Genomic DNA, 57671 nt, shown 5'->3' on the forward strand with positions numbered 1-57671 from the left:
CTTGATGGGTTTGGCGTTGCAGTTCGCAGTGGTCACCATTGTACACAACCTATAATGAGCTATTTAGGTATTCCTGGTACAGTACGAGCCAGTTTTGCGTTATATAACAATAAAGATGACGTAGATGCATTTATCAGTGCCGTTAAAAGTAGTATCGAAATATTAGATTAATTGTGGATAAAATATGAATTCAACGTTTGAAGCCATTAGTAAAGATATTGAAACGGCTGCAGGCTGGCAGCAAAAATATCGCCAAATAATGCTGTTAGGTAAGCAATTACCTATTATGCCTGAGGTACTAAAAGTTGATGACGCGCTCGTTAAGGGGTGTGAAAGTAAAGTTTGGCTATATATTGACTTTGATCACTCAGAAAACAGCCTCGTTTTAGCTGGTGACTCTGATACTCGTATCGTAAAGGGGTTATTGGCTTTGATTTTAGCCTTATACAATGGTCTAACACCGGAGCAAGCAGCACAAATTAATGCATATGATGAGTTTGAACGACTTGGTCTAATTAGCCATTTAAGCCCTTCTCGAGGTAATGGCATCAAAGCCATGGTTGATAGAATTCAAACCATGGCCGACCAAAAACGATAAGTCTTATACATTACGCTGTTTTTTATCAAGGTACTTTCTAATTGCTTTGGCTGCAACAAAAAAGCCAAAGCTTCCAGTTACCATCGTGGCTGAGCCAAAACCATTGTTACAATCCATATTCATTGAGCCATCTGCACCTTGTTTTGCTTGGCATACCTCACCTTCAGAGGTTGGATATACAAGCTGCTCTGTTGAATAAACACAATCAACGTTAAATTTACGCTTTGGATTGCTACTAAAGTTGTACTGTTTTCGAAGAATATAACGTACTTTTGCTAGCAAAGGGTCATGAGTAGTTTTAGCTACATCACCAAAGCTGATTTGACTTGGATCAGTTTGCCCACCTGCACCACCGGTAGTAATAACGGGTAACTTTATACGTTTACAATGAGCAATTAGCGCCGCTTTTTCTTTAACAGCATCAATACAGTCAATTACATAATCAAAACCTTGAATATGTTCACGAATGTTATCTAGCGTAATGAAGTCATCAATAACGTTAATTTTGATATCAGGGTTTATCAGCTCACAACGTGTTTTCATGGCTTCAACTTTTGCCTCACCTACCGTACCAGTTAAAGCATGAATTTGACGATTCACATTCGTAGCACATATATCATCAAGGTCAATGAGAGTTAGTTGCCCTACACCCGTTCGAGCCAACGCTTCAGCGGCCCAACTACCTACGCCCCCAATACCTATGACACAAAAATGTGCTTGTTGTAACCAATCAAATTGCTGATGACCATATAAACGTTTAATGCCACCAAAACGGATGTCTTGTGTTGTTTCTTTCATTTACCAATCCAACGTCCAAGGAGCTGTCCACTCTTTGAATTCGTCTGAGTTAAAAACTTCATTGAGATGAGCGCCTAAAGTATAATCGCAGCGATATTCTTTAAGTTGCTCTTTATAACTAAACTGTAGTGCATAGGCATGCAAATTTGTTCGTTCATCCTTGCTTCCTGCGTAGAGTGTATCGCCGAGTATAGGTGCACCTAAACTTTTCATCGCCACCCTTAGTTGATGAGTCTTGCCAGAAAATGGTTTTAACAAATAAGCACGTAATCCTGCTCGAATACTTTTTGAGTAAAATCTTGTTATAGCAGGGTTAGTTTGACTCTTTAATAACTTAAATGCCCCTCGACGACTTTTCTGCATGTCACCTTTTATCCAGCCTTGTTTTTTCTTTGGTTTAGCATCACTGAGTGCTAGATAAAACTTGTTAACTTTATGAGCACTAAACAGCGCGGTGAATTCAGCTGCTGCTTCTTTGCTACGGGCTAAAATAATCAAACCTGAAGTAACTTTATCGAGTCTATGAATTGGATATAGCTTTTCATTTACCAGTTGCTCAGCAAGTACAACAAAACCAGCACATTCTTCACTGTGAAAGCTAACACCTGCAGGTTTATAAAAAACATGGAAATCATCTTCACTTGCATGAAGATGAACGCTGTTTACATCATGCATTATTTAATTGCCAAGCACAGCTATGACGCGAGCCAAATCTTCAGGGGTATCAACGCCTGCTTGTGGAGCGCATTTTGCCTTAGCGATTTTAATCTTGTGACCATGGTAAAGTACACGTAACTGTTCTAAAGACTCTAGTAGCTCTAAACGCGTTTGCGGCAACTCAATATAATCTTTGATGAAGCCTGCGCGATAGGCATAAAGACCAATGTGACGAGCAAAATCAGCTAAATTTAATTGAGAGTGATCATTTTTCATCATCGCATCACGGTGATAGGGAATTGGCGATCGAGAAAAATACAGGGCGTTGTTATCCACATCGCTAATGACTTTTACACAATTAGGATTAAAAATGTCTTCAATCTCATCGATACTTGTACTTAATGTAGCCATAGGTGCATCCGAATCAGCAAGAAGCTTAGCAACTTGAGATACGTTTTCACTTGCTAATAAAGGCTCATCACCTTGTACGTTCACTACAATGGTGTCACTCTCTAGCTCTAATTGTTCAACGACCTCAGCTAAACGCTCAGTGCCCGATTGGTGATCTTCACGTGTCATCAGTACATTACTGGTAAACTCTTTAACTGCATCAAACACTATTTGATGGTCAGTCGCGATATAGACTTTTGATGCACCGGAAGCAACCGCTTTTTCATAAACGTGTTGGATCATAGGCTTGCCACATATATCAGCAAGTGGTTTACCAGGTAAACGCGTCGATGCGTAGCGTGCTGGAATGACGACTACGAATTCCACTTATCAACCTCTTCTTGGCTTAATTCACGGGCTTCATTTTCTAGTAGCACCGGAATATCATCTTTGATTGGATACGCAAGTTTCGCAGCAGTGCTAATAAGCTCTTGATTCTCTTTATCAAGACGTAATTTACCTTTGCACACTGGGCAAGCGATAATTTCAAGTAATTTTGTATCAAAGGCCATTGAGGATCCCTTTTTGTTTTAATAATAAATTAAGTTTTTCGATAACTGCAGGTGTCGGTTTTGCATCAACAGGTAAATAATACCAATTAGGCTTTGCAAAACTAAAGCATTTAACTGCATCTTTTTCTGTCATAAACACGGCGTCATCTGCAAAATCGCTAAAGTCACTTGCTTGATAAGCATAATGATCACGAAAATGATGGGTAGATAACAAGCTAATACCCTGCTGCTTTAAACTCATTTCAAAGCGTTTTGGGTTACCAATAGCACTTACGGCATGGCCTTTATCTTGTACTGAACCGATCGGTTCTGCATTGCTAACGGCTCTAAACGGACTACACGTTAAATCATAACGACTCTGTGCGTCGCCACCATTTTCAATTACTAGATCAACCGATTTTAAACGCGCTTTTGTTTCGCGAAGCGGACCTGCTGGCATGAGCAGTCCGTTACCAAATTGACGTTCACTATCAACAATACAACACTCAATATCACGCGCCATTTTATAATGCTGCATTCCGTCATCAGAAATGATGACATCGATATCATGTTGTTCTAATTTTTTAATGCTAGCTTGTCGATCCGGTCCTACCATAACAACACAGCCTAAGCGTCGTTTAATAAGCACAGGTTCGTCACCAGCTTGTGTTGTAGTTGTTTCATCAGTCACTAACAACGGATACGAATCAGACTTACCACCATAGCCACGGCTGATCACTGCCACTTTTAAACCTTGCTGTTGTAAGTATTCAGCAAGCCAAATAACAAATGGCGTTTTGCCATTGCCACCGACACTAATGTTGCCGACGACTATTATAGGAACACGCGCTTTAAAAGCCTTAAGTATATTAAGCTTATAAAGCAAGGCACGAAGTGTAGAGATAAGCCAAAAAAGCGCACTCAAAGGTAACAACAAAACACTGAGTAAACCTGGCTTTTTATACCAGCTTTTTTCAATTACACTCACTACTGCTCACCAAACTGCATTTTACATAAAGCGGAATAGGTGCCGTCTTTTTCAAGCAGCTCGCTATGCGTGCCCTTTTCGATAACCTGACCATGGTCGATTACATAAATACAATCACTGTTTTCTATTGTTGATAAACGGTGTGCTATCACAATCGATGTTTTTTCTTTCATTAAGCTATCAAGTGCTTGCTGGATCAGTTTTTCAGACTCTGTATCGAGAGCAGATGTCGCCTCATCAAGAATTAAAATAGGAGCATCTTTTAAAATTGCACGCGCGATTGCAATTCGCTGACGTTGACCGCCTGATAACATTACGCCGTTTTCACCTACCATGGTATTTAAACCATCAGGTAAATCTTTAACGAACTCCCAGACATGGGCTTGCTTAGCAACTGCCATTAACTCATCGTTTGTTAATTCGCGCTCGAGTCCATAACAAATATTATTCGTAATAGTGTCGTTAAATAAAACCACTTGCTGTGAAACCAGTGCAAATTGCTTACGTAGGTCTGTCAGTTTGTAATCAGCGATGTTGACACCATCAAGCAAAATTTCACTGTCACCTTCAAGCTCATAATAACGTGGTAATAAATTCGAAATGGTCGATTTACCTGAGCCTGAACGACCCACTAAAGCAATACTTTCGCCAGCATTAATCGAAAGTGATAAATTCTTTAATACAGGCTCATCTTTAGTTGGGTATTTAAAGGTCACATTGTTTACTTCAATTTTACCAGTTACTTTATCAACGCTGTAACTGCCAGTGTCTTTTTCTACTTCTTCATCAAGTACTAAAAAGATACTTTGCGCTGCTGAAATACCACGTTGTAAGTCACTATTTACGTTTGATAGTTGCTTAAGTGGACGTAACAACATCATCATTGATGAAATAAGTAATACGAAGTCGCCAGAACTGATGGTATCAATCATTGACGGCATAGACACGACCCATAGAATAACCGCCATCGCGCTTGCAGCTAATATTTGGATTACGGAGACACTTAATGCTTTGGTCGCGTCCATTTTAATGCGCTGCTGACGGTTATGATTGTTGATTGCAGAAAACTGTGAGATTTCTTGCTGCTGACCACCAAAACCATGAATAACTTTATGACCAGATAGCATTTGTTCTGAGCTGCGAGTGACTTGACCCATTGCAGACTGGATTTTTTTCGAAATCATACGAAATCGTTTTGATACAAATGCGACAATAACAGCCACCAGCGGAATAATGACTAAAAATATCAGTGAAAGCTTCCAACTGGTATAAAACATATTGAAAAGTAAAAAGACAACAAACGCCCCTTCTCTAACAACAATTAATAAGGCTTTAGTAATGGCTTGTTGAACTTGCTCGGTATCAAAGGTGATTTTAGATATTAAATCACCGTTCGAATTTTTATCATGAAAAGAAACTGGCAGATGTAAAATATGTTCAAATAATTGCTGGCGCAGGGTTCTCACAACTTGAGAGCCCACATAGCTTAAACAGTAAGACGACATGTAGTTAAACATGCCTCGACCTAATACCAATGCAATTACAACAAAGGGAGCGTAAGTTAAAACATCCGTGTTACGGTCATTTAAACCATCATCAATGAACGGTTTCATTAAATTGATAAACAATGCATCCATGGCAGAATAACCAATCATGCCCACAATGGCGAAAAACGCGATTAACTTATAATCACCCACATAACTGATTAATCGCTTGTAGATTTGGGATGTAGTTTGATCCATAACACTCTCTTATTCATAGACTTTGACTATTGTAGCCTTAAGGGGGTAAAAACAAAACGTCAATCTTGTTCGAACCAATAACTTTCCTGCTCGCGCGCAAACTCTATACGATAATTATCTTCATAGAATTTTATACGAATATGGCCAAGTTCTGCAGTTGAGAACTGTCGTATATGGTGCTCATTGTATCGTTTTACAACATCTGGGTGAGGAAATAACCATTGCCCTTGGTAAGCAGATGAATGGATAACCACTTCAGGCTCTACAGCATTTATAAATCTATTACTTGAAGAGGTATTACTACCATGGTGTGGGCTCAATAAAACAGTCGATTGCAGGTCGACACCATTTTCAATAAGCTTGGTTTCTGCAGCTGTCGAAATATCGCCCGTAAGTAACACTGAATAGTTTAAACGCGTTATTTTTAATAAACATGACAGATCGTTTCGATTATCTCTACTGTCGTCGGCATGAAAACTATTAATTTTGACCCCTTCGAGTATGAGACTGTTTGTTTTACACGCCTCTTCAAGCCCTTTAGGATGGAAGGTGCTTAAAGTCTCTGCATAGCCTGCTAATTGCCAACTAGCTAAGCCGCCAGAATGGTCGTTATCTAAATGACTGATCACGGTTGCAACAACAGAGAGTTGTTGTTTACGAATGCTTTGAAGTAATACTCGGCGAATATAATCGTAGCGGCCAAAATACTGAGGCCCTAAATCATAGATAATGGCTTTGTTATTGGCACTCACCATCACCATTAAACCATGCCCCACATCAAACACGTCTAACTGAAATTGAGCTTTAGGCTGTAACTTGAAATCAACGGCATAAATACAAATGGGTATTAAACAAACGTACTTGTTTGGACAAAATAACAAAATAAGCAATGTGCTGTAACTAATGACTAATAATGAAAAATCAAACTCGCTGAATGGAAACCAGCGCCAATCATGGGGAATAGAGAGCAACAATTGATAACTCAAATACAATACACTGTCTACTAAAGACAATAAACTTGTAATATCGAATAGACTCGAAAACAAGCTATAATAAATCAGCAGTGGTAATATCAGTAAACCGACTAAAGGCACGGCAATAAGATTTATCAATAAGCCGATAATGCTCGTGCCATTGAAAAAATAAAGAGATAAGGGAAGTAACCCGATAAACAAAGCACACTGAATCTGGAAGAGTTGAACAAACCTGTTTAAAAATCCAAGTCTTACATCTAGTGTATTTCTAGTTAATAAAAATATTATTGTTACCGCTATAAAACTAAAATAGAGTCCAGGGTTCAACATTGCAAATGGATCTATCAACAATACGATACATAAAGCATAAAGAATTGAGCGCCAACGCAGCGGATTTTTACCCAAATTATAAATAACCAAATAACACCCAAGCATTACAAGTGCACGACTGGCAGAGACAATGAAACCGCTGAGGTAGACATAAATAAATGAACAACTAAATCCAAATAAAGCAAAAATATTATTCAGTTGGAATGATTGCCGAATAGGCAAATGACTGACTCTGAGCAACCACTTCGAGCTAAAAAACCCTACGGCATAAATAAGTCCGATATGAAGTCCTGAAATAGCAAGCAAATGACTTAAACCTAATTCACGCAATTGATTATTATTTTCGTAGCTTATTTTGCTTTTATCGCCAGTTAAAAGCGCATAATAGAGCCACTGTAATCGGCTATTTGCTGTAATTTTATCTATGTATTTTAGGTATCTATCACGTAAACTCGTATTGGTATGATGATCTAGATAAGTTATTTCTCCTACGCTTCGACCTTTATAAAATATTCGCTCGAGTAGCGCTTGCCTTTCTCTATCAAAACTATAGAAATTCTTAACAGAACGATAACGCTTAAGTTTTAGGGATGCACTTATTTCATCACCTGAAACAACGGGTTTATCTGATGAAATACTTAGCATCGCAAAAGGAGTTGGTCGAATCGTAGCAGGACAAGATTCAATACTTTTTAAATTGGCTTTTAGATAGTAAGGGCTTTTATCACTGTATGTTTCAACCACCTCAAATCGAACTAATCGCCTTTGTTGATAATCGATTTGACAGTCAGAGGTTGAGTAAAAAATGAAGTAATGAAAAATCACTACTAAAATAGCGCAAATAAACCCTGACAATAGAGTTAAAAAAGGCTTAAAATAGGCACCTGCTAGCAATACAGCAAAACTCATTATATAAAACGCCGCAGTGCTAAATGTATATAGGGTGAAAAAACAGCCTATGACAAAGCCGCTGCATAACCAAATAGATGTAAATGGTTGCTTTAAATGGCTAAAAAAACGATCCAACGCTTTTTACCTGATCATAACAAGGTAAGAGAACACAAGTATTTAAGAATTTTTGGTCGTTTATTGCATGATGCCAATTTATGGCACTTAAATAGACGTTCAGCACGCGGTGCATTTGCGGTTGGTTTATTTTTTGCGTTCATCCCTGTTCCTTTTCAAATGGTTCTTGCAGCCGCCCTGGCTATTCCATTTCGAGTGAATTTACCGATTTCTGTTGCAACAGTGTGGATCACTAACCCACTGACCATGCCTCCTATTTTCTATTGTTCATATATTGTTGGCACTATTGCACTTGCTCAACCACAGCAGCACTTCCAATTTGAACCAAGCTGGCAATGGTTTATAGATAGTCTAACAACAATTGGCCCAGCCTTTTTAGTCGGTTCACTCATTTGTGCAACAGCTGCTGCAATCATAGGCTATTTTGCTACCGACATGCTTTGGAAACGCTCTGTTCGTAAAGCGTGGATACATCGCCATAAAAAATAACTGATTTCAGTATAGACAAAAAACCCAGCTTTAAGCTGGGTTTTTTATTTAGGTTTGAAAGTAATTTACTTTATACCAAGTTTTTATTTTCTAAATATACGACGTGCTGCTGCAAATGGTAATAGCAGTAATGCATACCAAGGGAAGCTTGCTGATTGACGCTCGTATTGCTCAACCTCTTCAGCTTGACACTCTTCAACATTGCCATCAATTGGAGTTAACTTAACAGCAACTGCAACACTTTCGTATTCGGTATTGCCGTTAATATCTACAACAACATTGCCAAATGAATCTGTCTTTTCAACTGTTTTAGTCGCAACACCGAAGATTTCGTTATTGTTGTTAATTGCCTTTGCTTCAGCAACCGTATATTTAAAACGAGTCTCACCATCTTCTTCGAAACACGGTAATAAATCGTTTAAGTTAACAATTTTATCTTCACCAATGGTGTACATGAAACCTTCACGACGACGAGTTGACGTATTGTAGATATCTGTCTCGCCTTCACCAACTACAATACCATTATCATTGATATCGTTTGCTAATGAGCTAGAGCTCGAGAAGTAATCCGTTGGGAAAACAACACTGTCGCTTTTCTTGTCATAGTAAAAGAATTTTGTTCGGTTTGTGCCGTCAATACGTTTACTTGCATAACCAACTACAACGTCATCGTTGTTAACAGCTAAAGGCTGACCTGAGATCCAATCATCTTCTTGATCAATAAACTCTTTTACTTCACCATTTTCGAATATAACAGGCATTGTAATTCGCGTATCTCTGCCTTTGTATCGAACATCAGAAGTACCGACGATTAAGCCACTTTCATTGATCGCAATTGCGTTGCTACGAAAAGCGAAATCTTCGTCATCTTTCGGTGTTAAGCCTAAACCAAGCATCTCAGTGTTAGTAATGTTTAAATTGCTATCTAACGTCCACTTCACAGCCTGTTTATTATAGATACCTGTTTTATATTGACGATTATATGATTCCACACAATCAGAAACAGGTTCATCTTCGTTATCGCATTTATCTTCAATATCTTTTAAAGGGTCAGCAGCAATGTTCGTTGATACTGTACCTACAACTTCGTAACCATTGGCAGTCTTGACAATATCATTCGCCGAACTAACACCACCAAAATCATCAAATTCAGGGGCAAGTTCAACTTTTACACCATCGGCTGAGATTACGATGGCACGACTGATAAAATCTCTTAAGAAATGCGTTTCTTCTTCGTCTTCATCTGTTTGAGTAAACGATGTTTTCTCATAGGGTGCACTACCCCAACCTACCATCACACCATCATCTGTTACAGCATTAAGTAAGTTAGAAGTCGAGCGCGTTAAACCATCAAAATCAACTGACTGCTCATCAAATAAAACTTGCTCTGTCGAACCTTCTGCGGTGTAACGTGTTGCGATTGCACTTGATAGCTTTTGGTATTCTGAGTCAGTTGCACGTCCAGTTAAAAAACTAACCATGAATGCATGAGCATCAGCGTTAGTATTCACTGCATCGTTGTTCTCAATGTCATCTAACGTAAATGTGATTTCTTTATCAATTAATTCAAATTGTTTTTTAGCGGTATCATAGGCGTCTTTGATCAACGAATCCGTAAAATCGATATAAGAGATATCTACTGGTAACTTGTAAAGACCATTTGCTAAACCAATAATGTGTCCATTTTCACTAACATCTGTAATGTAGTTAAACTTCGCGCCCTCGATTCCACCTAATTCTTCTAATTTATAGGTTGCGCTCATCGCTGAGGTACTTAGGGTGGCTAAAATACTGGCAGCGAGTAATTTGTATTTCATTTTAATCCTTACTACTGATTCTTTAAATCTTCGAGTTCTTCCCAGCGCTCAAAAGCGGCTTCAAGCTCAGACTCTAACTCGGCTAAATGGTTCAATGCTTCTGTTGTAATTGCAGCATCTTGCTTAAAAAAGTCAGGGTCATTAACCACAACTTGCTGAGCGTCTAACGCTTTTTCAAGTTGTTCCACTTTACTGGGTAATTCTTCTAATTCAAGTTTTAATTTGTAAGAGAGTTTATTACTTTTCTTTGGTGTATTATCTTGGCTAACAACGGCTGGCTTTTCTTGCTTAATTTGTTGCTGTTGTTGTTTTTCTTGCTCAGCTAAATGAGCGGCGTATGCTTCATAGTCGCTGTAACCGCCAACAATGTCTGTGATCTTGCCGTTCCCCTCAAAGGCCCATACAGAGTTACAGGTATTATCAATAAATTCACGGTCATGGCTAACTATCAATACGGTGCCTTGGTATTGGTTAATAATCTCCTCAAGGAGCTCTAACGTTTCGATATCAAGGTCATTGGTTGGCTCATCGAGTACAATAATGTTAGATGGCTTTAAAAATAGCTTTGCTAACAATAAGCGATTCTTTTCACCACCAGAAAGTGCTTTTACAGGCGTACGAGCACGTGCCGGAGGAAATAGGAAGTCTTGTAAGTAACCTAACACATGACGAGAACGACCGCCCATCATCACTTCTTGCTTGCCTTCAGCAACGTTGTCTTGCACTGTAGCTTCTTCATCGAGCTTTTGGCGGTATTGGTCAAAATAGGCAAATTCTAAATTAACACCTTGTTTAACACTGCCGCTATCTGGAACTAAGTCACCAAATAAAATTTTCAGCAGCGTTGTTTTACCTATACCGTTTGGTCCCACAAGACCAACTCGGTCGCCCCGCATAACAAGCGTCGAGAAATCTTTCGCAATCACTTTGTCTTTAAATGCATGACAAATGTTTTTAGCTTCAAACACCAACTTACCAGAACGATCAGCAGTTTCAATGTTGAAATCAGTTTTACCAACTTGATCTACACGTTGCTTACGCTCTTTACGTAATTCTTTTAGTGCGCGTACTCGCCCTTCATTACGTGTTCTACGTGCTTTAATGCCTTGACGGATCCACGTTTCTTCTTCAGCTAAACGTTTATCAAACAGTGCATTCTGTGTTTCTTCTACTTTTAAATCATGCGCTTTTTGCTCAAGATAAGTTGCGTAATCACCAGGATATGAAACAAGCTTACCACGGTCTAAATCGAGAATACGAGTAGCAACTGCACGTATAAACGCACGATCGTGAGATATAAAAACGATACCGCCTTTAAACTCTTTTAAAAACTGCTCAAGCCAAATAACACTACTCATATCTAAGTGGTTAGTTGGCTCATCAAGTAACAGTAAGTCGGGTTCACTAACCAAAGCCCTTGCTAGAGCAACTTTACGTAGCCAACCACCCGATAATGATTCAAGTTTGGCCTCTGGCTCCAGCTCTAAGCGAGATAAAACTAATTGAATACGGGTATCAAAACGCCAGCCATCAACTGTTTCCAATTCATTAGATAAACGCTCTAATTTGTTGAGCAATTTATCGTTATAGTCTGTTTGCATTTGATTACTAACGTGGTGATATTCTATCAGTAAGTTAGCAATATCTGGCATGCCTTGGGCAACATAATCAAATACTGAACCTGCTGCCCCTTTGGGGGGATCTTGTTCTAGACGAGAAATACGAATACCGCCTAATTGGTTGATTTCGCCATCATCCAATGTCACTTGGCCATCAAGTACTTTTAGTAGTGTTGATTTTCCTGCACCGTTACGGCCAACGATACATACACGCTCACCTGACTCAATAACGGCATCGGCATCATCTAGTAGCGGATGTGTACCATAAGCGAGTTGCGCTTTGGCTATTCTGATTAAATCCATCGTGATTACTACTCTTATTCTTTATTATCAGCAATAAATTGCGCTAACTGCTCAGCATCAAAAGGCCAGAATAATTTCTCACCTTGATGTGCTTCAACAACCGGAATACTGGTTTGGTATAGAGCAATCAGCTGTTCACTGTCCATAATGTCTTTTGCTACAAACGAAGCGTTTGCAGCAATTAATAATTCATCGGCCATTTCACACAGATGACAGCCATCAGTGTGGTACAGGGTAAAATTAGCCATGGGTAATAAGCCAACTATTATGGATTTGCTTATTACGCTTAAAGTCTGGTGATAGAGTCTTATCAGAAATGTTTTCTGCTTTTAAACCCAGACCCATTAGCCCTACTTCATCCATGCTAAAGCCACGCTTATTATTTGAGAAAATAAGCGTACCGTTCGGGCTTAAGATTTTCTTAACCCACGTAAGTAATTTAATGTGATCGCGTTGTACATCAAATGCATCTTTCATACGTTTTGAATTTGAGAAAGTCGGTGGGTCTAAGAAGATTAAATCATATTGACCTTGAGCATATTCAAGCCATTTCAAGCAGTCAGCTTGTTCAAAACGATAGCGAGTATTACTTAGGTCATTCAACGCAAAGTTCTCTTGCGCCCACTTTAAGTAAGTTTTTGACATATCAACGGTGGTGATAGCTTTAGCACCACCTACTGCCGCATGCACAGATGCACTGCCAGTATAAGCAAACAAGTTTAAGAAACGTTTGCCTTGCGAATTTTGTTGAATATATCGGCGTGCCAAACGATGATCTAAAAATAAACCAGTATCTAAATAATCAAAAAGGTTAACTTTAAATTTAGCACCAAACTCTTCGACGACTTGAGTGCGATTTTGTTTTGATACTTTAGTGTATTGCTCTTCACCTTTTTGTTTTTTACGCACTTTAACTGCGATATTTTCAGGTGCAATTGCTAACTGTTCAGCAGTCAGGCTTATGACATCCTGTAAGCGTTTTTGTGCCGTATTATCATCAATTTCTTTCGGTGCAGCATATTCAAAAATAACAGCTGAGTCATCATAAACATCAACAGCTACGTTATATTCTGGAATATCAGCATCATAAACGCGATAACAGCTCACTTCATTTTGTTTTAACCAGTTCTTTAAGTTTTGCTTGTTTTTCTTTAAGCGGTTTGCAAATGCCGTTGAGCCTTCAAAATTAAGTGCAGGTTTGTCTTCTTTGCTTAGCTCTACTTGTTTATCGTCTAGTTGGTATAGATTTAAAACAACATCTAACGGGCCATTTTTGAACTTATAGCGTTTTAATTTAACAAGTTTTAATAATTTAAATAGGCTTTCGTCTGTGCCTAATAAAGCAAGCTTCCAATGGTTAAAGTGCTTTTTAAAGCCCACACCTAAACTACGGTGTAAGTTAACCAGTTCAGCCATTGAACCTAAGCGCTCACCATAAGGTAAATTTGAAATCACCACTCCTGGTAATTTCGCTACAGAGGTTAACTTAGTCGCATCGCTTTGTTTAAATTTAATCACATTACCAAGGTCTGCTCGCTCGGCGTTTTCCTGAGCTTTTGCAATCACACCGCCATCAATATCATGACCAATAAGCCATAACTTTGGATCTGTAATTTGAGCAGTTAATTCAGCTTTTAACTCTTTATATTTTTGAATACGAAAACTTGGCAAGCGCTCGAACGCGAAACCTTCACGGAATAACCCCGGTGCTTCATTGCGTGCCATGCTGGCTGCTTCAATTAAAATGGTACCAGAACCACAACATGGGTCGAACAAAGGTTGCTGTACGTTTTCAAGCCAGCCACTACGTTTTACAAGAGCTGCAGCTAAATGCTCTTTAATCGGAGCCTTGCCTTGATCTTGACGATAACCACGTTCAGATAAACGAGGGCCAGAATAATCGATATAAAGCGCGACCCCTTGGCGGTTCAATCTTGCTACAACACGTACATTAGCGTTGTATTTATCAACATCTGGGCGCTGCTCGAATAAATCCGCAAAATAATCGACAATCGCATCTTTAACAACGAGACCTGAAAATTGCGTATTTTTTAAGTCGTTATTAGTACCGCTAAAATCAACAGCAAAGGTTTGTTTAGGACCAAACCATTCTTGCCAAGGCTGCAAACGTGCAAATTGATAAAGGCTGTCTTTGTCTTTCACGCCTTCTTTTTCTTCTATCAGCATCATGATACGAGTGGCAAAGCGACTCGATAAACAAATCTTTTGTGCTAATAAGCTATCAGCTTCAAAACGTACAGAGCCCACGGTTTGTTTTGAGACTTCTGCACCGAGTGCTGTAAGCTCATCAACAAGTAAATTTTCTATTCCGATAGAAGTAAGTGCGATAAATTGCAAAGTAAAAACCCTTAAATGCTAATTGCGCAGGATTATAGCATAGCTTGGCGAACAAAAACGCCAACATTTGCAGGGATATTAGGCAGATTTAAACTGTTTTTGTTGAATATAAACAGGATGGATACGGTTATTTAAAACCTTAATGGCTTCAAACTGCTCAAGTGATAGATTTTCGTCTAATTGAAAATGTTGACTTAAGTTAATACACACTGAGGCTTCACTTGAATGGTCGACAATTAAAAACTCACCCTCTTGTGCTTGTGAGCACAACTTCACTACAGCTTCAACACTTGGTTGGCTGCCGTGATACTCATGAAAAAACCAACTTTTTGCAAGTACTGGCTTTAAATGAAATTTTACCGCTGTGGCATTAAGAGCAATTTGGCAAAGCTCTGCAGGATTCCATAATGAGAAAGTTTCGAGGTATTGATAAACTTGCTGATAAAAAGCAGCATCTTCAAGGCTAAAATTTGGTTCTTTTAGCACAGCATCGGTAAGTTGGCGAAGTTTATAAGGCGTGCACAGTTGCATATCTTGGTCAAGATCAACCAAAAGGCGATTGTTTTTTGCACAAGCAAGCCATTTCCATTGCTTAGATGCTTGTAACATGTCTCCTCCCTAAAGAATAAATACTGTGCGCTTAATCATAAATTATAACTAAAGCAGACCATTAATAAAATGATTTCTTAGAACATTTTATTAATGATCAATTGCTTAGATAACTGATCCTTATAAGCCATTTAGGATCGTTTTTACCAATTCTGGTCCTTTATAAATAAAACCAGTGTAAACTTGAACTAGGTCTGCACCTGCTGCAAATTTTTCTTTTGCCGACTCGGCATCGTCGATACCACCCACACCGATAATCGGTAGTTTACCTTCGGTTAAGCGCTTAAGCTCGCTAACCACGTGGGTTGAGCGCTGACGAACTGGTTGCCCAGATAAACCACCCGCTTCATTTGCGTATTGTTGGCCTTGCACCAAAGCGCGCTCAAGAGTGGTGTTCGTGGCAATAACGCCATCGATCTTATTGTTGATCAATGATTCACTTACTTGAGCAATTTGTACTTCATCAAGATCTGGGGCGATCTTAACCAGCATAGGTACTTGTTTGTTATGCTTTGCAACTAAATCAAGTTGTTCGTTCTTTAAGCTTTGTAGTAAATCATCCAGCGCTTCACCGTATTGCAAGTCGCGTAGACCAGGGGTATTCGGTGAAGAGATATTTACCGTAATGTATGATGCATGTTCGAACACTTTACGCATACAGTGGATGTAATCATCTTTACCCTGCTCGTTTGGTGTATCTTTATTTTTACCAATATTGATACCTAAAATTCCGTCATATTTCGCCGCTTTAACATTGTTAACTAGGTTATCAACACCCTTGTTGTTAAAACCCATGCGATTAATAATCGCATTTGATTCAGGTAGACGAAAAATACGTGGTTTATCGTTACCAGCTTGAGGACGTGGGGTAACAGTGCCTACTTCAACAAAACCAAAGCCCATTTGCGAAAATGCATCAATACACTCTGCATTTTTATCTAAGCCTGCTGCTAAACCTACCGGATTTTTAAACTCTAACCCTAAAAAATTTACAGGTTTATTAGGGACAGATTGAGACCACGCAGCACTCAATGGCGTATGAGCAAATCGTCGTAAATTATTAAGTGCAAATTCATGAGCCCACTCCGCATCACGGGTAAACATAAAACGGCGAGCTAGATCATAAAACATGGTTTGTTCCTCAGGTAAAATAAACAAGGTAGCCGTTTAAAACGGACCATTGCAAATTAAGGGCAAAAAAATACCCCAGCGAGCTGGGGTATGTATTTTAACGACTTTTCACTTATTTGGAAGTGTCACAGTTGTGGCTTAGCAACATTAGTTCACGAAGTGCCACTGAGAACTTCGCAAAATCGTGGCTTTGCGATGTTTTGAACTCAGATAACATCTGCTTCCAACGTTGTAATAGTAGATCTTGATTATCCATCCACTCATCAATTTGTGCATCAATGTCTTTGCTATCTGCTGCAAAGCTATTAAGTACCACAGCTGATAATGTACGTTGTTGCCAATCCAGCTCTTCACGGTATGACGCACGAGCAAGTGCTTGCCAGTGGTTCGCAACCGGTTGGTTAGTGATTTGGTCAAGGAACCAATGAAGGCCCATACGTGCACCCAACTTGAAGTACGTATTAGAAACCATATCAATACTACGCTCTGAATTATTTGCAATTTCAGCTAAGTCCATTACAGAGAATAAGCTTGATAGTGAAACTATGCGTGTCGCTAGTGCTTTTGGCACATTGCTGTCAATTAACTTGTCAGCTGCTTTAACTAGACGCTCGCTCTCTTTTTCAACCATATAGCTGTTTAGGTTTTCACTTAAATCAGCAAATGTTGGTGCGAAGAATTCAATTGCTTGCTCAATCGTTTGTGCTTTATTGCGATGACGTAAGAACCAACGTGTTGCACGACGAACCGTACGACGTAACTGATATAGCATTTCTGTTTGCACAGCTGCTGGGATCTTATTATCAAGCGCAACAATTGATGACCACGTTTCTGGCATCTGGAACACTTCTTTTGCAATTGAGTAGCAAAGTGCGATTTCAGCTTCATTCGCACCTGTTTCTTCTTGCATACGAACCATAAAGTTAAGGCCCATATCGTTAACGATATTATTCGCAAGTTTAGTTGCGATAATTTCTTTACGAAGTGGGTGGTTATCCATTGCATCGTTGAACTTCTCACGAAGTGGCACTGGGAACGACTTAACTAATAATTGACGGTAGTATGGGTTTTCAGTGATTTCATCAACCACTAGAGACTCTTTAAGTACCATCTTCGCATAAGAAACTAATACAGATAGCTCTGGACGAGTTAAATCTTTACCCGCTGCTGCGCGCTCTGCAAGTTCTTCATCTGTTGGAATAAACTCGATTGCACGGTTTAACTTGCCATCTTTTTCAAGTGCGTGGATGAAACGTACTTTTTCTTTTAGCGTCGACGTACCTTTTGATTGAGTAATCGATAAGGTATGCGTTTGACGATAACAATCTTTTAATACTAACTCAGATACTTCATCAGTCATTGAATAAAGTAGCTCATCACGTTGTTTACGCGTTAAGTCACCTTCTGCAACTAGACCATTAAGTAAAATCTTAATATTAACTTCGTTATCTGAACATGCTACACCACCCACGTTATCAATGAAGTCAGTGTTAACACGACCGCCTTTAGCAGCAAATTCGATTCGACCTAATTGTGTTGCACCTAAGTTACCGCCCTCGCCTAAGATCTTCGCACCAAGCTCAGAACCATTAATACGAAGTGCATCATTCGCGCGGTCACCAACATCAGCATCAGTCTCTTTAGAGTGCTTGATGTAAGTACCGATACCACCATTCCAAAGTAAATCAAACTCCATCATTAGTGCTGCTTTGATTAACTCATTAGGTGTCATGCTCGCTTTCTTAGTGCCAAGCATTTTCTTCATTTCTGGGCTTAAGCTAATTGATTTAGCCGCACGAGAGAATACACCACCACCTTGTGAAATAAGGTCTTTGTTGTAATCTTCCCAAGAAGAACGCGGTAGATTAAATAAACGTTCACGCTCTGGGTAAGATGTCGCTGCATCTGGGTTTGGATCAACAAAGATGTGCATGTGGTTAAACGCTACTTGTAAGCGAATGTGCTTAGAAAGCAACATACCATTACCAAATACGTCACCCGCCATGTCGCCGATTGCCACAACAGTGAAATCAGTTGTTTGACAGTCAATATCCATTTCACGGAAATGACGTTTAACAGATTCCCACGCACCTTTTGCCGTGATACCCATTTTCTTGTGGTCGTAACCTACTGAGCCACCTGATGCAAATGCATCACCTAGCCAGAAGTTATATTCATTTGCGATGCCGTTAGCGATATCAGAGAAAGTCGCAGTACCCTTATCGGCAGCAACAACTAAATACGGGTCATCTTCATCATGACGAACAACATCAACTGGTGGCACAATTTCACCACGTTCAATGTTATCTGTGATATCTAATAAACCACGGATGAAAATCTTGTAACACTCTTGGCCTTCTTTGAAGAATGCTTCACGCTCTGTTGGTAGCTGTTTACATACGAAACCGCCTTTAGAACCAACTGGTACGATAACCGTGTTTTTAACTTGTTGCGCTTTAACAAGACCCAGTACTTCAGTACGGAAATCTTCACGACGGTCTGACCAACGTAAACCACCACGAGCAACTTTACCACCACGTAAATGCACACCTTCAACGCGCGGCGAGTATACGAAGATCTCGAACGCAGGAAGTGGTAATGGCATTTCTGGGATCATAGAAGGTTGCACCTTGAATGATACGTAAGACTTAAATTGGCCATCCGCTTCTTTTTGGAAGAAGTTCGTTCTTAGGGTTGCATTGATCATATCAACGTATAAACGGATGATACGGTCATCATCTAGGTTTGCTACGTTTTCTAGTTCAAGATTTACTTGTGCAACTAGCTTCTCAAGAGCCTTCTCACTACCTGGGTTCTTAACAGAGAACTTTTTAGTGAATAAGTTAACGATTTGCGAAGCGATATGTGGGTAATTGGCAAACGTGCTTTCGATGTATGTTTGCGAGAAAGTTACACCAATCTGACGCATGTATTTAGCGTATGCACGAAGAATAGACGCTTCACGACCTGTTAAGCCACCCATTAATACTAAACGGTTGAAACCATCGTTTTCTAATCGGTTATTCCAAACATTAGTCAGTGCGGCACGGAAACGTGCTGATACTTTATCAAAATCAGCAATGCCCTTATTGTCAATTAGCATGGTGAAATCCATGATCCAATTAACTTTACCGTCAGTCGTTTTAACTGAGTAAGGTGTTTCACCCACTACGCGTAAACCAAAATTTTCTAACATTGGCATTACGTCAGATAAGTGGATTGGCTCATCTTTATGGAATAAGCTTAAACGAACAACGTTGGTATTTGCTTCTTCTTGTGGACGGTAAAACAACATTTCTAGTTTGTTTTCGTCAGTAAGAAGTTCTAGTTTTTCAATATCAACAACCGCAGCACTTGGTAAAACCTGATCTTTATACGCACTTGCAAACGCTTGTGCATATTTACGGTTTAGTTCTTTGCCGCGTGCTTCACCTGCACTTTCAAGTAGTGCAGATTGGAGTCTATCTTCCCAAGTACGGGCAGCTTCAATTAGGTTGTTTTCGATGTCTTTCACGTTATATTCAATATTATTGTCAGTCACACGCACCGTGTAATGTGTACGGGCTAATGTTGACTCAGAGAAGAAAGTAGTAAATTCGACTTTTTCGTCAGAATTAAATGCATTGGCTAAGATACGTTGCGTTTCACGACGAAGAGCCGTGTTATAGCGCTCACGCGGTACATATACCATGCAAGAGAAGAAACGGCCATATGCGTCTTTACGCACAAAAATACGGCACATATCACGCTCTTGTACTTGTAATACGCCCATGGCAACTTCAAGTAGATCAGCTTCACGTGCTTGAACAAGTTCATCACGTGGATACGTTTCTAAAATATTTAATACCGCTTTGTATGCATGAGTGCCTTTTGCAAAGTCACACATTTCCATAATGCGGTTAATCTTACTTTTCAGTACAGGTACATCAGCGGCGCTGTTGTTATAAAAGCTTGATGAGAATAAACCAAGGAAACGGTCTTCACCAATTACATTGCCCGCATCATCAAAACGCTTAATACCCACATAGTCGATATACGCAGGGCGATGCACACGAGATACTGAATTTGTTTTCGTTAAAATTAATAAATTGCTGCTACGTGCTTCTTGGCGAGCTACTTCAGGTAATTCTGAAAGTAAACGGCTATGCTCTTCGTCTGTGTTTTTCATTAGACCAAGGCTAGTGCCCTTTTTACCTTTTAACTGGTAATCACCTTGCACTGGCGAAAGTTCATACTCACGGTAACCCATTAACGTAAAGTTATCCTTTGCTAACCAGTCTAAAAATTCTACCGTTTCTGCAACTTCGCTTTCGTTATTATTATGATGGCGTTTTGGTAAGTCTTTCGTTACCGCAATAAGTTTTTCACGAATTGGCTGCCAATCTTCTACAGCAATAGATACGTCAACTAACACACTCTCAAGTTCTTTTTTGAAAGACTCAATGACTTTTGCATCTGTTTGACGATCAATCTCGATAAAGAACACAGTTTTTGTCGACGTTGATTCTTGCTCAGCTTTTAAGCTTGAAATACCGGTGATTTTAGCGTTTTTATCACGTTGGATTTTCAGCGGAGAGTGAAGTAATAAGTGAGAAGCGATGTTTGCGCGGGTCATGGCCATGCGCACAGAATCAACTAGGAAAGGCATGTCTTTCGCGATGATTTCAACAATAGTGTGCGATGACTGCCAGCCATCTTTTGCTACTTCAGGATTGAAAACACGGACAACCGCGTCATCAGAATTATTTTTTTCTAGCGAGTTCCATAGGCTTAGTGCAGCGCCATATAAGTCACTATCGTTGCGATGAGCCAAATCCTCTTTAGACATATTGCTGTACAAGGCTTTGGCGAATTTCTCAACGAGTAACACATTATCAGCGTGAACTTTTTTCTGGATCAGCTTACAGACATTATCTAAGATAACCGAGGCTTGCCCTTCATTTCGTGTCATTGTATGTTCCTTAATCTATACTACTTATCGATTAGTAGAATATTTGTACAGCCATTTATTAGCGTGGAGTCAGGTAAATTCTAACTCTTTTACAGCTAATAAACAGCCTTTTCGATGAAATCATTTTAAGCTTTTCAGCTATTTGGTCATCTATTCACAAAATATAGATATAAATGGCCATTACTGGCCATATTGGAGCACAATTATTCACATTATTTTTTCTGGTCAGTCCAGAGGAAGCTACCAATTGCAGGTAAAAGTAGTACTGCACCCAACATGTTAACCAAAAACATGAAGGTCAGAAGAATACCCATATCCACTTGGAACTTCAGATCAGAGAAAATCCATGTGCTAACACCAATGGCTAAGGTAATACCTGTGAACAGCACTGCACTACCACGCTCTACTAATGCATTACGATAAGCTACTTCCAGTGCCACACCTTGTTTTAGCTGCCCCATCATTGATGAAAGTATGTAAATCCCGTAATCGACACCAATACCAACACCTAAAGCGATAACTGGTAATGTCGACACTGTTAAACCTATTTCAAGTTGTACCATCAACGCTTGCGCTAAGGTTGATACGATGTACAGAGGTAATACGACTGCAACCGTAGCCTTAACACTTCTAAAGCTAATTAAGCATAGCAGGATTACGGCGCCGTAAACGTAAAGCATCATAGGTAACTGTGCAGCCGATACCGATTCGTTCGTTGCAGCCATTACACCTACTGGCCCTGACGCGAGCTTAAACTTCAATTTATCCGTACCTTCAGCGGCAGCAAACTCTTTAACCTTTGCTACTACATGGTCAATAGTTTCTGCTTTGTGGTCATTTAAGAAAATAATCACTGGCATTACAGAGCAGTTACCATCGAGTAAACCTGAGCTTGTTTCGACGCGCGATGTTGCTTGCACTAAACTGGCGGTATTGCGCGGCAGACTCTGCCATTTTAAATTACCTTCGTTAAAGCCGGCATTCACTGACTGTGCAACAGAGCTTAAACTCACTGCTGATTGCACCCCTGAAACGTTCTCCATTTGCCATTGGAAGCGGCTAATACGTTCCATAACATCATGCTCAGTACACGCAGCAGGATACGCTTCTACAATCACTTTTAGGATATCTGATGAAATGGTGTATTTATCAGAAATCAAAAAGGTGTCTTGGTTATAGCGGGCATCTTGGTGCAAAGATGGCGCACCAGCATGTAAGTCACCAATACGCATTTTGTCAGCTTGCCAGTAACCCACTGCAAATAACACAGCCGTAAAGACGATAATAAAACCAGCTGTTTTACGATCAGTAGCTTTTACTAATAGTTCGCGTAACTTATCTAAGAAATTTGGTTTATCTGTGTGAGTACCCGCTTGAATATGCACAGTGCCTTCAAAGCGCATATAAGATGCCCATACAGGTAATAGAATCAGGTTAGTGAAAATAATTACCGCCACACCTAAACTCGCTGTGATGGCAAGTTCGCGAATAATACCAATATCAATGGTTAGTAAAGTTAAGAAACCAATTGTGTCAGATAACAGTGCGATACCACCTGGGATCAGAAGTGCCCTGAAGCTTGCCTGACAGCAAACCCGAGTTGAACTACCTGTTGACACTTTTTTACCGATGTCATTAATCATTTGCACACCATGGCTTACGCCAATCGCAAACACTAAAAACGGCACTAGAATTGACATAGGATCTAAACCAAAGCCTAAGGTCGATAACAAACCTAACTGCCAGACAACCGCAATGATTGAACACGCAATCGGTAAAATCGTCAGCTTTAAGCTTTGACAAAATAACCAAACCATCACGAATGTGAAAGCAATCGCAATAGCAAAAAATAACAGTACGCCTTTAGCCCCCTCAGCTACATCACCTGCCATTTTTGCAAAACCAATGATATGGATACTGACTTTATCAGTACTGAGTGGATCACGGACTTGCGTTTCTAACTTTTCAGCAAACGCTAAAGTGTCTAGTTTTTCTTGTGTTTGCGGGTCAGTTTCGAGTAATTGGGCTGTCACCATCGCGCAAGAGTAGTCACTGGCAATCATGCGGCCAACCACTTTTGCTTTTTCGATATTTTCTTTTACAACCGCAAGACCACGTTTGTCAGCGGTAAAGTTTGCCGGAATAATTGGACCGCCAGCAAAACCATCTTCAACCACTTCAACAAAACGCGCACTCGGTGCAAAGATTGAATTTACTAATGGACGATTCACACCGGGAATAAAATAAAGCTGGTCATGAACTGCTTTAAGTTGGGTAAAAAATTCTTCATTAAAAATATCACCGTCTGCATCACAGACTGAAATCAAAATACTGTTTGCACCACCAAATTGTTTTTCGTGTTTGGTGTAAACCTTCATATAGTCATGATTGAGCGGAATATTTTTATTAAACGATGCGTCTAATTGAATTTGTGTTGCTTTGAATAATAAAAAACAGGTGATCAAAGCAAAGGAAATAATTGCGAATAAGCGATGACGAAACACCGCTCTTTCTAAAATATCTAAAAAACCACGCATTACGGATTCAACTCCTTCACTTTAATGCCATTTTCTGAAGCCATAATTAGTTTGTCTTGAAACACAACACCATCAAGTAACGATTTACCATCGGCCATTTGTTCTTCTGTAAGTTGGTCATTCTTAATATGGAAAATCACCCCACTGTTAGCAAATAATAGCCACTGGTTGTTGTAGTTAATCGCGCTATTAACGGTTGCATAATTGTCGTGTGGTATTTGCTGCCACTGTTCACTGCCAGCTTGGCGAGTAAAAATGTTGCCTCTAAGGCCTGCAACTAGGTCTTCTCCACCTTGATCTGCAGTTGACGCAAACGTAAAGAAAGAGCCCATATAGATCTCTTCAAGACGCTGCCATGTTTGTCCATTGTCGAAACTTTGTGCCATTAACCCCATTTCACCAGCTAGGAATAAGCTATTATCGGTTTTAACAATACGATTAAAATGTGGGAGTATTGAAGCGGTTTCAATTTCATACCCTTCTGGATCACTGTCTTTTAAATCATTGAGGTATTCACGGTCTTCCTCAAATAATAGACTATCTAAAAAACGTTTCTGCCAAGTTTGGCCACCATCATTAGTTTCAAAAAACATGCCGTAAGCACCTACTGCATAACCATGCTCAGCAGTAGTAAATAAAATATCTAAACATGGCTTATCCATGTTTGGTAGAGACTGCTGTAATTGCCAGGTTTTTCCTGCATCCTGTGTATTAATGATGGTTGCATCATGACCACAGGCCCAGCCTAAATCGCTATTATAAAAATCAACTGCAGTGAGTAGTACTTGGGTCGGTACACTCGCTTGTTGCCAAGTTTTAGCATCTGTACTTGTAATAACCACACCATGTTTGCCAACAGCAACAAGATTTGAGCCAGCTAGTTCAATGTCGGTGAGTAGAGTTTTGTTTGCGTTAACAGCGCTAATAGCTTGTTGCGGCATAGGCATGTCTTGAGCAAAACATGAAGCACTATAAGCAAGACAGGCATAAAGCAAATACTTCATAAAGATAAATCGCCTTCGAAAAGATAAAAAAGAGAAGTCAAAAAAGTCACTGGGAAACCTATTGCGTGTACTGATGACTTACGCGAATTGCAAAAGGCACCTGGAGTCAGGTGCCTTAATTTTATTAACGACCTTCGCGGCGTAATGCGCTTGAAGTAAACTCGTTATCGTTGAATGATTGTGAGAAATCATACATTTTTTCTTGATTATCTAAACCAATTGCTAAATAACGACGAGAGTTAAGGTCATGATAAACTTCTAACGTACTCCAATGAGTCGGTACTTCATAGTAGTTAAGGCCATGAGCCATCGCTACACGATACATTTGATCGCGGTTATCATAGATATCCGTTACATGTACTTGCCAGCTATCTTCATCAATATAGAAAACACGTTTCTTATAAATATGACGAGTACCCTCTTTCAGGTTCGCTTCAACAACCCAAACACGGTGTTTTTCATAACGAACATGCTCAGGATTGATATGACCTGCTTGTAAAATATCATCGTAGCTTAGTTTGTCGCTGTGAAGCTTGTAGCTGTTATAAGGAATATAAAGCTCTTGCTTACCTTTTAATGTCCAGTTGTAACGATTCGGAGAACCGTTGAACATATCAAAATCATCAGTCGTACGTAAGCTGTCAGCTGCTGTTCCCGGTGCATCATAGGCAACATTAGGTGCACGACGAACACGACGCTGACCTGAATTGTATGTCCATGCTTGGCGTGGCGTTAATATTTGGTCCATGGTTTCATGAACTAGTAACGCAGTACCTGCAAGACGAGCAGGCTCAGTTACTTTTTGCTTAAACTTAAACAAGATATTAGATTCTTGTAGTTTCTCTGGCGTTGCTTCAGGTGATGAGTATTCAACTAATAGTTGCTCATCAAAACCTACATAGTTGTATGAACCTGACGCTGTCGGTGCTGCTTGACCACCAGAGCGCGCAATTGATAAACCACGGAAACGTAGTAAGTGGTTCCAAATAGCTTCTAAACCATCTTTAGGAATTGGGAACGGAACACCTACAGCGGTATTTTTAATACCGTTACCACCTTCTACTAACTCAGCTGTCGTTGCATATTTTTTAGTTGCATCGTATACAAACTGAGGATAAGACGCACTACGACGAGTTGGGTAAATATTCATCTTGAACGTATCAGGATACGTGTTGAATAATTCAACTTGACCTGGGCTCAAGTAATCTTTGTACTGGTCAACGTTCGATTTATCAATCGTAAATAAGATTTTATCATCAGCAAACGGGTCAGGATGATGCATACCAGGCTTATAACTAGCAGGTGGTTTTGTTATACCACCAGTCCAAGCCGGAATAGAGCCATCTTTGTTTGCTGCTTTTTCTGCGCCAATAGGCGTTAAATCATTACCTAAACGAGCCGCTTCATCAGCGGTAATTTTTGCAAGTACACTTGAGCTTGCGAAAACGCCACAAAATGCTGCTGCGATGAGGGTAGGTTTTCTAATAATCATAATTTACCCTTAGATTGAATATTTAATATTGAAAGAAACATAATCGCGGTCAGAGAAAGTATTCGTTGCGCCACCACCCCAGAACGAGTTGTAGCTAAAGTCGAATGACCACGCATTTTGATAGTTGAAGTTCATGGTAACACCGAGCGATTTACGGTCTTCAACAAATAAGAACATTGGATCAGGTGTAATACCATTTACGTCGTGCGAGAACACAAAACGTGGCGAGAAGTTAACACCGCTAAAGAAGTTATAATAATCACCTTTGGCAATTAGGCGATAACCCCATGCAGAAGCCGTTGGGAATGGATTCGTTTCAGGACCGTTTGAAAGACCTAAGTGTAGCGTTGAATAATCATCGCTTAATGGGCCTTGCATGATACCGCTTCGACCAGTACCGGCAACGTTTAAACGAAGCTCATCGTAATCTGGCATATCATTAATACGTACACCACCAATTTCACCAACTACCGCCCAGCTATCAGCACCTAGCGAAGGACCAAATAAATGCGTTGCAGTAAATTGTAATTGTGCCGTGTTACGAAGAATAAAGCCTTGTGCAACTTCACCTGGACCTACAACACTCGTAGCATCGCCTAAACTCATTTGTGAAATACCAGCAAAGTCAGGACGAATACCTGCAACCGCTAATTGCTCAGGCATACCCGCGTAAAGTAACTCTACGTCATCAATTTGTAGTGGTTCGTCTTGACGGAATGCAAATTCACCAGCAAGCGCTGTTTCACCGACTGATGTATTGAAGCTAAGACCGTACAGCTTAATATCTTCAGGGTATTCTAATTGGCCTTTAGTGAATGCTTGTAAGCCTGTTACATTATCTTCTGTGATTTCTGTCGTTAGTAACATACCGATATCGGCAGCTATTGCCGCATCAGTGAAGTTAGATACCTGACCAGAAATTACCGGGCGACGGCTATGATAGTTAATGTGGTATAACGCCACTTCAGTGTCGTTTAATTCAGGTAAGTACATACCTAGGCGTAAGCCATATTGACCACCGTCATCAGGTTCGTTTTTACCTGCAGAACCTTTGCCTTTTAATGCCACTTTGGTCGGGTAAGCTAGGTACATTTGTGCCATCATTGCTTGACCTTGTGCTGATGTAGGATCAACACCTTGCGAGCGAACAATGTCATCTAAATTATTTAAGCTTTCTGTTAAGAATGCTAAATCAATATCTGGGTTAGAGGTGAAGCCCAGTTGTATATTTTGCTGATAACCATTTTCAGACGCGAAATCGTTAGTCGAGAAATATGTACCTGCCGCAGGAAGACGTGTTTCATGCCATTCATACTGGTAGAAACCTTCTAGCGTTAAATTATCTGTAATACCGAGAGATGCCCAAAGCATACCTACAGGTATGAACGCTTCTTTTAATTCTGCACCAGGGGCTTTTAATCGATCGATATCAACTGGGTTTACGTTGATACCATGCGAAATCAAAGTACTCTCACCCCAGTTAACAACTTGTTGGCCTAAACGAATAGACAGTGGGTTACGACCTTCATTTAAATCAAAGTTTGCCCATACATAGGCATCGAGTAAACGTAAATCAGCACACACTTGTTCTTTTGTGTCGTCATCATCACATGGATCAACTTTATTGCCTGAAGTTGGATTGCTATATGCGTAATCACCATCCATCAACGCAAAGTCGTAGAAGTACATAAAGCGAGTGAAGAAACCAAAGTTATCTTTGCTGATTGATAGCTCGTGGTTACCTTTTAATAATTTTGAAAATGAATCACCACTATCAAAATTAAGATTACCTGCATCACCATTATTTGAATATGCACCTGGTTGGTTCCATACATCAGCAGAAGAATAGATTGGATTTAAAGCAGAATGATAACCCGTCCAATCGAATGAAGGGTTATTACTTTTACCTATATGTTTGAAATCTCGGTCTTCAACACGAATACTTTGGCCATAAGAGAAATTAGAGTCAAAACGTATGTCAAAGTCACCTAATTCAAAGTTTGCCGCGTGCAAAGATGTGCTTGAGAGTCCGAGTGTAGCCGCCGCGAGTCCCAAAGCTATTTTGTTTTTAACAAAAAGCGATCGTTTTATCATTGTGTTCATCCCCCTGTAACGGGTTGTTTTGTGATCAAATTGTTGTTTTTAGTATCTTTCTAACGATAGAAGCGAAACAGTAAAATTACAATATAGAACGCGTTCAATCGGTTAATATTTATTTAAAAATGTGACGTTTACGCATTGGTAAGACGTCATACCAGATATTTTATACACGTAAATTAACAATAGAACAAATCGAATTAACAAAAATATAATAAATTTAGAGAATAGTAGACAGTGAAAATTAACTTTTTAGTGATTAAAAAGTACAAAATAAAAGCAGCCAAAGCTGCTTTTTAACTAATTTTCTCTAGTTTTAAAAACTGATTTTCAGCGGTTAATGTCAACCTAAAGCGCCCTCTTATCCCTAAGGATGAAATAAAAGGGCGTAAATGGTTTGCATCAAAGCGAACAGTCTTGCCACCATCCTCTGTGACTTGCACAGATTTATATTTACCATGATAGTAATCAAGACATTCTGAATAACTCAGATACAAGGCAAAGTAATACTCATTCATTAACTTTCGAGAGCTTTCTCAACTTTTTCAAACAAATCATCACTGAGACCATCTAAATCAGCTAAGCGTTGCAATTGTGCTTTCATTGCCGCTGAACGATTTTCATCATAGCGTTTCCATGACATAAACGGTGTCAGCATGCGCGATGCATTTTGCGGGTTAATATCATTAAGCTTAACCAGTAAATCACCTAGTAATTGATACCCTTTTCCATCTGCACGATGGAACTGAGTGATATTAAAATGACTAAAGCTTCCAACTAATGCACGCACTCGGTTAGGGTTACCAAAGTCAAAACTAGGATGATCATAGAGTGCTTTAATATCGTTGATACTCGTTGCTGAATCTTTCATTGCTTGTAAGGAAAACCATTTATCCATAACAAGCACATCATGACGCCATTTAGCATCAAACTCATTTAGCAGTGTGTCACACAGTGGATGGTTTGCTTTAACCACAGCACTTAATGCAGCAAGGGCGTTGGTCATATTGCTACTGTTTGCAGATTCTCTAATCAAGCTGCTAACTTCGCTATGATTTGTTTTCGCTAAATAGTATAAACAAAGTTGCTTAAGAGCACGTACGGCAACGGCTGTAGCGGATGTTGATCCATCGTCATCAAGGGCGTTATAACAATTAACCAATGACTCTGTTAGGAAGTTGGCAATTTGCGATTCAAATGCATTTTGCACAGCAATAATGTCATCAACAGGGATGACGGCATATTCTGCAGCAAGAGTATCGTAGCTAGGCAGTTTTAACAGCTCCGCAATTAGTGCGAGGTCACCTTCACGATTATCAACTAGTAGCTTTAATGCCGACAAGATATCATCAGATAAACAAGCTTCACCACTGGCAATCGCCGCTTTCATTTCATTCGTAAATAAACGCTGCTGAGCATCCCAACGTGAAAAGTCACTGCGAGCAAAACGCATAATATGTAACAGATCAGCTGCAGACGTATTTTGATTAACAATGCATGGCGCTGAGAAATCTTCAAGTAGCACTGCTACTGGGCGCTGTGTAATATCTTCAAAAACAAATTTCTGCGTTTTTTCAGTAACATTTAATACCGAATCTTGTGGCTGATTATCAATCACAAGAGGTAGCGACTGCCCTTCACTATCTAAAAGCTCAATAGCAAACGGTATGTGTAATAAGGCATTATGAGGCTGATTATCAGGTGCGAATTGTTCAATACTCAATGTAAAAGTCTGATTTTGTTCATTATACACTTGTTCTACATTGAGCTTTGGTGTACCCGCTTGGCTGTACCATCGCTTAAATTGCGTTAAATCAATACCGGATGCATCACTCATTGCAGCCACAAAATCATCACAGGTAACAGCTTGCCCGTCATGGCGCTCGAAATACAATGCCATACCTAGCTGGAACTTCTCTTCTCCCAGTAAGGTGTGCATCATACGGATAACTTCAGCTCCTTTGTCATACACAGTCACAGTATAAAAATTATTCATTTCAATGACTTTCTCAGGTCGAATTGGGTGCGCCATAGGCCCTGCATCTTCACTGAATTGGTGAGTTCGCATAACTTTAACTGCATCAATACGATTAAGTGCACGGGAGCCTAAGTCACTACTAAACTCTTGATCACGGAAAACCGTTAACCCTTCTTTCAACGATAATTGGAACCAGTCTCGGCAAGTGACTCGATTACCTGTCCAGTTATGGAAGTACTCGTGGCCAACTATAGACTCAATCGTATGATAATCTTTGTCGGTGGCCGTTTCTTGATTTGCTAAAACACATTTTGAATTAAAGATATTGAGACCTTTATTTTCCATTGCACCCATGTTGAAGAAATCAACGGCAACAATCATGTAAATGTCTAAATCATATTCAAGGTTAAAGCGCTCTTCGTCCCATTGCATTGACTTCTTTAAAGACGTCATCGCGTGGGGCGTTTTCGATAAGTTGCCTTTATCCACAAACAAGGCTAATTCAACTTTTCTACCAGACTGGGTTGTATAATGGTCACGTAGCACATCAAAATCACCAGCAACAAGTGCAAATAAATAACTTGGCTTTTTAAATGGGTCTTGCCATTTTACAAAGTGACGTCCGTCATCTAAGTTACCTGATTCAATTTGGTTACCATTAGACAGTAAATGAGTGTACTTTTTGTCGGCAATAATTGTCACATCAAAGCTGGCAAGTACATCTGGTCGGTCGAGGTAATAGGTAATCTTTCTAAAACCTTCAGCTTCACATTGCGTACAGTAAGCACCGCCTGACAGGTACAATCCTTCTAATGAGGTGTTTGTTTGCGGGTCAATTTGGTTCTCAATTTTAAGTATAAAATTTTTAGGCAAATTATGAATGATCAGCTTTTCATCTTCGAGCGTGTAATCATTATAAGCTTTGTCATCAACCATCACAGAAATTAGTGTTAAATCAACACCATCTAGAGAAAGATCAGCATTACTTTCGTCAGTACGATTGATTGTCATTGTTGACTGTACTGATGTTTTTAACGGCGCTAGTTCAAAATGTAAATCGATGTGTTGAATTGAGAATTGTGGGGCTTGGTAATCTTTTAAATATTGAGCTTGAGGTTTACTCGTAGCAGACATAACTGACTCCAAATGGCCCTGCTTAGCAGGGCCTAAATAGTTTATTCAGCGTTAGCTTGTTGTTTAAGGTGTTTTGGGGTAATACGTAAAATTTTAATACCCAAATAGGCATAAACAATCGCTAATAATGGATTAATTAAATTAAAGAATGCGTACATGGCATAATCAAATGGATTGATTAGTAAAACACTTTGCATATAGGCACCACAGGTGTTCCAAGGAATAAGAGGGCTAGTAATTGTGCCACCATCTTCTAACGTACGAGAGAGATTCACCGGCTTTAAGCCTCGCTTTTCATATTCGTCTTTAAACATACGACCAGGAACAACAATTGCGATGTATTGGTCAGCTGCAACTGCATTAGTACCAATACAGGTTGCAATAGTTGCAGTAATAAGAGAGCCAGTGCTTTTAGCAATTTTTAAGATGCTCTTGACGAACATATCAAGTAATCCGGTTTTTTCCATGATTGCGCCAAACATTAAGGCCGTCATAATTAGCCAAGTGGTTGTCAGCATGCCAGCCATACCTCCACCGCTTAATAATGAGTCCATTTTTTCGTCGCCAGTGTCAATACTGAAACCATCAAAGAAAGTTGTCCAAACTAACTTAAAATAGCCAATCAGATGGCCTTGTGATGCATCAATTTGGCTGTTAATTAAATCTGACTGAAATAACATAGCCCAAATCGCACCTAACACCGCACCAATCGATATTGCAGGGAACGCCGGCATTTTACGAATTGCTAAAAGCAATAACACAACCAGTGGTACTAGCATTTCAAAACCGATATTAAAGTTTTGCTCTAATAAATTAACGATTTCATCAATACGCCCTGCTTCTGTTGAGCCTCCAGCATTAAAGCCCATAAAGATAAAAATGATTAAGGCAATGATGAAGCTTGGCACTGTTGTCCAAAGCATATGATGGATATGTTCAAATAAATCAGCACCAGCTACAGCAGGTGCTAAGTTAGTTGTTTCAGAAAGTGGGCTTAATTTATCACCAAAGTAGGCACCAGAAATAACCGCACCCGCCGTTACAACTTGTTCAAGGCCAAGGCCTGTTGCAACACCTAATAACGCCACACCAATGGTCGCCGCTGTGGTCCAAGAACTGCCTATACTCATAGCTACAATGCCACAAATTAAGCAGCTAGCCGCATAAAACCAGCTAGGATTGATTATTTGTAGCCCATAGTAAATTAGAGTTGGTACAGTACCCGATAACAACCAAGTACCAATTAAGGCACCCACCATTAGCAGAATGATAATTGCACCGAGTGATAAGGTGATCCCTTCAATCATGGCTTGTTCTAGTTTTTTCCAGGTATAACCATTTTTTAAACCAATTAATGCTGCAGTAAAAGTAGCGAATAATAGAGCGATTTGGTTAGGACCTGATGATGAATTATCACCGAATAAATAAACAGCAGCGCCTAGCAGGCACACGAGTACAGTAATTGGGATCAAGGCATCTAAAAAACTGGCCTGTTTAATTGGCTTCTCTTCAATTGAATTCAAAAGATAGTCTCCTACACGTCTTATGTGGCGTGTTTAATTATTATTGTAAGCTTGACGCAAAACTTCAGTGGCTTTTGGGCAGCCATATCCTGCAATTATAACAACCTGACCTGTTTTAGGTAGCAAAAAAGGCGCCTAAGCGCCTTTTTATTAATCAATATTGCTATTTAATTGCCAATTATTTCTTAGCAATACGACCATATTTAATAAAATCCTGCGTGATTAATGCAGCCTCTTCTAAGAAAGGGTCTAGTTCATCAAGGCTATCAGGTAAATCATCAAGCTTTTCTACTGGCTTTTCACCAAGGCGAACTAATCGTTCATTAGCACGCTCTAAAGCACGCTCTTCACTTTCATCTTTCTCTTTTAAACGCGTCGCTTCAACCAGTGAGATAGTTTTACGGTCTTTCTCTTCTTGGTAGCGCTTAATGTCATCAAACACATAACCAAACTCCGGCTCATCTGCAATTCGCGAATCATGAAGCTTATTAACGTAAGCAATAGCTGGTTTCAAGTTATCGACTGAATTATATTTAGCACGAATGATACTATCCCAAGGTAAGGCATTATCTTGTTGGCTCTCGCCCCACTCCGATGGTTCAATTGCTGATGGGAATGACACATCTGGGATCACTCCTTTGTGCTGCGTGCTTCCGCCATTGATACGGTAGAACTTAGCGATTGTATATTGCACGCTACCTAATGGGTGATCGTATAAGTCATAGGCGCGGCCAAGGGGTTTATGCTGCTGTACTGTACCCTTACCAAATGTTTGTTCACCAATCACAATTGCACGGCCATAATCTTGCATTGCTGCAGCAAAAATCTCTGAGGCTGATGCACTGTAACGATCAACTAAAACAGTGAGTGGGCCATCATAAAAAGTGACGCCGTCACGGTCTTTTTGCTCTTCAATACGATTATTTAACGTGTGAATTTGCACTACTGGACCTTGGTCTATGAATAAACCAGAAAGCTGAGTTGCTTCGTAGAGAGAGCCCCCACCATTTTGACGTAAATCAATGATAATACCGTCTACTTTGGCTTCTTTTAATTTCGCAATTTCAATTTTAACGTCTTGCGATAAATTGTTGTAGAAACCAGGAATTTCAATAACACCAATTTTGCTGGTTAAGTCAGAGTATTTTGCTTCAAATACTTCAGATTTTGCAGCGCGGTCTTCTAAGCGGATCTTATCACGAGTGATTTCAACTACTTTAGGTGTACCGTGAGCATCTGCACCTTTTAGGTATTGCAGGCGAACTTTTGTCCCTTTTGGGCCTTTGATCAGATCAACTACGTCATCTAAACGCCAGCCAATCACATCAACAAACTCTTCACCTTCTTGGGCAACACCAATAATACGGTCATCTGCTTTAATTTGTTCTGACTTATCAGCCGGGCCACCAGGTACTAAGCTACGAATTACTGTATAGTCTTCATCATAGCTAAGCACAGCACCAATGCCTTCTAATTCAAGATCCATGTCCATCTTAAATTGCTCAGCACGGCGAGGTGATAAATAAGAGGTATGCGCTTCAATGCTTCGTGCGAATGAATTCATCACGATTTGAAAAGCATCTTCACTATTAGTTTGCACTAAGCGTTTTTGCGCATTGTGGTATCGTTTGGTCAAGACTTCTTTAATGCCTTGCCAGTCTTTACCCGTCATTTTTAATCGTAAAGCATCGTACTTGACTCGTTGACGCCAAAGTTCATCAAGCTCAGCTTGGCTTGTTGCCCAATTGGCGTCTTCACGGTCGAACAGATACTCATCTTCTTTATCGAACTTCATTTCGTTTTCAAGCAGCGATAAAGAATAATCATAACGTTCAAAACGACGTTTTAAGCTTAAGTTAAAAATATCAAAGGCAAATCCCAATTTACCTGTCGACAATGCATTATCAAACTGATCTTTATACTGCTCAAAAGAAGCAATATCAGACGCTAAAAATACATTTTTGTTGTAGTCGAGAGATTCAATGTATCGATCAAAAACCTTTTCAGATAATTGATCGTTAAATTTAATTGGTTTGTAATGTGCACGAGTAAATAAGTTTGTCACCCGTTTGCTTGCCGTACTATGTTGGCTTTCTTGCTTGAGTACTGGCAGATCTTTTTCAGTCAAATTGTCTGAAGATGCCAATAATGAACCTGAAAACAGGGCAGCGACTAACGGAATGAGCGTAAACTTTTTACTCATACACAACTCCTTTATTTTTTACAGCTATTAAATGATATACAGGCTGTCTGCTTTGGTCTTAACTTGCATCCCTGTTACTAACTCAACGTGAACTTCATCTTTATTCACTTCAGTAATAACTGCGTTTACAAGTGCTTGGCCAAGTTTAACTTTAACTTTGCTATTAACCTTGACCTCAGAGGCAGGTAAAGGTTCAACTTTTCCTGAACGTTTTGCAGGAGCAGCTTTAGCTGGCTTATTACTTACTTTAGCGCCTTTTTCGCCTGATTTAGCGTGGTGGCCAGTATTCTTTTTGTAAGATTTTGTGTCACCGTCTTTACGTGGACGTTGCGGCTTCTTACGCTTCGCCATTTTAGCGCGGCTTTCTTCTAACGCTTTTTGTGCGTGCTCAATGTGCTCTTGTTCAACTTTTTCGTCTTGATTACCATCAAGATCGATACGGAACTCAGACTTTGTCACAGCTTCTAAATAGCGCCAGTTTGAGGTGTACTTTCTTAATGCTTGACGTACCTGAGTTTTACTTACCTTCTCAGAACCTTCAATGCGCTCAGCAATATCTTTAAAGATACCGACTTTAAGCGGCTGAATACCGTCTTTTTGTTTAAAACATTGTGGAAATTCTTGATATAAGAAATCCAGTACTTCATTAATATCTTTTAGCTTGTTTGTGGTTTCCATCTTAGAACCTTTTATTACATCTTTTCATCAAGTGATGAATCGACATAGTGTGTTACCCAGTCGGTCAACTCTTCGAAGTCCGCTTCAATAAGCGCTAAATCACCACGAAGGTGTTCCCAAATACCATTTATAATTTCATCAATTGATTCACAGTCAAGGTCATCCGGTAGACGATCCCAAGCCATGTGAATCAGGTCGTTGAGCCTTTCAGCAACAACTTCTTCTTCCCCTTCCCAATCACCAACATCAGCAATTGCAAAGAGGTAATCTTGCACATTTAGCAGATCTTTCATTTTAGATTTGCCTCAAAGCACTTTACCAATGCTTCTAAACCAGCTTGATCATCAGCATCGAATCGCGCAATGCTTGGGCTATCGATATCAAGTACAGCAAATACTTTACCGTCTTTGAAAATCGGCACAACTACTTCTGAGTTAGATGCAGCGTCACAGGCAATATGGCCAGCAAATGCATGCACGTCTTCAATGAGTTGTGTTTGTTGTGTTTGCGCGGCAGTTCCACATACCCCTTTACCTACTGGAATACGGATACATGCAGGATTACCTTGAAACGGCCCTAGCACTAATTCTTCAGGTGAATCCATCAAATAAAAGCCCGCCCAATTTACGTCCTCTAGTGAGGTAAATAACAGCGCACTAATATTTGCCATGTTGGCAATGATATTTGATTCACCAGTGATTAGCGATTCAGTTTGTTTAACTAATGACTGGTAAAAATCTTGCTTTTGCATACCAAACTACTTCTTATTAAACATACAGTAGCTAAAGGTACTCTTTGTAGACGACAAATGAAACCTTTTGAGGGCAAAAAAAAACATTTTGCCCTCAATTTCATTCAGCTTGATTAATTATTCTGCTATTGATGAGAAGATTGTGCTGTAAGGCCCTGTCTTAAACCAAATAAAAACAGCCCTGCTGCAAGGGCAGACATGACAGCATTGACTACAAATGCCATACCTGTTGTAGCACTCAATAAGTAACTAAAGATAGCTCCACCTAGTAAACCCAGTGTCAGCACACCTGAATAATTTACTTTCGCATACTTATACATAAGCAGGTAGCCAGGTACCACAAATGCAGCCATAGTTAAGCCTACAATGTGTGCATTGGCTATTGCACTGACAAGTAAGTTAAAGAAAATACTAAAGCCATTTCCTTCAAGTGAAAACGCATAATAAAGGCCTAAGATACAACCAACGATCACAGGCGATAATAAAGAAAGTCCTACACTCTTTGCTAAACGATGTTTCATAAATTCCCTAATGCCACAAAGATAATACGAGAAGTATTAAGCATGGACTAACTAGGGAAAATGCGAAATATCGACAATAGTCGTAATTTGCTTGGCAAAGGAATAAAGCGGCAGAAACAAAAAAGCCGCTGAATAAATTCAGCGGCTTCAATGATGGTGGAGAGATAGGGATTTGAACCCTAGAGGGGCTACAAACCCCTGCCGGTTTTCAAGACCGGTGCATTCGACCACTCTGCCATCTCTCCGAATGCGAAAACCTACCCGCTTACGCAAGTAGTAAAAATAATGGTGGAGAGATAGGGATTTGAACCCTAGAGGGGCTACAAACCCCTGCCGGTTTTCAAGACCGGTGCATTCGACCACTCTGCCATCTCTCCGACGGCGTGCATAATAGATAAGGAAGCCGGGTTTGTGAAGCTTTTTTTTCAAAAAACTGTTTAAGTGATTAAAAAACAACTAAATCGTTCAGCATTAACACAATCAAACTCAAAATATAATCGATTTGAACTTTTCTATTATTTATCTTGTCTATTGATCCACAATAGTTTGCCCAAATATATAACTCTTGATAGGCTTAGTTCAGTTTAATAATTGGAACTAACGAACGTATAAGTTCATTTAAAGGAGCTCTAACAATGGCGTTTAATCAATCGTACAATACTGCTAGACCAGTAATGTCGACTATTGAAACCAATAAAGTTTTGAAGAATACCTATTTCTTACTAGCTATGACACTGGCATTTAGCGCAGTAACAGCGGGTATTTCAATGGCAATGAATCTACCTTATTTTATGGGGTTAGTATTTAGCTTGATTGCATTTGGTGTACTTTTTGTTGTCAACAAAAAGGCAGACAGTGCATCAGGTGTTGCCTGGGTATTCGTTTTCACAGGTTTGATGGGCGCAGGACTTGGTCCAATGCTTAACTACTACGCTGCAATGCCAAATGGCCCTATGCTTATTATGCAAGCCCTAGGTTCGACAGCCTTAATCTTCTTCGGCTTATCAGCTTACGCTCTAACCACTAAAAAAGATTTCTCATTTATGGGTGGTTTTTTAACAGTGGGCTTAATTGTGGTAATTATCGCAAGCTTAGTAAATTTATTTATTGGTAGCTCTATTACCTTTATGGTAATTAACGCTGCAGTTGTATTGATTATGTCTGGTTTAATATTATTTGACACTAGCCGCATTATTAATGGCGGTGAGACAAATTACATCCGCGCAACAGTTGCTTTATATCTGAACGTGTATAATTTATTTACGTCACTTCTACACCTACTTGGTGCAAGTGATGACTAATTAAATAGTTCTGCTAAAATAGCCCCTTTCTAGGGGCTTTTTTATTGGATGCGTTTTGGCACAATTTGTACTTTCTCTTCATACCGCGCCGACCGATCATGACACGACACAACGGCTAATTAAATTTGCGCAAGCTTGTCTTGATTCTGGTCACTCAATTACAGCTATCTTTCTTTATCAAGCAGGTGTTTTCCACGCAAGTAATCATTTAGAACTTGCCAGTGATGAGTTACCAATTAATCGTTTATGGCAAGAATTAAACTCGCAAGATGTTCCTCTGCTTCTTTGTGTTACTGCTGCAGAAAAACGAGGGTTAGATATTGATAACACAGGCGTGTTTACAGTTGCTGGCTTAGCTGAGTTTGCAATGTTAGTAAGTGAAGCTGATAAATGGGTGCAGTTTAAATGAAAAACATTCTTGTGATCAGTCAACACAGTCCATTTGATGATCAACATATTCGTGAATCACTCGACACTACACTGATTTTTGCTGCTATCGAACAAAACATTAGTTGGCTTCTTAGTGGTGAGGCAGTATTAGCTCTGAAAAAAAATCAACAGCCAGAGCAACTTGGCATTAAAAACTATTTTAAAACCATTAAAACCCTTGAGTTATACGATGTTGAAAACATTTATGTCTGTGAAAAGTCGTTAATGGACTTTAACCTTTCAGAAGATAGTCTGATTATCGATGTTAAAGTAGCTAACTTTGAGCAACAGCGAGACTTAATTACAGAGCAGCATCAGGTGGTGACGTTATGAGTACATTGCATATTTTTTCGAAACCCTTATCCCACTATTGCAATAATATGTTGGCTAATCTAATTACTGCACAGGATAAGGTACTACTAGTCAGTGATGCTTGTTATAACAATATGCAATTTAAGCAGTTCTCATCCTGTCTATATTTACTTGAAGAAGATACTACAGCTCGCGATATTTCACTCAATAAAGAGGATATCGTAATAGACTACACACAGTTTGTAGAAATGACTTTAAATGCACAGAACACAATTACTTGGTAAACCATGCTTGAATTTAATAACAAACAAATAGAAACAGACAAACAAGGTTATTTACTTGATTCAAATGATTGGTGTGAAGATCTAGCGCCTATCATTGCTGAACAAGAGAACATTACTTTAAGTGAACAGCACTGGGAAGTTCTGCACTTTGTGCGTGATTTTTATCTTGAATACAACACCAGCCCAGCTATTCGTATGTTGGTCAAAGCTATGGCTCAAAAGCTTGGTGAAGAAAAAGGTAATAGCATGTACTTGTACAAACTTTTCCCTAAAGGTCCTGCTAAGCAAGCAACTAAAATTGCAGGTTTACCTAAACCAGCTAGGTGCATTTAATGGTAAACAAACCTAAAAGTAAACCACGTCGCAGTAGTGGCCGAACATACTCAAGGCCGATACAAAAACGTGAAGTAAAAAAAGCAATTAGCCCAGAGAAACGTAAAGTCGTACTGTTTAACAAACCATTTGATGTGCTTTGCCAGTTTACTGATGATCAAAACCGCAAAACGCTTGCCGACTTTATTACTATTAAAGACGTTTATGCAGCAGGACGCCTAGACAGAGATAGTGAAGGGCTGTTGCTACTTACAAACTGCGGTAAATTACAACACACTCTCACTGAACCCAATAAAAAAACAGCAAAAACGTATTGGGTGCAAGTAGAAGGTGATGTTACTGATGAGGCTATCTTTGCGCTTAACAAAGGCGTAGAGCTTAAAGATGGCATGACCAAGCCTGCCAAGGTTAGGCGAATTAATGAACCCGCAATTTGGCCACGTACCCCGCCCGTTCGCGAACGAAAGAATATTCCAACTAGCTGGTTAGAAATATCCATCACTGAAGGAAGAAACCGCCAAGTTCGCCGTATGACAGCCCATGTTGGTTTCCCTACTTTGCGATTAATTAGATATAGCATTGGTAACTATACTCTTGATGGTTTGGACAGTGGCCAGTTTAAAGTCGTGAACAATCCCGATGCATAAACCTAATGTCACAGTTGCTGCAATCGTCAGGTGTCAAGACAAGTATTTACTTGTTAAAGAGCGCGATAAGCACACAGGTGAAATTTGTTATAACCAACCAGCAGGTCATTTAGAAGCCAATGAAACCTTAGCAGAAGCAGCTCATCGCGAACTTGTTGAAGAAACTGGCATTAGCCTTAATGCCAATCACCTTGTTGGCATTTATAATTTGCATGCCGCAAATGGCGTTCACTATATGCGTTTTAGTTTTGCTTTTAATTGCCCTACACTAATAGCACCCTCCCCCCAGGATGATGATATTCTCAGCGCAGATTGGTTTAGTTTTGAACAAATTAAAAGCCTACCACTGAGAAGCCCCCTCGTTTTAAAATGCATTGAAGATCATTTAGCTGGTAAAGCCTATCCACTTAGTTTGATTTACCAATAACGGCTGTGATTTTGGCTGGTTTGGGTATATAATATCGGCCTTTCCATAGCAGTTAAAAAATGACAGCGAATATTATGAGCGAAAATAGTCACATTAAAGTCATCGTGGGTATGTCCGGCGGTGTGGATTCTTCTGTATCAGCGTATTTATTAAAGCAACAAGGCTATCAAGTTGAAGGCCTGTTCATGAAAAACTGGGAAGAAGATGATAATGATGAATATTGCGCTGCAGCTGAAGACCTTAAAGACGCACAAGCAGTCTGTGATAAATTAGGTATTGAGCTTCATACTGTAAATTTTGCAGCAGAATACTGGGATAATGTTTTTGAGTACTTCTTAGCAGAGTACAAAGCAGGCCGTACGCCTAACCCAGACATCATGTGTAATAAAGAAATTAAATTCAAAGCATTCTTAGAATTTGCAGCTCAAGCACTCGGCGCTGATTACATCGCTACTGGTCACTATGTGCGCCGTGAAAAACGGGGTGATAAATTTGTTATGTGTCGTGGCCTTGATGACAATAAAGATCAAAGTTATTTCTTATACACTTTAAGCCATGAACATATTGCACAAACGCTTTTCCCTGTAGGTGATATTGCTAAACCTGAAGTTCGCCGTATTGCCGAAGAGCAAGATTTAATAACTCACGATAAAAAGGACAGTACAGGTATTTGTTTTATCGGTGAGCGTAAATTTAAAGATTTCTTACAAAAATTCTTACCGGCACAGCCAGGTAAAATCGAAGATACCGATGGTAATGAAGTTGGCGAGCACGAAGGCTTGATGTATCACACTTTAGGTCAACGTAAAGGCCTCTTAATTGGTGGTATGAAAGAAGGTTCGGGTGAACCTTGGTATGTTGTAGACAAAGACATTGAACGCAATGTACTAGTTGTTGGCCAAGGTAAAGACCACCCTCGGCTATACAGCAATGGCTTAAATGCGAATCAACTACACTGGGTTGACCGTGTTGGCCCTAAAGGTACAACGCGCTGTACTGTTAAAACTCGTTATCGCCAAGAAGACATCAGCTGTACATTACTCGTTGGTGAAGATGGCATGGCTCGCGTATTATTTGATGAGCCACAAAAAGCGGTTACACCTGGTCAATCAGCCGTATTCTACGCTGATGAAGTCTGCTTAGGTGGTGGTATTATTGATTCGGTGATTAAGTAATGACAGAGCACCAAGTCATGGCTTTAGCTGCCATGTGCCAAGTTGCCAAACAAGTACAAAAAGTTGCGCAATATGGCCAAGGCAGTGATCACGAATTAGAAAAGTTATTAAGCTGTATTGTCGAAACATCACCTGATACACCTGAAGATGTATATCAGGGTAAACATAATTTACGTGAAGGCTATCGTATTTTGATTGCCCAGCTTTCTGCCGGCGCAGATAAAGACGTCGAAATCGTAAAATATGTAGGTGGCTTAATGCAATTAGAACGTGCCTTGAGCGCAAAACAAAGCAGCTTAAATGAATTAGGTCGTCGCATTGATGACGTTAAACGTCGCCTCGACCATTTTGCTATCACAGATGATACTGTAGTAGCAGCGCTTGCTGATATTTACTCGTCGGTGCTAAGCCCCCTTGGGCATCGTATTCAAGTTTACGGCAAGCCAGAGTTATTAAAACAGCAGCTCACGCAAAACAAAATTCGCGCCTTATTATTGGCCGGAATTCGTAGTGCCGTGTTATGGCGACAAATGGGCGGTAAACGCCGTCACTTTTTCTTTGCAAAAAGAAAAATCCTCGCTATTGCTAAACAATCAATTTAATTATCGTTCAAACTAGACAATTTAGGAGTCATTATGGAGCTTTCAGCGTTAACCGCTATCTCTCCGGTAGATGGTCGCTATGGCAGCAAGACCACGGAACTACGCAGTATTTTCAGCGAATTTGGTTTAATCAAATACCGTGTAACTGTTGAAGTTCGTTGGTTACAAGCTTTGTCTGCAGCTAGCGCAATCACAGAAGTACCGGCATTTAGCGACGAGGCTAATGCTTTACTTAATGCCATTGTTGATAACTTTAGCGAAGCTGACGCAGCACGCGTTAAAGAGATCGAGCGCACAACCAACCATGACGTTAAAGCAGTTGAATACCTACTTAAAGAAAAAGTGGCTGACAACGCGGAGCTTAACGCAGTTAACGAATTCATTCACTTTGCATGTACTTCAGAAGACATCAATAACTTGTCTCATGGTTTAATGCTAACTGAAGCGCGTGACAAAGTATTACTTCCATACTGTGACCAACTTCTAAATGCATTAAAAGAAAAAGCAGTTGAGTACAAGTCAGTTGCGATGATGACACGTACCCACGGTCAACCAGCTACCCCTTCTACAATGGGTAAAGAGTTTGCAAACGTCTACATGCGCTTAAAGCGTCAACGTGACCAAATTGCTAACGTAGAAATGTTAGGTAAAATCAACGGTGCTGTAGGTAACTACAACGCTCACCTAAGTGCATACCCAGATTACGATTGGCACAGCCACGCTGAGCAGTTCGTAACGAGCCTAGGTTTAACATTCAACCCGTTCACAACACAAATCGAGCCACACGATTACATTGCCGAGTTATTCGATGCAGTTGCACGTTTCAACACTGTATTACTTGATTTTGACCGTGACGTTTGGGGTTACATTGCACTTAACCACTTCAAACAAAAAACAATCGCAGGTGAAATTGGTTCTTCAACAATGCCTCACAAAGTAAACCCGATTGATTTTGAAAACTCTGAAGGTAACTTAGGTATTGCTAACGCTATCTTTACTCACCTTGCGCAAAAACTACCGGTATCTCGCTGGCAACGTGACTTAACTGACTCAACAGTGTTACGTAACCTAGGTGTTGGTATGGGCTACACTCTTATCGCTTACCAAGCGACATTAAAAGGTGTAAGCAAGCTTGAAGTAAATGAAGAACGTTTATTACAAGAGCTAGATCAAAACTGGGAATTACTCGCAGAGCCAATCCAAACTGTTATGCGTAAATATGGTATCGAAAAGCCATATGAAAAACTTAAAGACCTTACTCGTGGTAAGCGCGTAAACCAAGAAATCATGGCTGATTTCATCGACGGTCTTGAGTTACCTGAAGAAGCAAAAGTAGAAATGAAAAAATTAACTCCGGCTAATTACATTGGTCGTGCGGTTGAGTTCATCGATAACTTAGCTTAAATTCAAATTAAGACTTAAAAAAGCGAAAGGCCTTCCTTTCGCTTTTTTTATATCAATTCGCTTAGGTCATGTTATGTATCAATTAACCATCAATTCATTAACCCAAGAGCAATTTTTAGCTGAGTATTGGCAGAAAAAACCATTACTTATAAAGCAAGGCTTCAAGGATTTTTCAGATCCGATTGAGCCCGAAGAATTGGCTGGTCTTGCCATGGAAGAAAGCATTGAATCACGAATAGTGACCAATCACTCAAATGACTGGCAAGCACACCATGGTCCGTTTGAAGACTTTAGCTTATTGACTGAAAAGCACGCTACATTACTAGTACAAGCGGTTGACCACTGGCATAACGAAGCTGCTCAATTACTAGAGCCATTTCGCTTTATTCCTAACTGGCGCATCGATGATTTAATGATTAGCTACTCAACACCAGGTGGTGGTGTTGGCCCGCATTTAGACCAATACGATGTGTTTATTATTCAAGGCCAAGGCAAACGCCATTGGCGGGTTGGTATGCCTGATGCTAACCTAAGACAGTTTGCGCAAAATAAAAGCCTGCTACAAGTCGAGCAGTTTCCTGCTGTTATCGACTGTGTTCTAGAGCCTGGTGATATTCTTTATATTCCACCGGGTTGTCCACATGAGGGTTACGCAGTTGAAAACGCATTAAATTACTCTGTTGGCTTTCGAGCACCAAACCAGCGCGATTTATTATCACAGTTTGCAGACCATTTGATAGATACTGAACTTGGCAATCAACGATACAGTGATGCTGAGCTTAAATTACGTGACTCAAAAGGCGAACTTAAGGAATTTGAAGCTGAAAATGTTAAACAGCTGATGATTGCTGCAATAAATGATGATGCAATATTTAAGACTTGGCTTGGTAACAATATGAGTCAGCCAAAACATGAAATGGATTTAGCACCTTTAGAAGAACCTTATACATTAGATAATTTACTTGAGTTACTACGTGATGACGAGGTTGTTTTTGAGCGCTTAGGTGGCACCCGAGCAATCTATCAAGTGATTGGAGATAAAATACTTTTAAGTGTTAATGGCATTAATTACATGCATGATTTACATGAGCTTGAATTAATTAAAAAGCTCACAGATCAAACCTGGCTGACAGCTGCTGATATAAATAGTTCAAAAAATAATCACATTTTCTTGAAAACTTTTACTACACTTTTAAATGAGGGTATTTGGTTTTGTTAGGAGCGTGTGTTTATGGGCTATCAAATAGATGAAGTTGAATGGAATATCGACAAGGAACTTTTACAACAGATCCGAGAGCGGGTATTTGTTTGCGAATTGCATATTCCAAAACACATTGAGTTTGACCATTTAGATAAAACAGCACATCACGTCCTTGTAACAGACGAATGTAAATGCCCAGTTGCTACTGGGCGTTTATGCAATGATGGCCTAATTGGTCGTATAGCTGTTTTGCCTGAACACCGTAACCGTTCGGTTTACAAATCATTATTGAATTACTTAGTAAGTATGGCTGAAAAGCAAGGCTGTGACTGTGTCAGTATTAATTGTATTTTGAATGAGGTAGACAGGTTTAAACAAAATGGCTTTTCAGCAGATGGTTTAGTGTTTATGGAAGCTGGTATTCCAAGGCAGCGAATGCTCTGCCCTATCAAGCAGTTTGATACGCGGCCATTCACTTTAGTACATTAAGGTTTAGGTAAAATAAAAAAGCTGAATAAAATTATTCAGCTTTTTTATTAGTAAGTTTGTAAAGTCAGTTATGCTGGCTCGTTTTGCCACATTTCTTCTTTTTCAAACAACTCATATAAGCCATGAGCACGATTGATTAGCAAATTCGCAAAATCAACTTTGGTTTTGTCTACGGCCCCTGATTGCATTAGCTGATCAGCCTTCAATTGCCACTGCATTGAAAAATAACGTAATACTTCACGTGCATTAGTTGCTGCGCTTGCTTCAGCGTGATCAGTCGGTAAGCGACCCGTGAGCACCCAATAGCTTTTACCGTTTTGTGCTTTAAATTTCCAAATTGCCACTAAAGGCGCAATGAAACGACTTTCTTTCTCAACAACAGTTTGCGGGATAACCCCTTTTTCTGCTAAATGCTTTTGTGCATTTTGGAAACATTCTCTTTGCCAAATAACACTTTGTTTTTGCGCTTCGGCTTGTTCTTCTGGTGTTAATGGTCTTGCTTGTTTTTGTTCCATGGTGGTTACTCTTTTACAACATTTCTGACACTTTAAGGTTTAAAATGGCGCTGTGCAAGTGTTTACGGGCAATCAAAAGGCATTTTAATTTACTTGAGTATTATTCAGCCAACTCAGAATGAAGAGTTAGGCACAGTTTAAAATTGCAGCTCTTCAATTGTTGATTCTCGACCTAAAATTGTGTTGCGGTGTGGGTAACGACCAAACCTATCAATAATAACTTTGTGCTTTAGTTCAAACTCATAATTACTCATGCCTTTAAACAATTGCTCAGCCTACTTATGAATGACTTTCGATTCACTGTGCATAAAAAGCATATAAATAAACGCTACTTGTGAGCTTTCAAGTTATATATCAAAACCTAGTTCGATAGCTCTTTGCGCTAAGCTTAGTGCTTACGGATCTTGGCTAAACGCTTTCGCTGTTTCACGGTCAATACCGCGTGAAAACTGAGCTAACACGATGATTTCAGCTAATAGCCTAGTGCATATATTCACTAATCAGCATGCTCGCCAGCTAACCTGCAAAAGACATTATGAAAACTAACGCTTAATTAATGCATCAACTTCATCAGATTGTTAATACCAACCTTCAGGGCCAAATTCATGAAACCAAAAATCAATAATCTAATGCTTGTCCAAGCTTGAATTTCTTTAGTTACCAAGTACTTTTGCAGGGTCTACCCGGGTTGCTTGCCACGCTGGGTAAAGTGTTGCCAAAATTGCGAGGACAAAGGTGACAATCACGGTGATAACGATATCTTGCCATACTAATTTGCTTGGTAAAAACTCGATAAAATACACACCTTGTAACGGGTTATCACCAAATAAGTTACTTACCCAAGTGAACAGTTCACTAATATTTAATGCTAGCATCACACCGATAATCGTGCCCAAAATCACACCTATTAAGGCTTGTGTAAAACCTTGCATAACAAAGGTCGCTAAAATGGTACTATCTTGTGCGCCCATGGTTTTTAAAATCGCAATATTTGCCTGTTTCTCACGTACTTCCATCACTAGAGACGAAACAATATTGAAACTCGCTACCGCAATTATTAAAAACACCACGATATAAACAATGGTACGAACCATTTGAATATCTTGATATAAGCTCCCCTGCGTTCGAAACCAACTAGAGACATAAACATAATCTGGAATAACTTGCCCAACACGCATCGCTGTTTGATGGGCGGCGAACACATCGGCCACTTGTAATCGTAAGCCGGTTACTTGGTTTTCATTAAAGCTCAGCACATTTTGCGCTTTGTCTAGACGAATAAAAGCCGCGGTTTCATCTATTGGACCGCCCATTTTAATAATACCAGCCAGATTCAAGCTCACGCGTTTTGGAGCCAGTAAAGTGTTACTTTGCTGGTTTATCTGTGGGATTAATAAGGTAACTGGATCGCCAATTTTAAGACCTAATCGGTTTACTATTTGTTGTCCTAAAAGCACATCTTCTTGTTGTAACTGGCTAACTAAGCGCCCTTCTGTAAATTGGTTTAATGCCGACACCTGATTTTCAAATTCAGGGCTAACACCGCGCACTTCAACCGCTTTTAACTCACTTTTATATTGCGCCATACCATTAACACTAATAAAGGGTGCAGCACCTGTTACACCGGTTTGAGAGCGAAGTAGCGCAATTTTTGATTGCCAGTTATTGATTGGTTTATTTGGCGCGACATATTCAACCTGTGGTACAACCGATAAAAGCCGATGCACTAATTGCTGCTCAAAGCCATTAATAACTGAAAGAGCAACAATTAAGACGGCTACTCCTAAAAGTATGCCAATCGTAGAAGCTTTAGCTATAAAGCTAACAAAGCCATTTTGTCCGTCTTTTTGTCCGCTATGAGCGCGGAATCGTTTTGAAATAAAGGCACTAAGCAACATGCTGAGACTCTTTAATTGCAAGCTTACCATCATCTAAATAAGCAATTTTGCCGAGTTTATCTGCAAGCTCTAAATCATGAGTTACCACTACAAAACTGGTTTTTAAGCTGGTATTTAACTCTTTAATTAAGTCGTAAATCTTAATAGCGTTTTGTTTATCTAGGTTACCCGTTGGTTCATCGGCAAGCACCAAAGCAGGCTCTGTTACTAATGCACGTGCGATTGCAACCCGCTGCCTCTCACCACCTGATAAAGCTGATGGTTTATGTTCGCTGCGATGAGACAAGCCTACTTTATCGAGCATGTTATGCGCTTTTTCCGTTGCATCGACTGCACTTAAACCTTTAATTAAGAGTGGCATAGCAACATTTTCAATCGCAGTAAATTCCATTAATAGATGATGGAATTGATAAATAAAGCCTAAATTTTCATTCCGGAAATTAGCTTGTTGTTTTCGATTTAATTTAGAAACCTGCTGACCTTTAATTTCAACCTTGCCTGAACTTTCGTTATCCAAGGTGCCTAATATATGCAATAAAGTACTTTTGCCTGAGCCAGAGCTACCTACAACTGCTAACATTTCGCCTTGTTTAAGTGTTAAATCAACCCCTTTTAATACCGCAACCTCGTTATCGCCATCTTGATAAACTTTGTTCAGCTGCTGACAATTGATAACTAAATCACTCATAACGTAATACCTCTGCTGGATTCACTTTTGCAGCTTTTCTGGCAGGATACAAAGTAGCTAAAAAGCTCATCGCAATACTCCCTGCAGCAATTAGACTCAAACTCATAACATCAAATTTAACTGGTAAACTCACACCCGCTAATAAATTGATGCCTAACATATTTAATAATTCATTAATGTTGCTACTTAATAGCACACCAAGTAACGCACCAATGCTGGTACCGATCAGACCGTTATATAAGCCTTGGATCATAAAAACATGCTGCACTTGTAACGGGGTTAAACCCAGTGTTTGTAAAATAGCTACTTCACTTTGCTTCTCACTGACCATCATGGTTAATGCTGAAACTATATTAAACACCGCAACGAGCACGATTAAGCCAAGTAACATCGACATAATACGCTTTTCCATCGCCACAGCAGCAAATAGTGTCCCTTGGCTAGCTCGCCAATCAGCCACTGTGTAATCATTTAAAATAGCTGACTGAGATTGCAAAACTTGCTCAACAGCAAATGGTTCATAAAGCGAAACACTTAAGTTTGGTGCCGCTGATTTTGCCAGCTTTAAAACCCGGCCTAACGAATAACCACTAGTAAATGCCAATGACATATCGATTTCTGATTGCGTTTCATAAAGAGCGCCAACGGTAAACAAGCGCTGGCTAGGTACTCGACCTAGGGGGGTATATGAACTCGCATTAGGCATAATCACCCGTACTTTATCCCCGAGCGAAATGCCTAATTTTCGGCTCAAATAGCGGCTAATAGCAATATGGTAGTTGCTATCCATTACTTGTGACCAATTACCGGCAACAATTTTATCCTTTACGTTATAGAGGGAGCTTCCTTCATCATAGAGCCCTTGTAACAATACGCCGTGCAAATCTTGGTTAGTTTGTAAAATAGCTTCACCATGACGATAAAGGTTAACTTGTTTAATATCTTGAGAGTTTTCTAGTTGCTGCTTTAACTGCAGCATGGTTTCTTTCGAGTTATCATCAGCAGATACTTCGATATGGGGAATTAATCCAAGCATGTTGGTTTTCAGGTTATTTTCAAAGCCATTCATTACTGAACTGACTGTAAACAAGGCCATTAAGCCAATAGCAATGCCCGCAATAGAGAAAAATGAAATAAATGAGATAAAGGCATTACCCTTTGAGGAGCGACTATATCTCAGCCCTATAAAAAGGCTAACAGGTTGAAACATAATAAGTTATGGATATTCCAAGGGCTAAATATGCGCTCATGTTAGCACAGATTTAGCTAGCATGGGATGCGCGAAATTGTAAAAAATAATTATAAATCTGATACTTGAACAGTAGCAACCAAATGGTCTAGTAATGCTTTTACATTGGTTGCTATAAACTGCCTAGGTGGATAAACACCCCATACACCTTCAGGTGCGGGTGCAACATTTGAAAGTACAGCGGTCAACTTGCCACTGGCTAGGTGTTCATTAACATAGTAATCCGGTAGTTGCACGATACCCAACCCTTTCATAGCAGCGTCAACCAATGCCCAACCGCTGTTACATGCTAACCGCCCAGCCACTTTTATATGCTTATCTTGGCCTTGCTCTTTTACCCGCCAGTAACTGTTATTTCCAATCAGGCAATTATGCTGATGTAATTCACTAACACTATGTGGTTGGCCAAATTTATTTATATATTCAGGGCTACAGCAAATAACAAGCCTGCGCTGACTAATACGCCGTGCTTTCAAGGATGAATCCTTTAAATGACCGAGCCGAATTGCTAGGTCATACCCATCTTCTAATAGATTGACTTGTTCATTACTTAAATGGCTGATCACTTCAATATCTGGGTGTTTTTGCATAAACGAATGTACTGCAGGCATGATAAAACTTTCACCGTACATCACTGGGGCTGTTAGCTTTATACTGCCTTTTGGTGTCAGTTGCTGCTCTGCAAGCAGTGCCGTGGCATCATCCATGGCATGCTGTAATTGCTTTGTTTGATGCGCAAACACCTGCCCCTCTTGCGTTAGCACCACTTTACGGGTCGTACGGGTTAGCAATTGTGTGTTTAATCGCTCTTCTAATTGACTCACATACCGGCTTACATGGGCCACCGACATACCCAGAAGTTTACTTGCTTTGGTAAAACTGCCCGTTTCTGCTACCGCTAAAAATTCATCAATTCCGTGCCAACGATTCATTATTACCATACTGTAAAAGTGTTTTAATAAAACGAAGATTATCATTCATTGAGAAATAAATAAAATAGACTAGGTTTAATACTTACTTCCAACAACTATAAGGGAACGTTATGACTGATTTTATTAAATCAAAAGCGGCTATCGCTTGGGGTCCAAATCAACCACTATCAATTGAAGAAGTGGATGTAATGATGCCTAAAAAAGGCGAAGTGCTTGTAAAGATTGTTGCTACAGGTGTTTGTCACACAGATGCATTTACTTTATCTGGTGAAGATCCTGAAGGTATTTTCCCAGCAATCCTTGGCCATGAAGGCGGCGGTATTGTTGAAGCTGTAGGCGAAGGCGTCACACATGTTGAAGTAGGCGATCATGTTATTCCTCTTTATACTGCTGAATGTGGCGAGTGTAAGATGTGTAAATCTGGTAAAACAAATTTATGCTCTGCGGTACGTGAAACGCAAGGCAAAGGTTTAATGCCAGATGGCACGACGCGTTTCTATAAAGATGGTCAACCAATTTATCACTACATGGGTTGCTCTACTTTCTCTGAGTACACTGTATTACCTGAGATTTCACTAGCTAAAGTAAGCAAAGAAGCCCCGCTTGAAGAAATTTGTTTACTTGGTTGTGGTGTAACAACTGGTATGGGCGCTGTAACTAAAACTGCAAAAGTTCAAAAAGGCGATACTGTTGCTATTTTTGGTCTAGGCGGCATTGGTTTATCGGCGATTATCGGTGCGAAAATGGCTGGCGCAGGCCGTATTATTGGTGTTGATATCAACACAAGTAAGTTTGATCTTGCTACTAAATTAGGCGCAACTGATTTAATCAATCCAAATGACTACGACAAACCAATTCAAGAAGTCATCGTTGAAATGACTGACGGTGGTGTTGATTTCTCATTTGAATGTATCGGTAACGTTAATGTAATGCGCTCTGCCCTTGAGTGTTGCCACAAAGGTTGGGGTGAATCAGTGATTATTGGTGTTGCAGGTGCAGGCCAAGAGATCTCGACACGCCCATTCCAACTGGTAACAGGTCGAGTATGGCGCGGTAGTGCGTTTGGTGGTGTTAAAGGTCGCTCTGAACTACCAGAGATTGTTGAGCGCTATATGAATGGTGAGTTTGCGTTAAATGATTTCATCACACACACCATGAAACTTGAAGATATCAATGAAGCTTTCGACTTAATGCACGAAGGTAAGAGCATCCGCTCAGTTATTCATTATTAATCTTTTAATTTGGCGTTAGGTTAATGCCTAGCGCCTTTGTTTCAAGGATTTGGTTATGCTAGAAAACATAAGCTCAACAAAAGTCAGCGGTGGCTGGCATAAACAATATACCCACCAAGCTACCAGTACACATTGTGCTATGCGCTTTGCGATATTTTTACCACCCGGTGCCAGCGAAACGAATAAAGTGCCAGTGATGTACTGGTTGTCAGGTTTAACCTGTACCGATGAAAACTTTATGCAAAAAGCCGGGGCATTTAAAAAAGCGGCTGAACTGGGTATTGCGATTGTCGCTCCAGATACTAGCCCGCGTGGTGATAATGTTCCTGATGATGAAAACTACGATTTTGGTCAAGGTGCAGGCTTTTATGTCAATGCGACTCAAGCGCCTTACAATGTGCATTACAACATGTACGACTATGTTGTGTCTGAATTACCTGCACTTATCGAAGCACACTTCCCTGTGACGACTAAAAAAGCCATTGCTGGTCATTCTATGGGTGGTCACGGCGCATTGATGATTGCACTCAAAAACCCGAAACAATACGTCAGCGCCAGTGCTTTTAGCCCGATTGTTAACCCGATTAATTGCCCTTGGGGTGAAAAAGCGTTTAGCAATTACCTAGGTAATGATAAAGCAAGTTGGCTTGAATACGACAGTTGTGAGTTAATGAAAAAAGCCGTCGCTGATGATTATTTACCGATTCGCATTGATCAAGGTGAGGCCGATAACTTCTTAACTGAGCAACTCAAAACAGAAAACATATTTGCTGTCGTGAATGAGAAAGATTATCCAGCCGAAATTAACATGCACGCAGGTTATGATCATAGTTACTTCTTTATCAGTAGCTTTATTGACGAACACCTAATGTTTCATCAAAAGTATCTGTGATTAATATCTAATTTTTAGTGTGAGGGCTTAGCTTCCTCACACTCTTTAATACTTCGTGTGATTTGCCTGCAAACTAACTTTGGTTGTTCCTCTTTTGGTTCGAGTAAACCTATTACAGCGCTATCAATTTCAAAGCCTAACTTTGCAAATGAAAAGCCCTCAGAGTCCGTTACTGTGCTGTTAGTTTGATTTGCATTTGTGGTTGCAAGGTTTGTTGGTTGTGAGTTTTTTGCATAGCCATCTACTATTGACCCCGCCACTGTACACCCCACTAATTGGTAGCTAACAAAGCAAATAACAAGTTTTGAGAAGTTAATCTTCATTATTAAAACTATCCATTAATGTAGGTCTTTTTTTCGGCTCAGCTTGAACCTCAACACATTCATTTACTGCGCGACTTATTTGACGACATTTAAGCTCAACATCTTTACCTTTGCTACCATTCTCTAGACCTTCAATAATCGCCTTGTCGATTTCGTAACCTAGCATTGTCATGGTCATGCCATAGTTAACTCGGTCATTATCTTTTTTATCTGCATAGGCGCTTGCAGGCTGTGCTTGGCTAGAGGCCCCGCCAATACCATCTGCAACTAGACCAACTGCTGTACAGCCACTAAGTAAACTAAAAGGTAGCATCACATACAAAAATTTAAGCATCGGTCCTCCAATACACTTAAGCTTATTTTATAAGCATAATGAAAAATGCATAATTTAACTGTAAAAAACTGTAAATTAATCACAAATATCGCGAATAAACTCTTTTAGAAACCCAACTAACTGCAATAGGAATATTAATAAGAAAGGTAAAGCGCCTAAAATTGCAACGCTTCGATTTAATGGCTCATCTTGTAAAAGTAAAAGAGCCAAGCTGCATAAGAATAATGCCAAACACCAAGTGTAAAGGGTCACTCGATTGCTAGGATCAGCTCCTACAAGTTCCCTTATGACTAAAATTGCAGAGTCAGCTGATGTTGCAACAAATATCAATAGTAATAACAAACTAGCCCAAATAAACACGGTTCCTTGCCAACCTAATTGATTAAAAAATACAAATAATCCTTGGCTGTAATCTTGTTTTATCGCTACTAAAATACCCGCTTGATTGAGTCTATCCCATTCAATTGCTGCCCCAGAAAAGGTCGCAAACCAAATAATAGTCACTAAAGTAGGAATACACACAACCGCAAAAATAAATTGCCAAACCTTACGCCCCTGACTTATTTTGGCTAAAAAAACACCAACAAATGGACCCCAGGCTAACCACCAAAAGTAATAGTTATATGTCCAATGAGTGGCCCAATCCGGCGCTTTTAATTGGCTATCAAATTGCCAAGTTCCAGTTACTAGCAGCTGTAAATAATAGCCAGTTCCATCTAGAGCAATTTTTATAATTGGCTCAATCGGCACCACTGTTAATAACCAGACCAACAAACTGAATGCCAAAATCACATTAAAAATGCTTAGTGATTGTACGCCGCGACGTAAACCAAACTTTACTGATAGCGAATATATAACTGTTAATAAACAAACGATTAATGAGCCAACTAATAAAGTAGAAGTAACTCCCAACTCTATCTCAACCCCTTTACTTATCAACAGAGTTGAATTTGCTATAGTGCCAACTACACCAAAAAATATCGCGAGAACAGCAATTAATTTTACAATAAAAGAGACTGTAAATTTTGTTGATTTATCAAACCTGTTACCTACTGCAGTAAGAACAGGCGAACAAATATCACCAGACTTACCACTATATTGAGTTAACCCACCAAGCACTAAAGCAAATACCGCATAAAGTGCCCAAGCATGAGCCCCCCAATTAACTAATGTTAGCGCCAAGCTACTGGCTAATCTATCTGGATATAAGCTTTGTTTAAGGGGCGGGTCAAGCGAATGTAAAGCAGGCTCTGCAACTCCCCAAAAAACTAGGCCAGAGCCCATTCCCGCAGCAAATAACATAGCAAACCAGCCAAAGTTAGAATACTCAACAACAGCATCTTGCCCACCTACTTTACGGCTGCCTAATGGACTAATAGCTAAAATTATGATGGCGAACAATAAAAAATTCACCATTAAGAAAAAACTACTCCCAATCCAATCTAAAACCGTTTGTACAAAAGGCTGTACTTGTTCAGTGATAAAACTAGGCAAAATTACAGCAATGAGCGCACCTAACATACACAATGCGAGAGCAGTTTTTTCAAGAGATGAGGTTGTATGTTTCAAACTGAAGCCTATTTATTTAGCGTGTTTAGCATACTGTCTGTATGCTGAAATTTCAAACAGCCAAAAGACTGAAAAAATGACACAGTAGTGCGTAAAAATCGCAAATTATATCAAGCTCTACTTTTAAAAACCCGGCTACATGTCCCTAGTTTCCTCATTTTAATTAATTTGCTGATCGGGTATTGAAATTGCAACACTCGGCTATTAACAAAAAGGAATTGATTATGGACTTTAATCTTGATTGGCACGAGATCCTCGATAACCTAATGCACCTGGGGATTGCCTACTTACTTGCCCTACCCATGGCATTTGATCGAGAAAAAACGAGTAATGGCGCAGGTCTTCGTACTTTTCCATTAGTTGCTGTTGCATCTTGTGGCTATGCATTAGTTGGAATGTCTGTTTTAACTAGCTCAGAGGCTGAGTCAAAAGTACTCGAAGGGATTATCACGGGTATTGGTTTTATTGGCGGTGGCGCCATTTTGAAGAACAAAAACTCTACTTATGGAACAGCCACAGCAGCCAGTATTTGGAACATGGGACTTATTGGCATTGCTGTGGCATTTAGTCGTTACGAAATCGCCTTTCTAATGGCATTAATTAACTTCGTAACGCTAAGATATGTAAAGCGTTTAAAGTAAACAATTAACTGGCGTCATATTTTGAATTAACAATAGCATAACCAGTTTGTTTTACTTTAATCTCAGCAGAATTTGTAGATTTAACTAATAAACCGCAGCGTCGGCTTTGTTCATCAAGCACATAACTCACTGAATCATTTGCTTCAAGGTCTATTACTTGATCAGCACAACGGATCTGTAATTTAGATACATCACGTGCGCCCTCTATCTTGATAGAACCACGAGATAATGACAAATATGAAAGCTTATCCTTTGAGACATTAATTTGTGAATTGATCTGCGGAGTACGAGCTAATAAGTCATCAATTTGCTTAATTGTGGCAAGTTTGTTTTCTTCTGAAAACTCTTTTCCTTCAATATTATCTAACGCATAAATGGCGTTGTAAGCAAGATTGAAGTCACCCTTAAAGCTGTACCATTGTAAAGCGCTTTTAGCGACTAAATACTGTATATCTGTTGGCAACTTATTTCGTAGTAAATAGGCAATAGACAGCTGCTCATCAAAGCCAAACCATTGTTGTTGATGGTAAAAAAATTGGCTTTTTAGCCATGCAAATAACGCCTGTTCAGAGGTGTTTTTAGTGTGATCTTTATATAGCTTGGCTAGTGCTTGCTCAGCTTTTTTAAATTCCTTTGCTTGCAGCATTTTATTGATTTCATCGTACTCATTGATAAAACCACGGCTAGCCTTATCATTTGAGTAGCCATTAAAATACTTACCTACTTCAAAAGAAAACAGATAACCACCTTCAACTGTTTCACCTTTTTTAGTCGCGGGTGCAAATTCTAAGTTCGTTAAATATTTCTCTGCGTTTTCTTCACTACCACGAGTATCAGATGCCATAATCACTTCGATATCTTTAGCTTTACCTTGTTTGTCCACTACATAAGACATTAAAGCCCAGCCCTCTAAACGAGAGCCATTATAACTACCTGGATAACGCGGATTTGTATTTTTTACGATATAGGCGGAAGTTGCTGCTTGAACATCAACACCTAAATCATTGACGTCTCTTGCTAAAGCCTGTGTTGGTAATGCGATAAGTGAACAAAGTACAGCGAGTTTAGTAAATTTAATCATGAGTAATTGCTCCAATTCCCTTTGATAGGAACATTTATAGCACTAAAAAAGGCGCTTTAAAAGCGCCTTGCTGTCAAGAATGTGCTTAAACAAGTCTTGATCTTAAAACATGTCCGAATAAGGGTTTGATTTTGATAATAAAACCTTTTTATCAAAACCTGGGATTGTCATTGAATCTTGGCAAATTTTGATGTCATTTTCATCAATTAAGCCGTCACCAAAGCGATAAATAAGCTCATAATGACCTAAATCAGCCTGTTGTCGGTAATCAGCTTGAGCTTGAGCTACTTGAGTATGACGATCCTGATATTCCGCCATAACCACATCACCATGACGCTTTGCTAGCATTTGCAATGTAATTGCTGGGGATAAAACAGTCGCCGTTGCGTTGTTACCACCAAACCCTTTTGAATTTATAAATGCAATGTCCATTGCATCACATTGATAATGTTCTGTGCGAATAT

The 57671-nt window shown here is 39.7% G+C and carries 53 protein-coding genes, 2 tRNA genes and 1 pseudogene (2 of these 56 cut by a window edge); 18 read left to right on the forward strand and 38 right to left on the reverse strand.

Annotated features, from left to right (window positions below):
• Both QUE86_RS00230 and QUE86_RS00235 read left to right on the forward strand, forming a co-directional pair.
• Positions 1–171, forward strand: partial view of an aminotransferase class V-fold PLP-dependent enzyme gene (locus QUE86_RS00230; RefSeq protein ID WP_286258531.1) — the end only. The gene continues 1044 nt to the left of window position 1, outside the view; the window shows 171 of its 1215 coding nt (coding positions 1045–1215); the start codon falls outside the window, past its left edge; its stop codon occupies positions 169–171.
• 13 nt (positions 172–184) lie between these two features.
• Positions 185–598: a SufE family protein gene (locus tag QUE86_RS00235; RefSeq protein ID WP_130051414.1), complete on the forward strand. Its 414-nt coding sequence runs from the start codon at positions 185–187 to the stop codon at positions 596–598.
• A gap of 3 nt (positions 599–601) precedes the next feature.
• Here the strand turns inward: QUE86_RS00235 and tcdA are convergent, their stop codons facing one another.
• From tcdA to QUE86_RS00270, 7 genes are read right to left on the reverse strand one after another with little or no spacing between them, the layout of a single operon-like run.
• Positions 602–1396: a tRNA cyclic N6-threonylcarbamoyladenosine(37) synthase TcdA gene (gene tcdA, locus QUE86_RS00240; RefSeq protein WP_130051413.1), complete on the reverse strand. Its 795-nt coding sequence runs from the start codon at positions 1394–1396 to the stop codon at positions 602–604.
• On the reverse strand, positions 1397–2071 hold the full coding sequence (locus QUE86_RS00245) for a TIGR01621 family pseudouridine synthase (protein ID WP_286258534.1): 675 nt from the start codon (positions 2069–2071) through the stop codon (positions 1397–1399).
• A 3-nt stretch (positions 2072–2074) separates the two neighbouring features.
• A complete protein-coding gene (kdsB, locus tag QUE86_RS00250) occupies positions 2075–2830 on the reverse strand; it encodes a 3-deoxy-manno-octulosonate cytidylyltransferase (protein ID WP_130051411.1) in 756 nt (251 codons plus the stop codon).
• Entirely contained in the window at positions 2818–3015 is a 198-nt protein-coding gene (locus tag QUE86_RS00255) for a Trm112 family protein (protein ID WP_036968654.1), read from the reverse strand. The genes kdsB and QUE86_RS00255 overlap by 13 nt, the downstream gene beginning before the upstream one ends.
• Positions 3005–3982, reverse strand: coding sequence for a tetraacyldisaccharide 4'-kinase (gene lpxK / locus QUE86_RS00260; protein ID WP_286258537.1), 978 nt, complete (start codon positions 3980–3982; stop codon positions 3005–3007). Before lpxK ends, QUE86_RS00255 begins: the two co-directional genes overlap by 11 nt.
• Positions 3982–5724, reverse strand: coding sequence for a lipid A export permease/ATP-binding protein MsbA (gene msbA / locus QUE86_RS00265; protein ID WP_130051409.1), 1743 nt, complete (start codon positions 5722–5724; stop codon positions 3982–3984). The genes lpxK and msbA overlap by 1 nt, the downstream gene beginning before the upstream one ends.
• A 59-nt stretch (positions 5725–5783) precedes the next feature.
• Complete coding sequence (locus QUE86_RS00270; RefSeq protein WP_286258539.1) at positions 5784–7937, reverse strand: DNA internalization-related competence protein ComEC/Rec2; 2154 nt, start codon at positions 7935–7937, stop codon at positions 5784–5786.
• A 96-nt stretch (positions 7938–8033) separates the two neighbouring features.
• Between QUE86_RS00270 and QUE86_RS00275 the strand changes: the two genes are divergently transcribed.
• Positions 8034–8543 carry a DUF2062 domain-containing protein gene (locus tag QUE86_RS00275; protein ID WP_130051407.1) on the forward strand — a complete coding sequence of 170 codons (510 nt, stop codon included), beginning with the start codon at positions 8034–8036 and terminating at the stop codon, positions 8541–8543.
• An 83-nt stretch (positions 8544–8626) separates the two neighbouring features.
• Here QUE86_RS00275 and QUE86_RS00280 read toward each other — a convergent pair whose 3' ends face one another.
• The 21 genes from QUE86_RS00280 to QUE86_RS00380 all read right to left on the reverse strand — a co-directional run bounded on the left by QUE86_RS00280 (position 8627) and on the right by QUE86_RS00380 (position 37626).
• Entirely contained in the window at positions 8627–10360 is a 1734-nt protein-coding gene (locus QUE86_RS00280; protein WP_130051406.1) for a DUF3466 family protein, read from the reverse strand.
• A gap of 11 nt (positions 10361–10371) precedes the next feature.
• Positions 10372–12282: an ATP-binding cassette ATPase Uup gene (gene uup / locus QUE86_RS00285; protein ID WP_130051405.1), complete on the reverse strand. Its 1911-nt coding sequence runs from the start codon at positions 12280–12282 to the stop codon at positions 10372–10374.
• A gap of 14 nt (positions 12283–12296) precedes the next feature.
• Positions 12297–12530, reverse strand: coding sequence for a glutaredoxin family protein (locus QUE86_RS00290; RefSeq protein ID WP_130051404.1), 234 nt, complete (start codon positions 12528–12530; stop codon positions 12297–12299).
• Positions 12523–14640 (reverse strand): bifunctional 23S rRNA (guanine(2069)-N(7))-methyltransferase RlmK/23S rRNA (guanine(2445)-N(2))-methyltransferase RlmL, encoded by a 2118-nt coding sequence (rlmKL, locus tag QUE86_RS00295; RefSeq protein ID WP_130051403.1) that lies wholly within the window; start codon positions 14638–14640, stop codon positions 12523–12525. The genes QUE86_RS00290 and rlmKL overlap by 8 nt, the downstream gene beginning before the upstream one ends.
• Before the next feature lie 78 nt (positions 14641–14718).
• A complete protein-coding gene (locus tag QUE86_RS00300; RefSeq protein WP_130051402.1) occupies positions 14719–15249 on the reverse strand; it encodes a cell division protein ZapC domain-containing protein in 531 nt (176 codons plus the stop codon).
• A 120-nt stretch (positions 15250–15369) separates the two neighbouring features.
• The gene (gene pyrD / locus QUE86_RS00305) at positions 15370–16380 is read right to left on the reverse strand and encodes a quinone-dependent dihydroorotate dehydrogenase (protein WP_167657595.1); all 1011 of its coding nucleotides are present in this window, start codon (positions 16378–16380) and stop codon (positions 15370–15372) included.
• Between the two features lie 112 nt (positions 16381–16492).
• Positions 16493–21331: an NAD-glutamate dehydrogenase gene (locus tag QUE86_RS00310; RefSeq protein ID WP_130051400.1), complete on the reverse strand. Its 4839-nt coding sequence runs from the start codon at positions 21329–21331 to the stop codon at positions 16493–16495.
• A gap of 212 nt (positions 21332–21543) precedes the next feature.
• Entirely contained in the window at positions 21544–23868 is a 2325-nt protein-coding gene (locus tag QUE86_RS00315) for an efflux RND transporter permease subunit (protein WP_130051399.1), read from the reverse strand.
• Complete coding sequence (locus QUE86_RS00320) at positions 23868–24872, reverse strand: WD40/YVTN/BNR-like repeat-containing protein (RefSeq protein ID WP_130051398.1); 1005 nt, start codon at positions 24870–24872, stop codon at positions 23868–23870. Before QUE86_RS00320 ends, QUE86_RS00315 begins: the two co-directional genes overlap by 1 nt.
• A gap of 124 nt (positions 24873–24996) precedes the next feature.
• The gene (locus QUE86_RS00325; RefSeq protein WP_130052285.1) at positions 24997–26361 is read right to left on the reverse strand and encodes a DUF1329 domain-containing protein; all 1365 of its coding nucleotides are present in this window, start codon (positions 26359–26361) and stop codon (positions 24997–24999) included.
• Positions 26362–26373: 12 nt separating this feature from the next.
• Positions 26374–28458 carry a DUF1302 domain-containing protein gene (locus QUE86_RS00330; protein WP_130051397.1) on the reverse strand — a complete coding sequence of 695 codons (2085 nt, stop codon included), beginning with the start codon at positions 28456–28458 and terminating at the stop codon, positions 26374–26376.
• A 299-nt stretch (positions 28459–28757) separates the two neighbouring features.
• Complete coding sequence (locus tag QUE86_RS00335; RefSeq protein ID WP_167657594.1) at positions 28758–28979, reverse strand: DUF2835 domain-containing protein; 222 nt, start codon at positions 28977–28979, stop codon at positions 28758–28760.
• Positions 28979–31573, reverse strand: a complete 2595-nt coding sequence (pepN, locus tag QUE86_RS00340; RefSeq protein ID WP_286258551.1) for an aminopeptidase N — start codon at positions 31571–31573, stop codon at positions 28979–28981. The genes QUE86_RS00335 and pepN overlap by 1 nt, the downstream gene beginning before the upstream one ends.
• 41 nt (positions 31574–31614) lie before the next feature.
• Positions 31615–33096 carry a Na+/H+ antiporter NhaC gene (nhaC, locus tag QUE86_RS00345; RefSeq protein ID WP_130051394.1) on the reverse strand — a complete coding sequence of 494 codons (1482 nt, stop codon included), beginning with the start codon at positions 33094–33096 and terminating at the stop codon, positions 31615–31617.
• Between the two features lie 178 nt (positions 33097–33274).
• Positions 33275–35299, reverse strand: a complete 2025-nt coding sequence (gene prc / locus QUE86_RS00350; protein WP_130051393.1) for a carboxy terminal-processing peptidase — start codon at positions 35297–35299, stop codon at positions 33275–33277.
• A 27-nt stretch (positions 35300–35326) separates the two neighbouring features.
• Entirely contained in the window at positions 35327–35977 is a 651-nt protein-coding gene (gene proQ / locus QUE86_RS00355) for an RNA chaperone ProQ (RefSeq protein WP_130051392.1), read from the reverse strand.
• 14 nt (positions 35978–35991) lie between these two features.
• Positions 35992–36270: a hypothetical protein gene (locus tag QUE86_RS00360; RefSeq protein ID WP_063705577.1), complete on the reverse strand. Its 279-nt coding sequence runs from the start codon at positions 36268–36270 to the stop codon at positions 35992–35994.
• Positions 36267–36728, reverse strand: a complete 462-nt coding sequence (locus QUE86_RS00365) for a GAF domain-containing protein (protein WP_167657592.1) — start codon at positions 36726–36728, stop codon at positions 36267–36269. Before QUE86_RS00365 ends, QUE86_RS00360 begins: the two co-directional genes overlap by 4 nt.
• A gap of 125 nt (positions 36729–36853) precedes the next feature.
• The gene (locus QUE86_RS00370) at positions 36854–37249 is read right to left on the reverse strand and encodes a hypothetical protein (protein ID WP_130051390.1); all 396 of its coding nucleotides are present in this window, start codon (positions 37247–37249) and stop codon (positions 36854–36856) included.
• A 154-nt stretch (positions 37250–37403) separates the two neighbouring features.
• Positions 37404–37494, reverse strand: a tRNA-Ser gene (locus tag QUE86_RS00375).
• 41 nt (positions 37495–37535) lie between these two features.
• Positions 37536–37626, reverse strand: a tRNA-Ser gene (locus QUE86_RS00380).
• 258 nt (positions 37627–37884) lie between these two features.
• Between QUE86_RS00380 and QUE86_RS00385 the strand changes: the two genes are divergently transcribed.
• From QUE86_RS00385 to QUE86_RS00440, 12 genes are all read left to right on the forward strand, one after another.
• Positions 37885–38550: a Bax inhibitor-1/YccA family protein gene (locus QUE86_RS00385; RefSeq protein WP_062564480.1), complete on the forward strand. Its 666-nt coding sequence runs from the start codon at positions 37885–37887 to the stop codon at positions 38548–38550.
• Between the two features lie 55 nt (positions 38551–38605).
• Positions 38606–38959 carry a sulfurtransferase complex subunit TusD gene (tusD, locus tag QUE86_RS00390; RefSeq protein ID WP_167657866.1) on the forward strand — a complete coding sequence of 118 codons (354 nt, stop codon included), beginning with the start codon at positions 38606–38608 and terminating at the stop codon, positions 38957–38959.
• On the forward strand, positions 38956–39312 hold the full coding sequence (tusC, locus tag QUE86_RS00395; protein WP_167657865.1) for a sulfurtransferase complex subunit TusC: 357 nt from the start codon (positions 38956–38958) through the stop codon (positions 39310–39312). The genes tusD and tusC overlap by 4 nt, the downstream gene beginning before the upstream one ends.
• Before the next feature lie 47 nt (positions 39313–39359).
• Positions 39360–39575, forward strand: a complete 216-nt coding sequence (locus QUE86_RS00400; RefSeq protein WP_233786738.1) for a DsrH/TusB family sulfur metabolism protein — start codon at positions 39360–39362, stop codon at positions 39573–39575.
• A 3-nt stretch (positions 39576–39578) separates the two neighbouring features.
• A complete protein-coding gene (locus QUE86_RS00405; RefSeq protein WP_286258559.1) occupies positions 39579–39908 on the forward strand; it encodes a TusE/DsrC/DsvC family sulfur relay protein in 330 nt (109 codons plus the stop codon).
• Positions 39908–40555 (forward strand): rRNA large subunit pseudouridine synthase E, encoded by a 648-nt coding sequence (locus QUE86_RS00410; RefSeq protein ID WP_130051385.1) that lies wholly within the window; start codon positions 39908–39910, stop codon positions 40553–40555. The genes QUE86_RS00405 and QUE86_RS00410 overlap by 1 nt, the downstream gene beginning before the upstream one ends.
• Positions 40548–40982, forward strand: coding sequence for an NUDIX hydrolase (locus QUE86_RS00415; protein WP_178927022.1), 435 nt, complete (start codon positions 40548–40550; stop codon positions 40980–40982). Before QUE86_RS00410 ends, QUE86_RS00415 begins: the two co-directional genes overlap by 8 nt.
• A 74-nt stretch (positions 40983–41056) precedes the next feature.
• Positions 41057–42157, forward strand: a complete 1101-nt coding sequence (mnmA, locus tag QUE86_RS00420; protein WP_130052284.1) for a tRNA 2-thiouridine(34) synthase MnmA — start codon at positions 41057–41059, stop codon at positions 42155–42157.
• Positions 42157–42759, forward strand: a complete 603-nt coding sequence (gene hflD, locus QUE86_RS00425) for a high frequency lysogenization protein HflD (protein ID WP_130051383.1) — start codon at positions 42157–42159, stop codon at positions 42757–42759. The genes mnmA and hflD overlap by 1 nt, the downstream gene beginning before the upstream one ends.
• A 33-nt stretch (positions 42760–42792) precedes the next feature.
• Positions 42793–44163: an adenylosuccinate lyase gene (purB, locus tag QUE86_RS00430; RefSeq protein ID WP_130051382.1), complete on the forward strand. Its 1371-nt coding sequence runs from the start codon at positions 42793–42795 to the stop codon at positions 44161–44163.
• A gap of 73 nt (positions 44164–44236) precedes the next feature.
• Positions 44237–45382: a cupin domain-containing protein gene (locus tag QUE86_RS00435; RefSeq protein WP_286258560.1), complete on the forward strand. Its 1146-nt coding sequence runs from the start codon at positions 44237–44239 to the stop codon at positions 45380–45382.
• A 12-nt stretch (positions 45383–45394) separates the two neighbouring features.
• Positions 45395–45853, forward strand: a complete 459-nt coding sequence (locus QUE86_RS00440) for a GNAT family N-acetyltransferase (RefSeq protein ID WP_130051380.1) — start codon at positions 45395–45397, stop codon at positions 45851–45853.
• Between the two features lie 68 nt (positions 45854–45921).
• On the opposite strand, the gene QUE86_RS00445 is transcribed toward QUE86_RS00440, so the two are convergent.
• From QUE86_RS00445 to QUE86_RS00470, 6 genes and pseudogenes are all read right to left on the reverse strand, one after another.
• On the reverse strand, positions 45922–46368 hold the full coding sequence (locus QUE86_RS00445; protein WP_286258562.1) for a DUF4826 family protein: 447 nt from the start codon (positions 46366–46368) through the stop codon (positions 45922–45924).
• A gap of 137 nt (positions 46369–46505) precedes the next feature.
• Positions 46506–46844: pseudogene (locus QUE86_RS00450) on the reverse strand (DUF924 family protein); the annotation flags it as partial.
• A gap of 177 nt (positions 46845–47021) precedes the next feature.
• Positions 47022–48266, reverse strand: a complete 1245-nt coding sequence (locus tag QUE86_RS00455) for a lipoprotein-releasing ABC transporter permease subunit (RefSeq protein ID WP_130051378.1) — start codon at positions 48264–48266, stop codon at positions 47022–47024.
• Positions 48256–48954, reverse strand: coding sequence for a lipoprotein-releasing ABC transporter ATP-binding protein LolD (gene lolD / locus QUE86_RS00460; RefSeq protein ID WP_286258565.1), 699 nt, complete (start codon positions 48952–48954; stop codon positions 48256–48258). The genes QUE86_RS00455 and lolD overlap by 11 nt, the downstream gene beginning before the upstream one ends.
• Positions 48947–50164 (reverse strand): lipoprotein-releasing ABC transporter permease subunit, encoded by a 1218-nt coding sequence (locus QUE86_RS00465; RefSeq protein ID WP_130051376.1) that lies wholly within the window; start codon positions 50162–50164, stop codon positions 48947–48949. The genes lolD and QUE86_RS00465 overlap by 8 nt, the downstream gene beginning before the upstream one ends.
• A gap of 89 nt (positions 50165–50253) precedes the next feature.
• Complete coding sequence (locus tag QUE86_RS00470) at positions 50254–51135, reverse strand: LysR family transcriptional regulator (protein ID WP_130051375.1); 882 nt, start codon at positions 51133–51135, stop codon at positions 50254–50256.
• Between the two features lie 110 nt (positions 51136–51245).
• On the opposite strand from QUE86_RS00470, the gene QUE86_RS00475 reads away from it, so the two are divergent.
• Together QUE86_RS00475 and fghA are read left to right on the forward strand one after the other, a co-directional pair.
• Positions 51246–52367, forward strand: coding sequence for an S-(hydroxymethyl)glutathione dehydrogenase/class III alcohol dehydrogenase (locus QUE86_RS00475; RefSeq protein ID WP_130051374.1), 1122 nt, complete (start codon positions 51246–51248; stop codon positions 52365–52367).
• 55 nt (positions 52368–52422) lie between these two features.
• Complete coding sequence (gene fghA, locus QUE86_RS00480; protein WP_130051373.1) at positions 52423–53259, forward strand: S-formylglutathione hydrolase; 837 nt, start codon at positions 52423–52425, stop codon at positions 53257–53259.
• Positions 53260–53571: 312 nt separating this feature from the next.
• Here fghA and QUE86_RS00485 read toward each other — a convergent pair whose 3' ends face one another.
• Both QUE86_RS00485 and QUE86_RS00490 read right to left on the reverse strand, forming a co-directional pair.
• Positions 53572–53916 carry a hypothetical protein gene (locus tag QUE86_RS00485; RefSeq protein WP_130051371.1) on the reverse strand — a complete coding sequence of 115 codons (345 nt, stop codon included), beginning with the start codon at positions 53914–53916 and terminating at the stop codon, positions 53572–53574.
• Positions 53917–53991: 75 nt separating this feature from the next.
• Positions 53992–55485, reverse strand: a complete 1494-nt coding sequence (locus QUE86_RS00490; protein WP_239977421.1) for a BCCT family transporter — start codon at positions 55483–55485, stop codon at positions 53992–53994.
• 224 nt (positions 55486–55709) lie between these two features.
• On the opposite strand from QUE86_RS00490, the gene QUE86_RS00495 reads away from it, so the two are divergent.
• Positions 55710–56126 carry an MgtC/SapB family protein gene (locus QUE86_RS00495; protein WP_130051369.1) on the forward strand — a complete coding sequence of 139 codons (417 nt, stop codon included), beginning with the start codon at positions 55710–55712 and terminating at the stop codon, positions 56124–56126.
• Between the two features lie 4 nt (positions 56127–56130).
• Here the strand turns inward: QUE86_RS00495 and QUE86_RS00500 are convergent, their stop codons facing one another.
• Both QUE86_RS00500 and QUE86_RS00505 read right to left on the reverse strand, forming a co-directional pair.
• Complete coding sequence (locus QUE86_RS00500; protein WP_286258566.1) at positions 56131–57207, reverse strand: energy transducer TonB; 1077 nt, start codon at positions 57205–57207, stop codon at positions 56131–56133.
• A 102-nt stretch (positions 57208–57309) separates the two neighbouring features.
• Positions 57310–57671, reverse strand: the end of a protein-coding gene (locus QUE86_RS00505) for a beta-ketoacyl synthase (RefSeq protein ID WP_286258567.1). Its footprint extends 1537 nt past the window's final position; only the last 362 of its 1899 coding nucleotides appear in the window; its start codon lies off the right edge, out of view; the stop codon is at positions 57310–57312.

The sequence above is a fragment of the Pseudoalteromonas apostichopi genome, assembly GCF_030297135.1.
In the GTDB taxonomy this organism is placed as follows: domain Bacteria; phylum Pseudomonadota; class Gammaproteobacteria; order Enterobacterales; family Alteromonadaceae; genus Pseudoalteromonas; species Pseudoalteromonas apostichopi.

Coding starts and splice junctions, on each gene's coding strand:
- proQ (WP_130051392.1), bottom strand. CDS start 35,977: ATGGAAACCACAAACAAGCTAAAAGATATTAATGAAGTACTGGATTTC.
- QUE86_RS00435 (WP_286258560.1), top strand. CDS start 44,237: ATGTATCAATTAACCATCAATTCATTAACCCAAGAGCAATTTTTAGCT.
- QUE86_RS00495 (WP_130051369.1), top strand. CDS start 55,710: ATGGACTTTAATCTTGATTGGCACGAGATCCTCGATAACCTAATGCAC.
- QUE86_RS00470 (WP_130051375.1), bottom strand. CDS start 51,135: ATGAATCGTTGGCACGGAATTGATGAATTTTTAGCGGTAGCAGAAACG.
- QUE86_RS00365 (WP_167657592.1), bottom strand. CDS start 36,728: ATGCAAAAGCAAGATTTTTACCAGTCATTAGTTAAACAAACTGAATCG.
- QUE86_RS00290 (WP_130051404.1), bottom strand. CDS start 12,530: ATGGCTAATTTTACCCTGTACCACACTGATGGCTGTCATCTGTGTGAA.
- QUE86_RS00385 (WP_062564480.1), top strand. CDS start 37,885: ATGGCGTTTAATCAATCGTACAATACTGCTAGACCAGTAATGTCGACT.
- QUE86_RS00310 (WP_130051400.1), bottom strand. CDS start 21,331: ATGACACGAAATGAAGGGCAAGCCTCGGTTATCTTAGATAATGTCTGT.
- QUE86_RS00465 (WP_130051376.1), bottom strand. CDS start 50,164: ATGTTTCAACCTGTTAGCCTTTTTATAGGGCTGAGATATAGTCGCTCC.
- QUE86_RS00275 (WP_130051407.1), top strand. CDS start 8,034: ATGGCTAAAAAAACGATCCAACGCTTTTTACCTGATCATAACAAGGTA.
- QUE86_RS00370 (WP_130051390.1), bottom strand. CDS start 37,249: ATGAAACATCGTTTAGCAAAGAGTGTAGGACTTTCTTTATTATCGCCT.
- QUE86_RS00500 (WP_286258566.1), bottom strand. CDS start 57,207: ATGATTAAATTTACTAAACTCGCTGTACTTTGTTCACTTATCGCATTA.
- purB (WP_130051382.1), top strand. CDS start 42,793: ATGGAGCTTTCAGCGTTAACCGCTATCTCTCCGGTAGATGGTCGCTAT.
- QUE86_RS00455 (WP_130051378.1), bottom strand. CDS start 48,266: ATGTTGCTTAGTGCCTTTATTTCAAAACGATTCCGCGCTCATAGCGGA.
- QUE86_RS00315 (WP_130051399.1), bottom strand. CDS start 23,868: ATGCGTGGTTTTTTAGATATTTTAGAAAGAGCGGTGTTTCGTCATCGC.
- tusC (WP_167657865.1), top strand. CDS start 38,956: ATGAAAAACATTCTTGTGATCAGTCAACACAGTCCATTTGATGATCAA.
- prc (WP_130051393.1), bottom strand. CDS start 35,299: ATGAGTAAAAAGTTTACGCTCATTCCGTTAGTCGCTGCCCTGTTTTCA.
- QUE86_RS00445 (WP_286258562.1), bottom strand. CDS start 46,368: ATGGAACAAAAACAAGCAAGACCATTAACACCAGAAGAACAAGCCGAA.
- QUE86_RS00440 (WP_130051380.1), top strand. CDS start 45,395: ATGGGCTATCAAATAGATGAAGTTGAATGGAATATCGACAAGGAACTT.
- QUE86_RS00360 (WP_063705577.1), bottom strand. CDS start 36,270: ATGAAAGATCTGCTAAATGTGCAAGATTACCTCTTTGCAATTGCTGAT.
- QUE86_RS00255 (WP_036968654.1), bottom strand. CDS start 3,015: ATGGCCTTTGATACAAAATTACTTGAAATTATCGCTTGCCCAGTGTGC.
- QUE86_RS00280 (WP_130051406.1), bottom strand. CDS start 10,360: ATGAAATACAAATTACTCGCTGCCAGTATTTTAGCCACCCTAAGTACC.
- msbA (WP_130051409.1), bottom strand. CDS start 5,724: ATGGATCAAACTACATCCCAAATCTACAAGCGATTAATCAGTTATGTG.
- uup (WP_130051405.1), bottom strand. CDS start 12,282: ATGGATTTAATCAGAATAGCCAAAGCGCAACTCGCTTATGGTACACAT.
- QUE86_RS00330 (WP_130051397.1), bottom strand. CDS start 28,458: ATGATAAAACGATCGCTTTTTGTTAAAAACAAAATAGCTTTGGGACTC.
- QUE86_RS00475 (WP_130051374.1), top strand. CDS start 51,246: ATGACTGATTTTATTAAATCAAAAGCGGCTATCGCTTGGGGTCCAAAT.
- pepN (WP_286258551.1), bottom strand. CDS start 31,573: ATGTCTGCTACGAGTAAACCTCAAGCTCAATATTTAAAAGATTACCAA.
- QUE86_RS00405 (WP_286258559.1), top strand. CDS start 39,579: ATGCTTGAATTTAATAACAAACAAATAGAAACAGACAAACAAGGTTAT.
- mnmA (WP_130052284.1), top strand. CDS start 41,057: ATGAGCGAAAATAGTCACATTAAAGTCATCGTGGGTATGTCCGGCGGT.
- lolD (WP_286258565.1), bottom strand. CDS start 48,954: ATGAGTGATTTAGTTATCAATTGTCAGCAGCTGAACAAAGTTTATCAA.
- QUE86_RS00235 (WP_130051414.1), top strand. CDS start 185: ATGAATTCAACGTTTGAAGCCATTAGTAAAGATATTGAAACGGCTGCA.
- QUE86_RS00410 (WP_130051385.1), top strand. CDS start 39,908: ATGGTAAACAAACCTAAAAGTAAACCACGTCGCAGTAGTGGCCGAACA.
- hflD (WP_130051383.1), top strand. CDS start 42,157: ATGACAGAGCACCAAGTCATGGCTTTAGCTGCCATGTGCCAAGTTGCC.
- QUE86_RS00320 (WP_130051398.1), bottom strand. CDS start 24,872: ATGAAGTATTTGCTTTATGCCTGTCTTGCTTATAGTGCTTCATGTTTT.
- QUE86_RS00300 (WP_130051402.1), bottom strand. CDS start 15,249: ATGTTACAAGCATCTAAGCAATGGAAATGGCTTGCTTGTGCAAAAAAC.
- QUE86_RS00400 (WP_233786738.1), top strand. CDS start 39,360: ATGTTGGCTAATCTAATTACTGCACAGGATAAGGTACTACTAGTCAGT.
- QUE86_RS00415 (WP_178927022.1), top strand. CDS start 40,548: ATGCATAAACCTAATGTCACAGTTGCTGCAATCGTCAGGTGTCAAGAC.
- QUE86_RS00335 (WP_167657594.1), bottom strand. CDS start 28,979: ATGAATGAGTATTACTTTGCCTTGTATCTGAGTTATTCAGAATGTCTT.
- QUE86_RS00245 (WP_286258534.1), bottom strand. CDS start 2,071: ATGCATGATGTAAACAGCGTTCATCTTCATGCAAGTGAAGATGATTTC.
- tcdA (WP_130051413.1), bottom strand. CDS start 1,396: ATGAAAGAAACAACACAAGACATCCGTTTTGGTGGCATTAAACGTTTA.
- QUE86_RS00270 (WP_286258539.1), bottom strand. CDS start 7,937: ATGAGTTTTGCTGTATTGCTAGCAGGTGCCTATTTTAAGCCTTTTTTA.
- fghA (WP_130051373.1), top strand. CDS start 52,423: ATGCTAGAAAACATAAGCTCAACAAAAGTCAGCGGTGGCTGGCATAAA.
- pyrD (WP_167657595.1), bottom strand. CDS start 16,380: ATGTTTTATGATCTAGCTCGCCGTTTTATGTTTACCCGTGATGCGGAG.
- QUE86_RS00485 (WP_130051371.1), bottom strand. CDS start 53,916: ATGCTTAAATTTTTGTATGTGATGCTACCTTTTAGTTTACTTAGTGGC.